This window comes from Gloeocapsopsis crepidinum LEGE 06123 (assembly GCF_015207655.1).
Taxonomy (GTDB): Bacteria; Cyanobacteriota; Cyanobacteriia; order Cyanobacteriales; family Chroococcidiopsidaceae; genus Gloeocapsopsis; species Gloeocapsopsis crepidinum.
On sequence record NZ_JADEWN010000001.1, the window covers coordinates 115,343 to 173,013 of the forward strand.

The window sequence follows — 57,671 nt, forward strand, 5'->3', positions numbered from 1 at the left end:
GACCAAGCAGAATTTGATATTCGTTGTGAATGGGGTGAACAAGGCGTAATTAATCTTGCTCCAATAAGCGATGTACTAATTGTAGTCGATGTTCTCTCTTTCTCCACTTGTGTTGAAATTGCAAGTAATAACGGTGCAATAATATTTCCCTATCAATGGAAAGATAACTCAGCGTTAGATTATGCTTTATCTCTGAATGCAGAACTAGTTAGTAATGAGCGTAAACTCACTAATGGTTACTCACTATCGCCTTCCTCATTAGTCAATATTCCTGCAAATACTCGACTTGTTTTACCCTCACCGAATGGTGCTACTCTCACTTTAGCTGTACAACAGCAAGCACAGGTTTTAACGGGGTGTTTGAGAAACTGTGAGGCTGTTGCAAACTTTGCTCAGAAAAAAGGAAAGAGAATTTCTATTATTCCCGCAGGCGAAAGATGGAACAATGGAAGTTTAAGAATAGCTTTAGAGGATATGATTGGTGCTGGTGCAATTCTTAGCCACATGCAAGGAACATTTTCACCCGAAGCTAAAGCAGCTATCGCAGTTTTTCAGAGTACAAAAGACGCTCTTCTTTCAAATTTAAAAAGCTGTATTTCTGGCAAAGAATTAATTACTAGAAGGTTTGCTAAAGATGTAGAACTATCAGCAGCTTATAACATTAGTAAATGTGTTCCTCTATTTGCCAACAACGCATATACCAACATTATACATATCACTTGAATATGATAGCGCCCTCTACCCTGTCATATAGTGTAACCAATACATACCTTTTTCCTCTGCAATCAGATCGCTGTAGCTAAAAAAATACTTAACTAAGTATGTAAGAAATTACCTAGAATTCCTAGCGCAATAGTTTTCATTAAAATACTTGGTGAGTCTGCAAGCGGTGTTGACTCAAAATAGACAACAGTTGCGATCGCATCGCGTGTTATAAGTAATCGTGGATCGTCTCATAATGCTAATCGCACTCGAAACTCAAAGCAACCACTTGAATTATTTTGTAAATCAATATTACACTCATCATGTTAAATGCAAGTAAATCTCATTTAACTTGGAAGTTACTTGATCTAGAAATCACCTACTCTTACTTTGCGAGTATCTCTCAATACTCATTTTTGTAAGTTTTTAACACTTTTCGCTAACAGTGAGAAAGCAGTTTATACATCGTTTTTTAGTTTCAAATTTAATGTACTGCTAGACAGTCATTTTTATACAGTTGCTGATGTGTGAGAAACAAATTAATAATGGAAATACTAACAGCAGAAGAATATTGGCAAGCGCGGGAAGAAAGTATTAAATTAAATGGTAAGCGACGACTAAAATATGATAGATTTGATGAAATTTGGCAATGTAAAAATTAATTTTCTACAGATGTAGTTTATTTGCTTGAACTACATTCTGGTTTAGGTATATCAATAGGAAAACATATACATCATAGTGACTTAAACTACGTGTCTAATCTAAATCAAGGCTGTTCAGCAAAACCAAGTCTATGTTGTCGATTTCCAAACCTGGTATGGCTTTGATTTTCTTTCGGCTCATGCGGTACTCGATGATATTGAGAAGTACTTAGTCAATGCACCGTAAACTCTTATTCAGTAAGCGTTACTAGGATTTTGACAATAGAACTACTAGAAAATCAAATCAACTGTGCGATGTCACAGACCAGCCGCGTACTCTGCGAGAAGGCTTCGCCAATGCGTCTACGTATAATTTTCTTGACCAAATCAATTGTTTATGCATAGAAATCACATGACGAACTTGAAATGTAGCTTCCAACTAAACGCCTTGATGCAACCAAGCTTCTAAATCGGCGATTTGCTGAAAATCTAGTAATGCTTCAGCCAGATTTTCTAATTGTTCTAACGACAAAGATTCAATTTGCTGACGGACATCTGGCGGTAATTCTCCTATACGTCGGTTAAGTTGATGTAGCACAAGCGATCGCCCTTCCGCTAAGCGTCCTTGTTGTTCTCCTATTTGTTCTCCCTCAGCAAGAATTTCCTGATAAATGACGGATTCACGCATCATCCCCTCCCGAAATATTCTCTGTATTAATTCCTTGTTGTATTTTAACCCCGCCAATATTTGCGTATAGGCAGCTTCCGGTTTTTCGGCTTCAAGTTGATTCACTCGTTCCACAACTTGTTGCAATAAGATTTGGGGTTGTGTCGTTGCTGTTAAGGGCGCGAAAGGTAACAACGCTGGATCATTAAGGAATTGTGTGGCATTTTCTTTCCATATCCGAATCACGCGATATTCGTGACGAGTTGTTTCCACGTTGAACGAAGTTTCAATAATTGTGTCTGGTGCAGGTGGAAGTAATAAAACGACGACTTGCGTGATGGGTAGGCGATATAACCGATACAACCTTACCCAATAATCGAGCATTCATAATGGTAATGGTGGCGTTGATGCGAGTATGGTTTGAAATTCGAGGTGGAGAATGCGTTCTTGTAGCTGCAAAAATGTTACGTAATCAGCACGAATTGGTTCAATACTCAATTCAGTTTTGAGAACTTTAACTTCTGTTTGCGGTGTACCTAACACCCAACTAGCAGATGTTGCAGGATATTTTCGGATAGCAGTTTGCACAGATTATCAAAGGACATGAAAAACTGATGGCAATTAAATTAGGCATCGCCATTATCTCGTAAAGGTAGATTACGATTAGTAATAATGATTAAAATTCAACAAATTAGCCCACGTGACGCAACGGTTCAAGCGTTAATTGCAAAATTAGATAAACAATTCAAGAATGAGGGCGATCGCCCTTAAGACAAAAGCGATCGCATCCTAACCCAAACAGATTAAGCCCCCTCACGCAGTTTATCGAGGACACCGCGATCTTCTAAGGTAGAAGTATCTCCAGAAACTTCTTGCCCAGATGCGAGGTTGCGTAACAGCCGCCGCATGATTTTACCAGAACGAGTTTTTGGTAACGCATCGGTGAAGCGAATTTCACCAGGACGTGCGATCGCGCCGATTTCTTTGACAACGTGCTGCTTAAGTTCTTTACTCAGTTGTTCACTTGGTTGATACGTGCCTTCTAAAGTGACAAAAGCAACAATATCTTCTCCCTTTACCTCGTCAGGTTTACTGACAATTGCTGCCTCAGCAACTGCAGGATGCGATACTAGTGCTGATTCAACCTCCATCGTTCCTAAACGGTGTCCAGAAACATTGATTACGTCATCAACACGCCCCATTACCCAAAAATAGCCATCTTTATCACGTCTTGCACCATCACCTGCAAAGTAGACATATTTTCCATCTTGTGGCGGAATATGTTCCCAGTAGGTACGCCGGAAGCGATCGGGATCGCCATACACGGTGCGCATCATCCCAGGCCAAGGATGACGGACAATTAAATAGCCACCTGCATTGTCACCTACCGAATTACCTTCTAAATCAACAATATCTGCGAGAATGCCAGGAAAAGGACGTGTCGCCGAACCAGGTTTTGTCGGAATTGCCCCAGGTAGCGGGGTAATCATAATTCCTCCGGTTTCAGTTTGCCACCAAGTATCCACAATGGGACAGCGATCGCCACCAATGACGCGGTAGTACCACATCCAAGCTTCGGGGTTAATTGGTTCGCCTACAGTTCCTAACAAGCGTAGAGAAGATAGATTTCTAGCTTTAGGCAAATGTTCGCCCATTTTAATAAAAGCTCGAATTGCTGTTGGTGCAGTGTAAAAAACTGTCACGCCGTACTTTTCAATCACATCCCAGAAGCAACCAGGATTAGAGGAACGCGGCGCACCCTCATACATAACTGTTGTCGCACCGTTGGAGAGTGGACCATAAACAATATAACTGTGTCCAGTAATCCAACCAACATCTGCAGTACACCAATAGACATCTGTATCTTGTAGGTCGAAAATCCATTTGGTGGTCATATGCGTGTATAAATTATAACCCCCTGTTGTATGCACCACTCCTTTGGGCTTGCCAGTGCTACCCGAAGTGTAGAGAATAAACAGCATATCTTCACTGTCCATCGGTTCAGCAGGACAATCTGCTGAGACACTTTGCTGAAGATCGTGCCACCAATGGTCGCGTCCTGGTTCCATTTGCACTTCTTGTCCAGTCCGCCGCACAACAAGCACATTTTCTACGCTAGTAACATCTCCACCGGCTAAGGCTTTATCAACTTGCTCTTTAAGCGGAACTGCGGCATCTTTACGATAACCACCATCAGCAGTGATAACAACTTTAGCTTCTCCATCAATCAGGCGATCGCGTAGTGCTTCGGCACTAAAACCACCAAAGACAACAGTATGCGGCGCACCGATTCGGGCACAGGCTAACATTGCGATCGCAGCCTCCGGAATCATCGGCATATAAATTCCCACGCGATCGCCTTTTTGGACACCTAACTGCTTCAGTACGTTAGCAAATTGACACACTTCGCGGTGTAGCTGCGCATAGGTGAGTGTCCGCGAGTCACCTGGTTCGCCTTCCCAAATTAATGCGGCTTTATTCTTACGCCAGGTGGTGAGATGGCGATCGAGACAGTTGTAAGAAATATTGATTTTACCGTTGACAAACCACTTCGCAAATGGTGGCTGCCAATCGAGTATCTTGTCCCACTTTTGAAACCAGTGCAACTCTTGTTGGGCAAGTTCTGCCCAAAACTTTTCGGGATCGGCAGACGCTTTATCGTACAGTTGCTGGTATTCTTTTAAGCTTTTAATCTGGGCATTTTGAGAAAATTCAGCCGAAGGATGAAATAAACGTTTTTCTTGGAGAATTGATTCAATTGTGAGTTGAGACATATCTCTTAATCTTGGCATTGCTACTCAAAACCATTGTGCGCGTAGATTTGCTTGAAAGTGTTTTGAGTTTCTTTAAGCTTTAGAATTATTCCCCACAATACGCACGATCGCGATTGATTTTGCTAATTTTTGCTGCTTAATCCCCAGTTATGAATACTTAACTTATCAATCAAGGTACATCAGTTATTCTTGATTCAAGCCTTCAAGCTTATCTATATCTTCTATGAATTGAGGATTTCCTATCTAAAGGTAAATTTATCTACAGTGTAGCGATTTGTTAAAATTATTAAATTAAGCTGTCCAATAGTGTTGGTTTTGCTGTATTCAGGTGCGAAAAATTCTTAATGATAGATCAAGTTTTTGATTCTCCCTTTAATGTAGGGATTGAAGCAACTCTAGTATTAATTATCCTAATTTTTTTAGAGTCGGTACTTTCTGCAGACAATGCGATCGCGCTGGCAGCGATTGCTCAAGGATTAGAAGATAAAAAGTTAGAACGTCAGGCACTCAACTTTGGTTTAGTTGTCGCTTACATATTGCGGATTAGCTTAATCCTCACAGCTACCTGGGTAACAAAATTTTGGCAGTTTGAACTCTTAGGTGCTGCATATTTACTTTGGCTAGTATTTCAGTATTTCACTTCAGACGATAATCCGGAACATCAACATCATGGTCCACGCTTTGCTAACTTATGGCAAGCAATTCCTGTAATTGCATTCACCGATTTGGCATTTTCTTTGGATAGTGTGACAACAGCGATCGCAGTTTCGCAAGAAAAATGGCTTGTGATTACCGGTGCAACTATAGGTATTGTGGCGTTACGATTTATGGCTGGACTGTTCATTCGCTGGTTAGATGAATTTACCCATTTAGAAGATGCGGGTTATATTACCGTAGCGCTAGTAGGCTTACGACTGTTATTGAGAGTTATAGACAAAGACTTGGTTCCACCTGAATGGTTAATGATTAGTGCGATCGCCGCAATTTTTGCTTGGGGTTTTTCCCAGCGAACTAAAACTGAAGTCGCTGGAGATGAACGAGAAGAAAGTAACCCAGAAGCAGAAATCAGTGTTGTGCAAGTCGGAGAAGCTGAGGGAAATCAGAGGTGAGGAAGCCTCTTAAGCAGGAGAAATGGGGAGTTGTGAGTCCTCAGTGTTGAGCTTGAGAAGAGTTATGAGTTAAGAAAATTCTTTTAACTCATAACTCGCGCACTAGTCACTAGTCACTAGTCACTAGTCACTTTATTCACTCACCCCTCACCCCTCGTCAGCTACTCTCGAATCCAAGAAATTAAACTGGGTTGCCAACTGATCAGTTCTTCATCCTTAAACCACAGACTAATTTCCTGAGTCGCTGTTTCTGGAGCATCTGAACCATGAATGATGTTCCGTCCAATATCAATACCCAAATCTCCGCGAATTGTACCAGGTTCTGCGGTGAGTGGGTTAGTTGCACCAATCATTTTCCGCGCTGCGGCGATCGCACCACTACCTTCCCAAACCATAGCAATAACAGGACCAGAGGTAATAAAGTCTACTAATCCCGTGAAAAAAGATTTTTCTCGATGGATGTTGTAATGCTGTTCAGCAAGTTCGCGGCTGACTTTCATAAATTTTAAACCCACTAGGGTAAATCCTTTAGCTTCAAAGCGGCTAATAATTTCGCCGATGAGTCCACGTTGTATACCATCGGGCTTAATGGCTAAAAATGTGCGTTCCAAAGCTGTCTCCTGTGAAGATGAACAATAAAGCGATTTGCGTAAATGTGCTATCAGATTTTTCGCCCATTGTAGTAGCGCATCCAAAATCTCCTAAATTTAACTTCTAGTTAAATCCAGATTAAATTTGAATGCTGATAGTGCAGATGAATCGCTATGTAATAACAAAAATCAGATTATCTCAGAAAGTCTCTCTTAGTTCAGAATCCGCTTTGAATTAGATGAGTTAAACTGGCTATTCGTGGGTGAAACATACGAGGTCAAGACATAATGGGTGTTGAGTTAAGCACAAATTCAGCATTAGAGGGTCAGCCCCCTCTTGAACTCCAACCGCAGAAGCAAGAAGCTTCTGAAGGTAGAAAGGCGGCAAGCGATGGAAAAGCGGAACCAAACAACAAAAAATCCTCATCAAATCCGAAAACTGAACTTTTGCCGCGAAAAAAATGGAAAATTGAGGATAGCGAAGCCCTTTATCGAATTGATGGTTGGGGTGAACCTTACTTTTCTATCAATGCTGCTGGTCATGTTACAGTTTCCCCCAAAGGCGATCGCGGTGGTTCTTTAGATTTATACGAATTAGTGAACGCCCTGAAGCAGCGTAACTTATCCATGCCGTTGCTCATTCGCTTCTCTGATATATTGGAGGATCGGATTCAGCGATTGAATGCCTGTTTTGCCAAAGCGATCGCTCGCTATAACTACCCAGGTGTTTATCGTGGTGTTTACCCAGTCAAGTGTAACCAACAAAAACACTTAATTGAAGATCTCGTTCGATTTGGAAAACCTCATCAATTTGGCTTGGAAGCAGGATCTAAGCCTGAATTAATGATTGCCTTAGCAATGTTAGATACTCCTGGTGCGCTTTTGGTGTGTAATGGCTACAAAGATCGCGAGTATATTGAGATTGCCATGCTCGCAACACGCTTAGGGCAGACTCCCATCATTGTGATAGAACAAGTTGAAGAAGTTGATCTCGTGATTAATGCGAGTCGTCAGTTGGGAATTCGACCAATTTTAGGGGTGCGGGCAAAGTTGAGTACCCAAGGTATGGGACGCTGGGGAACATCAACCGGCGATCGCGCTAAATTTGGTCTGACGATTCCTGAAATCATTCAAGCTGTTGATAAGTTACGCGATGCTAATCTCCTTGAATCATTGCAACTTCTTCATTTCCACATTGGCTCGCAAATTTCAGCAATTAACGTCATCAAAGATGCAATTCAAGAAGCTAGCCGCATTTATGTCGAATTAGCCCAGCTTGGGGCAGATATGAAGTATCTCGATGTGGGTGGCGGCTTAGGCGTAGATTACGACGGCTCGCAAACCAACTTCTACGCCTCAAAAAACTACAATATGCAGAATTATGCCAACGACATTGTGGCAGAGCTAAAAGACGCCTGTGCTGAGCGGAAAATACCTGTACCGACATTGATCAGTGAAAGCGGTAGGGCGATCGCATCGCACCAATCAATTTTAATTTTTGATGTTCTCAGTACTTGTGATGTACCTTCAGTTGTCCCAAATCCACCACTCTCAGAAGAACCGCCGATTATTCACAACCTCTGGGAAACTTATCAATCAATTAACGTTGAAAACTATCAAGAAGCGTACCACGACATCACTCAATTTAAGGAAGAAGGCATCAACCGATTTAATTTAGGCATCTTAACGCTAAGAGAGCGTGCCAGGGTTGAGCGAATTTACTGGGCTTGCTGTGAGAAAATCACAAACATTACTCGTCAGCAAGAGTACGTGCCAGATGACTTGGAAGAACTGGAAAAAATCATGGCTTCCATCTACTACGTCAATCTGTCTGTATTTCAATCTGCGCCAGATTGTTGGGCAATAGATCAACTATTTCCCCTCATGCCAATTCACCGCTTGGATGAGGAACCTACACGGCGAGGTATCTTGGCAGACTTAACTTGTGACAGTGATGGAAAAATTGACAAATTCATTGATTTACGTGATGTCAAGTCAGTTTTAGAACTTCATTCTTTTAAACCTGGAGAACCCTACTACTTGGGAATGTTCCTCAGCGGCGCTTACCAAGAAATTATGGGGAATTTGCATAACTTGTTTGGTGACACCAATGCAGTTCATATTCAATTAACACCTAAAGGATATCAAATTGAACACGTAGTTAAGGGTGATACCATGACCGAAGTCGTGGGTTATGTGCAATACGACTCAGAAGATTTAGTCGAAAGTATCCGCCAGCGCACTGAGCAAGCACTCGAAGAAAAGCGAATTACGCTGTCTGAATCTCAACGATTGCTACAAACATATGAGCAGAGTTTGAGTCGATATACTTACTTGTCTCCATAAATAGGAGTAGAGGTGCAGGGGAGATATGAGTGTTGAGTGTTGAGTTATGAGTTATGAGTTTAAGAATGATATCCAACCAATCGTACGAAGGTTTGATATTCTTCAATTTAAAATAGTGCCATCCGGCACCTTTCTTCGCTTTCCAAAACTCAAAACTAATCACTCTTTGACTCGCCCCTCGCTCCTAATTTCCATTCCCCAGTAACTCAACGATCGCGCGATGTTCTAATGGTGGTTGTGACGGTTGGGGATAGCGAGAATCAGTGATTAGCCAGTCAAGAGCTGCCGCTTGCACATCGATGGTTGCACCATTTTTATCAACGCAGTAGCGTCCAAACACTAACTTGTCAACTAAGCGGACTCCAGGTCCCAAACGCGAGTAATCAAAAATTACACTGTTGTCTACTGTCGCGCCACTGCAAATCCAGCAATTAGGACCAATCATTGCTGGTCCAATAATTTTTGCACCATCCTCAATGCGTGTCATACCACCAATGTAAACTGGACCTGTGATATCTACTTTGTCCCAGTTCACAGCAACATTCAAACCAGTGTAGATTCCTGGAGCAACCTGATGACCAGGAATTTCCACATTTTTGATTTCTCTGGAGAGGACACCACGAATAGCGTGCCAGTAATCAGGAACTTTACCAATATCTACCCATTGGAAATCCATAACTAAACCATAAAATGGCGCACCAATTTCTACTAATTTAGGAAATAATTGGCTACCGATATCATATTGCTGACCAGAAGGAATGTAATCCAAAACTTCAGGCTCAAAGATATAAATACCTGTGCTGATATTAGTACTCAGTGCTTCTTCAACTGCAGGCTTTTCTTGGAAAGCTTTAACACGTCCTGCATCATCAGTAACAACAATACCGTAACTGGAAACTTCCTCGCGAGGAACTGAGCGCATAATCACAGTTGCGATCGCGCCTCTATCTTTGTGCCACTTGACGGCCGCAGTGAGATCTAAATCAATCAAAGCGTCACCACACAGCACCACAAACGTATCGTCAAAAAATGGAGAAAAATCTTGTATGCGCCGCATTCCACCTGCAGAACCGATCGCTTCACCAACTAACTCGCCATCTTCAATCCGCCCCTCAAAAGAATAGGCAATTTGAACCCCAAAATGTTGTCCGTCGCGAAAATAGCTTTCAATTTCACCAGCTAAATGACTGACGTTAACCATAATTTCGTCAAACCCATGTTGACGTAGCAATTCTAAGAGAAATTCCATCACTGGCTTTTGCAGGATTGGAATCATTGGCTTAGGAATTGTGTAGGTAATTGGGCGTACGCGAGTACCTTTACCAGCCGCTAGAATCATGGCTTTCATAAATAGTTGCTCCTCAACCTCATGTTTTTATATACCTAAATTAATTGATACCTAATAATCGCCTAAATTCCAGCATTTAGTCATCATTGAAACCACTGACAGCTTTAAGTAGGGAGTAGGGGTGAGAAGTGAGGGGTAAGTGGTGAGTAGCTAGTGGAAGAGTGACTAGCGCGTGAGTTTTGAATTTTGTTCGCGTTCGCGTGCCAGATGGCACTATTTTAAATTGAAGAATATCAAATCTTCGTACGATTGGTTAGATATCATTCTTAAACTCAACACTCATCACTCATATCTTCCCTGCTTCCTTAGTTTCCCGAGTTCTCGAAAAACCCTGACCTCTGATTTTTGATCCATAACCTCTCATATTGCAGTAATTGTCCGAATTTTGATCTCTTGATAAAACTCATCTTGGGATAGCTCTACTTTTGACTGGGCAGATAGTAACAATAATGCCCAAAAAACGCTGACTCGTTCTTGAACAGGTGCGTGATTGGAAACTGCGATCGCCTTTGGCGCTGCGCTGTGCGCAATTGCTCTTGAACACTTCATTCGAGTCCACAACTCTACCAATTGATCTAAGTTCAGCCACGTCTGTTCCTGCTGTCGATCATTATGCCAGCAAGAATTTAAAAACAGCTCAATTTCTGCTGCTACCTCGGTGAGGTTTTCCTGGTGCGCTAATTCAAGTGCTTGGCGTAGTTGTGTACGCGATGGCGAGGAGAGCTTACGAGTGCGCGTGTTGTTTGATGATTCTGGTTGCTGCGCTTGCAATTGATTTGCCATTAATTGCAACTGAGTGATGAGTTCTTGCAGCGTAACTCGGCGCTTTTGTGGTGGCAAAGCTGCTGGGCGGCGACGTAATTGTTGCTCTAAAGGTAAACGTACTCTTGTGTAACTTTCGTTAGCGTCAAGAAAATCATCTTCTGCTGGTTGTAATTCAGCTTGCTGAAATTCTAGTTCAACCAATGTGTTGGCTTTAAACAATACGAGCATTGATGCCGATAAAAAGGCTTGTCCTGATTGTGATAAATCTGCTTCAGTAGCTGTTTGGGCAATTTCATCTGTAGCAAGTACTTCACTCAAATATCGATCAATTACATCAATGACCTGAACATCCCAAGGATCAATTTCTCCTTTTTGGGCAAGATCAATCAAAAGTGTAATTTTTTCTAATAGGTGCGTAGCATCCATAAGGTAGGAATCAGAGTCAGGGATCGGAGGTCAGGGGGTAACAATGATTTAACAGTAGAGGTGTCATACTACTTGCAATTCCTAAATACAATGTTTCCCTCATGCCATTGAGGAGCATTGTAGGGAATAGTAACGTTTTAAACAACTGATAAAAAATCTGAAAATTTAGCTGTAGTCAGGTGCTTGATGGTATGGTGATTATAAATGGTCAAAGATTGACTAAACTATATCAAACTCAATCGCCACACAGTAGCATATAAAATGCTAGTGCGATTACCAAAATATTATCTTTTGGACATAACACTTTCCTGTCCTATTGCTGATCGCTGTAACTTAGCTTGATTGTTTTGATAGCAGCCGTCATGGGTGGATTGCACTACGGCAAATAATGTTGAATCAACCTGACACGCTAGCCTTGCTTAATCTAGAATTTAAAATCTAATCTAGGGCACAAGCAGCGATCGAGCAACATGAACATTAACGTAGCGGATCTTCGTCAAGATTACACTCTCCAAGGCTTGCAGGAAAAAAACGCTGATCCCAATCCCTTTAGACAGTTCCAACTATGGTTTGACCAAGCGTTAGCTGCACAGATACCTGAACCTAACGCAATGACATTGGCTACTGCAACTTCAGACGGTAAACCTTCAGCAAGAATGGTGTTATTAAAAAACTTTGACGAGCGAGGTTTTGTATTTTTTACAAACTATTCCAGTCACAAAGGACAAGAACTCGCAGCTAACCCGCAAGCCGCCCTCGTATTTTGGTGGGCGGAACTAGAACGCCAAGTTCGGATTGAAGGACGTGTAGAGAAAGCATCTGATGCAGAATCTAACGAATATTTTCAAAGCCGCCCATTAAACAGTCGTTTGGGGGCTTGGGCGTCAGATCAAAGTCAAGTCGTAGCTAGCCGCGAAGTTTTAGAACAGCGCTTGCAAGCGCTTCAGCAAAAGTATGAAAGCGAGGAAGTTCCTCGTCCGCCCCATTGGGGAGGATATCGTTTAATTCCTCATCTTATTGAATTTTGGCAAGGACGTCCTAGCCGACTCCACGATCGCCTCAACTATCGTCGTCAGGAAGATGGTAGTTGGCAAAGGGAACGCTTGTCACCATAAATAGGGGTGAGGAGTTAGGGGCGAGGGGCGAGCGAAAGAGTGACTAAAGTGCTAAGCATTCAGGTTGCTTTACTTTCAGGAGTTAAACTTGGTGCTATCTGAGTTGTGGGATCGGGCATGAAATTATAGCGTAAATAAATTCCGGCTGTTATGAATAAAATAATGATAAAGGTGCCAATTCCTAATGGATTGGGTAGCCAGAAAATAGCTTCGAGGTGATTGAGTGCGCCTGGCTTAAGTGTCCATACAAGTTGTCTTTCTGCAATTTCGGGCGGTACGGCGTTCTCATCAGTTTCGACGCTTTTTGCGCCCCAAGGAGTATTTAAGCGAAACTCCAAGTCAAGGATTTCATTAGGATTGATAAGGACGTTACCGTTAGTTGAAACCAAAGAAAGCGATCGCAGATCTAGTTCATAAGTAAGGCGATTTCTCAGTAAAAAGATAAAGTTGTTTTGGTTGAGCTTGAGCTGGGAATTTACAACTGGGATTTCAGATGGTTGGGTAATAGCTGTATTTGTTTTAGCTGTTGGATGAAAGAATTCATTGAACTTAGATTCAAGTTCTGCACCGTTATTAAAAGGAATTGTGACGGTGAGTTCTTCACTAGAAATGCGCTTGACTTTGCCATCAAGTTTACGGGCACGGCGTTCGATGCTATCTAACCACTCAGTAGCAGAATCACCACTGAAAGTCATTAGGCGATCGCCTAACTTAATATGCTGGATAATTTCGCCATGATTAGGGCTATCAAAATTAACTCCGGCTTGATACTGCACGCAGCCTGAAAGAAGCAGCGATGATAAAAGAACGATCCACAATAGCCGCCATCGTGCTAGAAATCGTAATAAAGTACGCAAAAAGCGAGTTTTATGCATTGTCAAAACTGCGGACATTAATCCTCCTATCGATTCAAATCGACCAAATCAACCCAGCAAGTGTTAAAGCGATCGCTATCAGTGCTACCCAGATAAAGCGATTGTCTTTTGTATTTACTTTACTAGGATCAATGGGTTCAGGAATCACTGGTGTTTGGGACGGACGTTTTTTACTCACCGTACCACTAGCCAATCGCATTTGACTTTCATTATCGGGTAATGTACCCAAGTCAGGAATTTGTGTTAACCATTCTTGAGGGCGCTTGAGTTGCGGTGCTTGCAATATGTATAATAATCGCCGCGCTTGTTTACTTGTTTCCGGATGGGGATGGCGCTTGAGTTGTTCGCACAATAACACAGCTTCTTGTCGCTGTTCTGCGGCTTCATATGCTGTTACTAGCCATATCTGAATATCTCCCCCTAACCGAGTATTTCGTGCAACAAGGGCGCTGGCTTTTTCCAGATGTTGCACTGCTTCGCGGTACTTTCCCCGTTCAAATGCGGCTTTTCCCGCTTGGTACTCACTTTTAACAATTGCTTGTTCAGAAGTCACGGTCTACTACAAGATATCTTCTTTCTTGATATTGCCACTTATCATCTGATTTTAGATGGAGTAAGTTTTATGCTACTTGCTCAAACACGGATTAAACTTTCCTAGCCGTGTTCTAAGCTACGGCATCGTTTGAAGTTAGTTGCTAACACTTAACTAGTAAAAAAATGCTTTAAATCAAGAGGTAGTCATGAAACGAGTAGCCATTAATGGATTTGGACGGATTGGACGTGCGTTTTTACGGATTGCTTATGGTAAGCCAGATTTAGAAGTTGTTGCGATCAACGATATTGTATTAAAACCCGACTTAGCTGCGTATCTACTGCAATATGACTCAGTATATCGGCAGTTTCCTGCGGAAGTAGGCTATGACGATACAGGTTTGATGATTGATGGGAAAAAAATCGAACTTGTCGCAGAAAAAGATCCGGCGGCGCTTCCGTGGAAGCAGAGGGATATCGATGTTGTTATCGAATCCACAGGGATTTTCCGCAGTGCAGATAAAGCCGGCTTACACATTGAAGCTGGATGTAAAAAAGTGATTATTAGTGCGCCAGCTAAGGGTTCTACTGTACCCACGTTTGTGTATGGCGTAAATCACGAAAGTTACGATCCAGAACGCGACTGTGTAATCTCTGCAGCTTCTTGCACCACCAATTGTCTCACACCAATCGCTAAGATCCTGAATGATGAATTTGGCATTGAGAAGGCACTGATGACGACAGTTCACGCTTATACTGCCGATCAACGATTAGTAGATACAGGACATCCTTCAGAATGGGCACGCGGACGTGGTGCAGCCCAAAATATTGTACCAACGACAACAGGCGCAGCAACGGCAGTTGCTTTGGTGTTACCAGAATTGAAAGGAAAACTTGATGGCATGGCGTTACGCGTACCGACTCCCACTGGTTCAGTAACCGATTTAAATGCAGTGTTGCAAAAGTCTGTGTCAGTAGAGGAAGTTAATAATGCTTTACGCAAGTATGCAACGAATGGAATGCGCGAGATTCTCAAAGTCAGTGAAGTTCCTCTAGTTTCTTCAGATTGTGTAGGAGATCCGCACTCGGCAATTGTAAACCTCTCTTCCACAAGTGTTCTTGGTGATAACTTTGTCAAGGTTCTCGCTTACTATGACAACGAATGGGGCTATGCAAATCGCTTGGTAGATTTAGCAAGTTACATTTTAAGAGGGGTGAGGAGTGAGTGAGTGGTGGCTAGTGGGAGAGTGGGAGAGTAAGAGAGTGGATTCTAATTGTTAATCCTACCCGCCTACCCTACTACCCTCTACCCCTCTGCTTCTCGTACTTTTTTTAGATTGGTAGGTATCATTAGTAGAAAAGAGCTATGGTAAAAGCCGCTAAAGAACATCTTTCGTCTTCGCAAGCGCGATCGCTCATTCTCTGGTTTGATCAGGTTGGCATCGCGGATATCCCTTTAGTAGGTGGTAAAAATGCCTCCTTGGGAGAGATGATTCAACATAACACATCGCAAGGTGTTAATGTTCCTAATGGTTTTGCGACAACAGCCCAGGCGTATCGCTACTTCATTCAAGCAGCGGGGTTAGAAGAAGAACTACGATCGCTGTTTTGCGATCTTGATGTTGCTGATATTAATAATTTACGCCAAGTGGGGAAACGAGCGCGATCGCTGATTTTAAATACACCGTTCCCTCAAGACTTGCAGCAAGCAATAAGTCAAGCTTATCAAGAAATGTGCCTCCGCTACGGTACAGATACTGACGTTGCGGTTCGTTCGAGTGCGACTGCTGAAGATTTACCCGATGCGAGTTTTGCTGGACAACAAGAAACATACCTTAATATCAGCGGCATTCACAGAGTACTAGAAGCCTGCCATCGTTGCTTTGCGTCCTTATTTACTGATCGCGCGATTTCCTATCGGCAAATTAAAGGATTCGACCGCGTTGATGTAGCACTTTCTGTCGGCGTCCAGAAGATGGTGCGTTCCGATTTAGCAACTTCTGGTGTGATGTTTTCCATTGAAACCGAAACAGGTTTTCAAAATGCAGCACTAATTACAGCAGCCTATGGCTTAGGAGAAAATGTTGTTCAAGGTGCGGTAAATCCTGATGAATACTATGTTTTTAAACCAACTTTAAAAACTGGATTTCGCCCAATTTTAGACAAAAGATTGGGAAGCAAAGAATTAAAGATGGTGTATGATGATGGTTCTAAACTCACTAAAAATATTAAAGTATCGCCTGAGGAAAAAAATCAATTTGCCCTAAATGACGAAGAAATCTTACAACTTGCACGATGGGCGTGTTTAATTGAAGATCATTATTCGCAAGTCCACGGCAAACACACACCAATGGATATTGAATGGGCAAAAGATGGAATGACTCAGGAGTTATTTATTGTCCAAGCGCGTCCTGAAACTGTACAGTCGCAAAAAAGTACTAATGTGCTGCGTAGTTACGAGTTTACCACTCAAGTTAAGACACAGCCATTAATTATTGGACGAGCCGTGGGAAGTGCGATCGCCCAAGGAAAAGCCCACGTAATTACCGATGCAAGTAAAATTGATCAATTCCTACCAGGAGAAGTCTTAGTTACCGATCGTACCGATCCTGACTGGGAACCAATTATGAAAAAAGCAAGTGCAATGATCACAAATCAAGGCGGGCGCACTTGCCATGCTGCAATTATCGCAAGAGAATTAGGGATTCCAGCAATTGTAGGATGTGGTCATGCAACATCTACTTTGCATACTAATCAAGATGTGACAATTTCTTGTGCAGAAGGTGAAGAAGGAAAAGTTTATGCAGGTTTATTGCCATTTGAAGTTAAAGAAATTACTCTAGATTTACCTCGTACTCGTACGCAAATTTTAATGAATGTTGGCAATCCACAAGAAGCCTTTCGCCTAGCTGCAATTCCCAATGATGGAGTAGGCTTAGCCCGCTTTGAATTTATTATTGCTAACCATATTCAAGTCCATCCATTAGCCTTATTAAACTACGACAAGTTAGACAATTTTGTTAAAATAAAAATAGCAGAATTAACTGCACTTTACGACAATAAACCACAATACTTTGTTGATAAATTAGCACAAGGTGTAGGAAGAATTGCTGCAGCTTTTTATCCTAAGCCTGTCATTGTAAGGATGTCAGATTTTAAGAGTAACGAATACGCAAATCTTCTAGGTGGCAAACAATTTGAACCCGACGAAGAAAACCCGATGTTAGGGTGGCGAGGTGCAGCGCGATATTACGATGAAGGCTACCGCGATGGTTTCGCATTAGAGTGTCAAGCAATTCTTCGCGTACGAGAGGAAATGGGTTTAACAAATGTGATTCCGATGATTCCTTTTTGTCGCACTCCTGATGAGGGGCGGATGGTGTTAGCAGAAATGGCAAAACATGGTTTGCAACAAAGTGAAGACTTGCAAGTTTATGTGATGTGCGAATTACCCAACAATGCGATCATGGCAGAGGAATTTGCCGAAGTTTTTGATGGATTCTCGATTGGTTCTAATGACTTGACTCAGCTAACACTAGGAATTGATCGCGATTCTGCACTTGTCGCACGATTATTTGACGAACGCAGTGAAGGAGTCAAACGGATAGTAAAGATGGCGATCGCTGCTGCAAAAAAACACAATCGCAAAATTGGTATTTGCGGACAAGCACCCAGCGATTATCCTGAATTTGCCCAGTTTTTAGTCGAACAAGGAATCGATACAATTAGTCTAAATCCTGACTCTGTATTAAAAACAACGCTGATAATAGCAGCAGCAGAGAAAGCAGAAGATCAAAAGAGACGTAGAGATAGAGAGATTGGATAATTATGTGTTGAACTATTTTTCAAATTGGTACTGCATAGATGAATGCTGGTGTTGAGTGGGCAAATCCACCGTCGAACTTCTCTTTACTTAGTAACGAAGTTCATGTGTGGCGGGTGACTTTAGATATTGATGCAACAATTGTCCACAGTCTTTTTGCTACTTTGTGCGCTACAGAAAAGCAGCGAGCAGAACGTTTTTATTTACAATTACATGGCGATCGCTTTATCGTTAGTCGTGGGGTGCTCCGACAAATTCTCGCTAGCTACCTCCAGATTCACCCCAGCGAAATCAACTTTAGCTACAACTCCTACGGTAAACCGAGTCTTGTTGTCGCAGATGCAGAACCTCTACACTTTAATTTATCGCACTCGCAGGAACTTGCTTTAATTGCAGTTACCCAAAACTGTGATGTCGGAGTCGATCTAGAATACATCCGCAGTGATTTTCCCTGTCAGGAAATTGCAGGGAGATTCTTTTCACCAACTGAAGTAGCTGTGCTGCGATCGCTTCCTTCACATTTACAAACAACTGCTTTTTTCACCTGTTGGACGCGCAAAGAAGCCTTTATTAAAGCAACAGGAAAAGGGTTATCACTGCCATTAGACAAATTTGATGTTTCCTTGCTTCCAGAAGAACCCGCGAAGTTACTATACACTTCATGGGATGAATCTGAAGCCCAGCGTTGGACACTGCAAGAAATTATTCCTGATGCTGGATATGTAGGGGCGATCGCATTACCTAGAAAGAACTGGTGTATTAAGCAGTATAAGTATAATTTTTAGTTTGCTGTAGGCTTAAGCCTACGGATTCGTAATCATCTATATGTCTTTACTCTCGTGTCTAAATTTTGCTAGCAATGAACTAACACGTCCGTTAGAATCTAAATCTGCATCAACATTTTAAAAAAGCAATGACAAGGAACGGCATTGGTATTCGCACAGCGCAACTACGTTCTCACCGAGTTGTCGGACAAATTCACGTTTACGATGGTGCCGGAAAAGGTAAGTCTCAAGCAGCTTTAGGCGTCGTTTTACGCTCCATTGGATTGGGAATTAATACTCGTAGCGCTACCCGCGTTTTGTTACTGCGGTTTCTTAAAGGACCAGGACGTGCTTATGATGAGGATGGCGCGATTGAAGCACTACAACAAGGTTTTCCGCATTTAATTGATCAGGTACGCACTGGAAGAGCAGAGTTTTTTAGTGCTGACGAAGTGACTCGTTTTGATCGTCAAGAAGCACGGCGCGGTTGGGATGTTGCTAAAGGCGCGATCGCTTCTGGCTTATATTCAGTTGTCGTGTTAGATGAACTGAATCCTGTGTTGGATTTAGGATTACTTCCCGTTGAAGAAGTTGTTCAAACACTCAAATCAAAGCCAGAGGAAGTCGAAATTATTGCGACAGGAAGAGGTGCGCCACAACAACTGCTAGATATAGCCGATTTACACTCGGAAATGAAACCTCACCACCATGCGACAGCCGCCGAAAAAGGAATTTCTGGAATTGAAATCTACACAGGTGCCGGTAAAGGTAAATCGACCAGTGCGTTGGGTAAAGCCTTACAAGCGATTGGGAGAGGAATTAGTCAAGACAAATCACACCGCGTTTTGATTATGCAATGGCTTAAAGGTGGCAGTGGTTATACCGAAGACGCCGCGATCGCAGCTTTACAACAGTCATACCCCGCATTAGTCGATCATCAACGTTGCGGGCGCGATGCCATTGTTTGGCGCACTCAACAGCAAGAATTAGACTATGTAGAAGCAGAACGCGGTTGGGAAATTGCCCGCACAGCGATCGCTTCTGGTTTGTACAAAACTATCATCCTCGATGAACTCAATCCTACAGTCGATTTAGAGCTATTACCCATAGAACCGATTGTCCAAGCGCTATTGCGCAAACCCCGCGACACTGAAGTTATCATTACAGGGCGCTGCCACAATCCACCAGCCTATTTTGATTTAGCTAGCATTCATTCTGAAGTATTCTGCCACAAACACTACGCAAACCAAGGAGTTGAATTAAAGCAAGGCGTAGATTTTTAGTAATATAGAATACATCGAGGTGCAATAATGGAAAATACTCAAGTTCTCGATCTCGTGGCAGGCGGGTTAGCAGTCGTCATTCTCATCGGCGGCTACTTAATGATGTTCACTGACATCTTGACAAAAAAGAAGTAGTGTGATTTTTGTACAGGCATCTTGCCTGTCAGCGCGATGAACGATCAAAGTCAGCAGCAACGATCGCTTGTGCGATCGCTCCAAGAATACCTGCGGGGAATTGCCGGAGGGTTACTATTTAGCTTACCCTTGCTTTACACAATGGAAGTTTGGTGGGCTGGATTTATTACCCATCCTTTGCGCTTACTGATATATGTTCTTGCCACTTTTAGCTTATTGCTTGGTTACAACCGTTACGGCGGTTTACGTCGTTCAGCCAGTCCATTAGAAGTTGCTATTGATTCGGTTGAAGAAATGGGGCTAGGATTAATCATTGCTGCGATATTTCTCTGGCTTTTGGGGCGAATCACGGCAGAAATGACTCTTAATGAAATCGCTGGCAAAATTATCATCGAAGCCATGACAGTTGCAATTGGTGTATCTGTTGGTACGGCGCAGCTAGGTGGAGGTGAAGGCAAACAGCAAACAGATAGTGGAATGAAAAGCAATTCATCGTTAGACGATCCCGACCCCACACCTTTTTTGACAAAAAGCAATGGTGACTTCGGCGGACAGTTAACAATTGCTTTATGTGGTGCAGTGTTATTCGCTGCTAATGTTGCCCCTACCGAAGAAATTATTCAGATCGCAGTAGAAAGTAATTCATGGCGGCTTGTAGGTTTTGCCTTTGTCTCAATGCTCTTAGGGGCAATGATTCTGTTTTATAGTAACTTCACTGGCACACAGCGATTCTCTAAAAAACGCGGCATCGTCAACGTAATTTATGGCACAGTTGTTACTTATGCGATCGCTTTAGTTGCTTCCGCTGCAATTTTGTGGTTTTTTGGGCGCTTTGATAACATGTCATTGATTACTTGCTTGGCACAAACCGTTGTTTTAGGGCTTGCCGCAACACTAGGTGCTTCAGCGGGAAGACTTCTACTGCAATGAAACAACTAGAAAAAAACTGGTTAGAGTGGATTGTGTTTGCAATTAGTCTTGTCTTAGTGGTTGGTACATTAGGATATCTAGTCTACGATGGGACAAATACAGCAAACTCACCTCCAAGCTTTGAATTTCAACTTGGGCAACCACAGCCGCAACAAAATTACTTCGTTGTACCAGTATCAGTGACTAATCAAGGTGACGAGACGGCTGAGGGAGTTCTGATTGAAGTTGTCCTAGAAAGTGATGGAACTGAACAAGAAACAGCTGAATTTGAAATTGCCTTTTTACCAAGACAATCTACTCGTGAAGGTTGGGTAACATTTAAAACCGACCCGCGTACGGTAGATCAGATGTCAGCACGAGTCATGGGTTTTGAAAAACCTTGAGAGAGAAGTAGGTTCTTGTTGGCTTCTAGCGTTGAACTCGGAACCTTATTTTTTGCTTTGAAGTCTGGATAGATAACAGTGTTTGATACTAATGCGCTACTCGATTGCATCAAATCATACTGAGAAGCACTCTCCTGCAATTGTTCTCAGGAATGATGGCAATTTTAAGTATGCGAAATAGTGATTTCGTTCTTAAAGGAGAACGTTTAATATGAATCGTGTTAATTCTTGGCATTCTGGAACAGCTGCGTTTATGGCACTTGCCGTAACAACGAGTACCATCACTCCTTTAATGTTATCAACTCCTGCAGCTGCGCAACTCTTTCCACAACAACCTTATCCTTCCAGAACCTATCCTTCACCAAATTATCCTTCTACTACACAAGTCACAATTCCGGCAGGCACTACAATTCCAGCGCGGTACGATGAAGCTGAACGAATCGTTGTCACTCCCAACGAAACGATGTCCCTAACCCTGACAGTAGCAACAAACATCATTAACCGTAGCAATACTGTATTAGTTCCCGTTGGAAGTCAAATTGTCGGACAGATCCAACCTGTTTATGGTGGTTCGCAGTTTGTGGCAAGAGAACTTGTATTGCCAAATAACCGACGGCAGAGTATCAATGCTTCTTCAAGAGTGTTTAGCCAAACTCAAGAAATCACCAGAGGTTCCAACACGAATTCGATCTTAAAAGGTGCAGCTATTGGCGCAGCAGCAGCAGCAGCAGTCGCAGCAATTACAGGCGATCGCGCGATCGCAACTGAAGAAGTCCTCGGTGGTGCTGGATTAGGAGCATTAGGAGGAGTTTTACTAGGACGCAGACGCGCTGAAGTTCTTGTCATCAATCCTACGACAGATCTTAATCTAACACTTAACTCAAATCTGCCATTGTCTACCTACTAATCAGAGAAACTAGTTAACTTTATTGAATGGGCAGGCAGGATGCCTAACCTACATCACTCCCAATGACGCATATGAAAAGCGGGTAGCTAATTGTATGTTTGCCTGCTAGAGGTGTTATTTAGTTTTCCTGGGTGCTTGACATCTGCTGGAGAATTGAGCTATAGAAGATATACCAGAACAGAAATTTTCTCATAATGAAAATAGCGCTTGCCCTTATCACCATTACCACCACAACTATCCATTTAGGAGGGTCATAAGGCGCTGCACTGAAATCAATCTTACTGCTTTATTCGCCCTCCAGACCAACTCTGGGGGGCAATATTTTTGAATTAATAAAGAATACCCATGTTGTTAATAATGCCACTTGCCACAAACACTACCACCACTACCATCACGCCAGGAGGGACGTGACGATTGATTGTGTATGCAATTTATCTATCCCTCCAAGCCAGCTTTGGAGGTTTTTTTATTGCTTAATGGTTGATTTAATAGGAGAAACAAAAATGGCAGATCACCGCGAACTCGCAAGGGATATGGACTTGTTTCATTTTGAGGAGCATAGTCCAGGAATGGTGTTTTGGCACCCCCAGGGGCTGCGGCTTTTGCGCAGCATTGAAAACTTTATGCAGCAGATTTATCAAGCCCATGAATTTGAAGAAGTGCGATCGCCTATTGTTCTCAAGCGATCGCTATGGGAACGTTCAGGGCATTGGGAAAAATTTGGCAAGGGGATGTTTGTAGTTGGCAGCAAAAAAGCAGATGAAGATAATGCAGCCCAATCCATCATTGACGCTGACTATGCACTGAAGCCCATGTCTTGTCCTGCCCATATTGCCATTTATCAATCTCACAAGCGCAGTTATCGAGAGAATCCTATGCGATTGATGGAGTTTGGGATATGTCATCGCAACGAATCTGGGACATTATCAGGCTGTATGCGACTGCGACAGTTTGTCCAGGATGATGCTCATATCTTTTGCCGAGAATCTGATGTGCAGCATGAAATTGGTAATTTTCTCAAGATGGTACAGCAAGTTTACGTTGCCTTTGGCTATAATCAGTTTTCCCTACAAATTTCCCTCAGACCCCAGCACCGACTTGGCTCTGATCGCTTATGGGATCGCGCTGAATCTCTGTTAATTGAGACAGTGCAATCTTTGGGGTACAGTTATCAATTAGCTCCGAATGAAGGAGCATTCTATGGTCCAAAACTCGAAATCAGTTTGCAAGATCACTTGGGGCGATCGTGGCAGTGTGGCACATTTCAAGTTGATTTCAATCTTCCTCAAATATTTGAGTTAGCGTTTGTGAATGAACGGGGAGAATTGGAACGTCCTATAATGCTACACCAGGCAATTTTAGGGTCACTAGAGCGTTGGATTGGCATTTTGTTAGAACACCATCGCGGTATCCTCCCTGTTTGGGCTGCTCCTACACAAGTTGCGATTGCCTCTATTTCTAATAAAGCCTCTGTCTGGGCGGAAACGATTTTCTCTCGGCTCAAGCAACTGGGGGTTAGGGTAGAACTTGACAACCAAGATCAGACAATCAGCAAGAAAATTCGAGAACTCTCTAAACGCAGGATTCCAGTGATTGCAATTGTAGGCGAGCAGGAAGCTAAGAGCAAAACGTTGAATCTGCGGTGTTTAGGTGCTGTAGAACAACAAGAAATCAGCCTTGCTCAACTTGAGCATAAATTGGTAGAGCTTGTCATGCCGTAGCAAATTTTCTCCTGATTGCCAGAAGTTAAAAGACAGGCGATCGCACGCTAACATTGCAGTGAAGCAGATGGATGAGAGATACTTGGTGAGATGCCACTTCTTACTTTCGCTGTTGTGGGAGAAGTACTGATGTCGCAAGTAGACGAAATTCTCGCGTTTTGGTTTGAACAACCGAATGCAGCTGATTACGGTAAACAACGCACGTTCTGGTTTACTAAAAGCCCTGAGATTGATCGAGAAATCTGCGAACGATTTTTGAGTGACTATGAACAAGCTGCGACTCATCAATTAAGCTCTTGGCAAGAGTCACCCCGCAACTGCTTAGCATTAATTTTACTACTAGACCAGTTTCCCCGCAATATCTTTCGCGGTACTCCCAAAGCCTTTGCTACCGACGCTGCTGCTCTTAGCACAGCACAGCACGCAGTTGCTCAAGGTTTTGATCGAGAACTATTAAACGTACAGCGCTGGTTTGTCTATTTGCCCTTTGAACACAGCGAGAATCTTGAACATCAACGCCAGTGTGTTGAATTGTTCGCATCACTAAAGGACGATCCTGAAAGTGCTTCAGCAATAGACTACGCTCAGCGTCATCTAGCAGTCATAGAGCGCTTTGGGCGCTTTCCTCACCGTAACGAAATCCTCGGTCGCGAATCCACTCCAGAAGAGATAGAATTCCTTCAACAACCAGGTTCGTCGTTTTGAGAAGATAACTAGGAGTAACTTAAACAAAAACCTTACATGGTACTGTAATTGGTTGTTACAGCATAACAGTAGCGTCTGTTGCTCATAAAGACGCTCCAAGTCGGATTGTAAAAGGACTACCTAAATATCCGATCCCTGTAGCACTTTTGGCGCGTTTAGCAGTTGATAAAGACAAACAGGGAAAGGGTATTGGCAGAGGTTTATTAAAAGATTGCTTAAAACGTATTAATGCAGCTGCCGATATCCTTGGTATTCGTGCATTACTAGTTCATGCTAAAAACAATGAAGCACGGGAATGGTATGAGCAATTTGATTTTGAAAGTAGTCCAACTGATCAACTTCATTTGTTTTTAATGTTGAAAGATATTCGGAGAATTTTAAATCATTAGCAAACATGAGAGTAAGCGAGTAGTCACTAGTGAAAGAAAAGTATTCTTCCCTGCACCTTTGCTCTCCTCTACTGTGGAATAACTTGAATCTGCGCTGGTTGCGAAGGTGGTTCCTGTAAAGCAGCTTGAATGCGTGGCGAAGCGAGTAGTTTTTGCGTATCTGCAATCAGACGATCGCCCCATAACTGCTCGCGTAAAAACTGCACGTCACCATAACGTTGGTCGATGCGTAAAGCAGCTTCTCCCATTGCGATTGCGCGTTGCTGATCGCCTCTAACATAAAGTGCAACTGCCATAGCAAGTTGTGGTTCTGCAGCTTGTTTGTCAATACTTAATGCGGCTTGCCAATACTTTACTGCTGCATTTATATCGCCTTGTTCGTATTTAATTAAACCAATATTATTCGTTGCAGGCCAGAACTTTTTATCAGAGGCGATCGCTCTGTTGTACTGCTCGATTGCTTGCGGAAACTGTCTTAGCTTATAGTAGGAATTACCTAAATCAAACAGTCCTTCTGGATCGTTGGGTTTTAACTTCAACCCAGCTTGCAAAGTATCCACGGCTGCTTGGTATTTACCTTGTTGAAAATGAGCTGATCCTAAAGCAAACATAATCGATGCATTTTTCGGATCTAACACCCTAGCTTGATCCAATGCGGCGATCGCTTCATCGTATCTGTTCGTTTGCAAATACAAACCACCCAACAAAAACCATGACTGATAGCTTCTTGGAGCTAATTGAGTTGCTAGTCGCGCTCTTGGTAAAGCTTGTTCGTACTGTTGAAATTGTGCCAGTTGCGCTGCTTCCTGCGCCAAACTTAACCCTTGTTGCTCTAAAGCAGCTGAATTTAGTTGCGGTGTGCGGGGAATCAGTGCTTGTCCCAATGCTGGTTTTGTGACACCCAGTAAGGCACAGACAATCAAGAATTTTATCCAGAATTTGTGATTCGGCACAGTACAGCCTCAAACAATAATCTACAGAACCTTCAGTTAGCTTAAACTATTCCGGAGGGAATATGTAGGGAGTAGGGGAGATAAGGAGAGTCGTGAAGTGTTGAGTTTAAGAGAGTTCTTCTAATTCAAAACGTGCTAACGCACCGCTACGCTAACAAAACTTAAAATTCAAAACTAGTCACTGGCTCTTTGTTCATCTTTTGTGATAAAAATCTCTACTTGTCTTTCACAGCTTAGATTAACATAGCGTGTAAAGTGCGGTAGTGAGAGGACAGTTGCTGTGGCTAAGGGAGTAGAAACGCACATCAGGGCGAAAATTCAACCTGTGGCAGTACAAGCCAAAAGGCAAGCGAAAGAAGCTAAACAGCATTTACTGCTGATGCTATGGTTAATGCGCAAGCGCAACCCTTTATTATTTTGGGGTGGCATCATTTCGATGTCTATGGCTTTTGGGGCAAGTGTGGCATTGTTTGCGCCAATATGGCCGAATAGCAATACTTTTAATCAAGAAAGACAATTCACTGGAAAAGGATTTATTAAAAGGCGATCGCCTGTAGACTTTTGGGCTGATGCTTCCCAATATCAAATATCACGTCCAGTTAATATTTTAGTGATGGGGATTGATCCTCCAAAAAATACAACCAACCATGCATCAGGAGTTTTTGCTGGTTCTAGCGATACAATGCTGCTTGTGCGCTTAGACCCTACAAACCAATCTATGAAAGTGCTTTCTATCCCCAAAGATAGCCAGGTTGTCATTCCTGAAATGGGGTTAGAAAAAATATCTCTAGCCAATGCTAACGGTGGTCCTGCTTTAGCTGCAAGAGTCGTTAGCCGTACTTTGAATAATGTTCCGATTGATCGCTACGTTCGGATTACCACAAATGCTTTTCAAGAACTCATCAATACGTTAGGTGGTGTCGAGGTTTTTGTCCCTCAACAAATGTCATATGTAGATGCAACTCAAAAGTTAGAAATTAACTTAGCCGCAGGATGGCAAACGTTAGATGGCGATCAAGCACAACAATTTGCGCGATTTCGTAATTCAAACGTTGGTGATTTAGAACGATCGCAGCGACAGCAGATGTTACTCAAGGCAATTCGCGATCGCCTAACCAGCCCAACTGTATTACCAATATTGCCTAAACTAGCTCGGTCAATGCAAAGTCATATAGATAGTAACTTGAGCTTAATTGAAATGCTCGCAATCGTAAACTTTGGCATTACAGTAGAACCACAAAATTTTCAAATGATACTAGCTCCAGGTAGTCTCAGTCCTCTTAGTTTAGATCCGAGTAGCTACTGGTTGGATGGTATTGGTATTAACCAAGTCATGAGCGAGTATTTTGATGTTAGACCTCTTGGGGGAATGCAAGCATCCCGCAGGCGATCGCTGACCTCTCTCAAAATTGCAGTACAAAACGCTTCTGGCGACCCTATTTTAAGCGATCGCGTCACCAAGTATTTACAAGAGCGTGGTTTTGAACGAGTCTACACTGTTTCTGATTGGCTTGACTCGCAGCGTCAAACAGAAATCGTTGCTCAACAAGGTAATTTAACAGCCGCAACCGATCTGCAACAGATTTTGGGTTTAGGGATTGTAGAACCTACTGCAACTGGCGATCTCGATTCACATCTGACGATTCGTATCGGTCAAGATTGGACACAGCAGCAGTAACTAAAACGGGGCTAGTAGCTAGTTATGAGTTTTGAGTTTTGAGTTATAGCGATCCTACTTAAGTTGTAAGATTTTTTTGGAAACGAACTATTAAGAACACATTGCCTGTAAGAGTTGCTGTTAGCCGCAGGTGTTAGGATAAGTCACAAAGAGAAGAGAAACAGAGGAATTCTTATGAATTATCTAGGATTGCTGTAAGAAAATTCTTTATAATTCAAAATTCAAAACTCAAAACTCATATCCCCCAGTCTCTCAAATCTCTCCGTCTTTACTTTAGGCTAACAAACAGGCAGCAGGAAAAATCAGATATTCTAGAAAAAAGAGCTTCCAAATAAACTGATAGAAGTTTGCGATCGCGCTTTTGTCTTGTAAATCGACCTGCCAACTTCGCCACCACATCAGCCCTAATAATAGCAAATGAGTACTGATTAAAAATACAACATTAACTTGAGGCAGCCATGCAGCAAAAAGCATTCCTAAATAGCAAATTGTTAGTACCCAACGTGCAAGATCAAAGACAGTCTTCTGTCCTAACTTGATCGTCAATGTTGTAATTTGATATTGGCGATCGCCTTCGATATCTGGAATATCCTTAAAAATAGCGATCGCAAACGTAAACACCAAAATAAACGCTGTTAGTACCCATACAACGGCAGGAATCGAGCGTTCAATCTGCAATACCCAACTAAAGTGCAAAAATAGTCCCAAATTTACGATGGCGCCGCGGACTGAGAAGATGCACAGCGCTGCCCAGAAGGGAAACCGCTTCAACCGAATTGGTGGTAAAGAATAAACAGTACCAATTGCTAAGCTAATTGCCACCATTCCTAACAAATATGATCCCAACATCCACGCCAAGAGTAACGCTAGCAAACCTGTCACTGCAACAATGGTTTGCCCCGTACGTTGCGAAAACTCACCAGATGCGATCGGTAAATGGGGTTTGTTGATTTTGTCAATTGCGACATCTTCTAGTTGATTTAGCCCCACAATGTAGACATTGCCACACAAACAAGCAATCCAAGCACCCAAAGGAGAAAGTAAAGATATATTGGTTCGGGCGATCGCATAAGTCAGCACATACACTCCCCACACACTTAAACTTGTGCCAATAATTGTGTGCGGACGCGCAAACTTCCACAAAGCATGTAACCAGCCACGCCACCCCAACTGCTGCAATCGCTCAAAAACTTGACTCATCAACTCCTCTGTCCTACTTCCTGCCACACAATAAACCAAACCGAATTAACCCGCGTTCATAACCGCGACTCATCAACCCCAAAGACAAAGCTGCTTGAATCGTATCCCAACCCGAAAACAGCAACCCCAAAAGCGCACCAGGATTAAGTGCTGAATCAATCACAACATTCCAAAATGGTGCAACAGCCGTTGACCAATCAGCAGTGCGTAGATCTTGTAAGCCAAGATTGCGGGCGATCGCTGCGTATTCTGGTAGCGAAATGACATAAGGTAAACAATAAACTCGGTAAATTTCTGCTAGATGTTTCCGTTCATCAGCAGTCAGTTCTCCTGCACTACCACCAGTAGGACGATGACACCAAGTGACCATCAACAACGTACCACCAGGTTTAAGAACTCGATAGCATTCCTGCATAAACTTTGCCTTATCAGGCATATGTTCGCCACTTTCGAGTGACCAGACAAAGTCAAAACTTGCGTCTGCAAAGGGCATATTTAAGGCATCTGCCACTTGAAACTGAGTTTGTTGACTTAATTGGGCAGCAGCCGCGCGATCGCTTGCTCTTGCTGCTTGCACAGGGCTAAGGGTAATACCTGTAACATGAGCTTGCAGTTTTTCTGCTAAATATAAAGAACTACCACCAATTCCACAGCCTACATCGAGAATTTTTTGTGCTTGTTCCACTTGGGACCACTGCAGTAATTCTTCAATCAAGTCAATTTGGGCTTGTCTGCGCTCTTTCTTATCCTTACCTGCTGCACCATAATACCCGTGGTGCATATGTTCGCCCCAAATTTGTTCCCACAGTCCAGAAGAAGCGTCATAAAATTGTTGAATTCTTTGATTTAGTGTTGCACTCATGAACCTACCACAGTGAGCCAAAAACCAATTAGCCTAGCAATTGATACTCGTAGGCTACCATGTGTGGTTTAAATTAAGTTGAGCTTTTTCCCATTTCTTACTTGTCTTTTCCTCATATGACTGTTTCTCGCTCGATTTGCTTTGGGTTTCTTGCTGTCATTACCGTAGGAACTATTTTACTGATGATGCCGTTTTCTACCAGCAGCGGGATGTGGAATAATCCGATTGTTGCTCTATTTACTGCGACTTCTGCAGTATGTGTTACAGGATTAGCTGTGGAAGATACCGGAACCTATTTTTCTTTCTGGGGCCAACTTTTTTTACTAATGTTGGTGCAGATCGGCGGACTCGGCTACATGACAGCCAACACCTTTCTTTTACTGCTACTAGGACGTAGATTTAGCCTGAAGGACAAAATTGCCATTCAGCAATCTTTAGATCGACCAGGAATTCATGGTAGTACGCAAATCTTACGTTCAATTATTGCTTTGACAGCAGTTATGGAAATTACAGGAATATTAGTGCTACTACCAATATTTAATGCTGATTATGGATTTAATCAAGGTTTATGGTTAGCAGTTTTTCATAGTATTAATTCTTGGAATAATGCAGGTTTCAGTTTGTTTCCTGATAGTTATATCAGATACCAGTTTTATTTACCTCTAGTAATTCCTGTTTCTGCCTTAATTATTCTTGGTGGTATTGGCTACCCAGTCATTTTTGAAATGTATTTATGGATGCGCGATCGCCTCCTAAAAAAACCATATCGCACCGTTTTTTCATTAAACTTTAAAGTGGCTACAAGCACAACTTTAGCATTATTGGTTATTGGAACAATTGCTTTTTTATTTATTGAACTAAGAAATCCTGAGACTTTTGGCACAGTGAACTTTGGCAATCAATTAGTTTTAGCTTGGTTTCAATCAGTGACAACACGAACTGCAGGTTTTAATTCTATTGATATCGGTCAAATGACAACAGCAGGACTCTTTTTAACAATTGCTTTAATGTTTATAGGCGCAAGTCCTGGTGGCACTGGTGGTGGCATTAAAACAACAACAGCTAGAGTACTCGCAAATTGCACTAAAGCAATTTTACAAGGTAAAGAAGATGTAGAAATGTATCAGCGACAAGTTCCTATATCGTTAATATTAAAAGCTATTGGTGTTGTCGTTGGCTCAACAGTAACAGTGATTTTGGCAACAATTTTAATGTCTGTGACAGATCCATCAGTAAACTTTATCAAAATTTTTTTTGAAGTTGTTTCTGCCTTTGCGACAGTTGGACTTTCAACAGGAATCACTGCTAGTGTTTCTGCATCTGGTAAGCTAATTTTGATCGTCACAATGTTTGTCGGACGAGTCGGAATTTTATTACTAATGGCTGCTTTACTCGGAGATCCCCGTCCTCGCGCCATCCGCTACCCCGAAGAAAACCTCTTGGTAGGATAGTTGTAGAGAAAATGTCTAGTTAGTTACGAATGTGAACCATACACTGCTAGGGTAGAAATCAAGCATTTTGTACAGAGTTTTAATCAAACAAGATTTTCTCATTTAAGGGATCAAGCGTGAATCTATCTTCTTTAGGTTTTTTCCGCAGTCTACGCCAAGGTAATCATCAGTTTGCAGTTATTGGGCTAGGACGATTTGGCAGAGCGGTGTGTTCGACACTATATCATCTAGGTTACGATGTGTTGGCAACAGATATTGACGAAAAAAGAGTTGCCCAGGTTTTGACAGATCAAATTGCTGCTCATGCAGTTCAACTCGATTCAACTCAGCCTACAGCACTAAGAGAAGCAGGAGTTTTTGAGTTTGATACTGTAATTATTGCGATTGGTAACTATCTTGAAGAGAGTATAGTGACGACACTTAATGTTAAAGAAGGTGGGGTTCCTCACGTCGTAGCTAAAGCTTCTTCTGAAGTTCACTATAAGTTATTGCAGCGTGTGGGAGCAGATCACGTTGTCTTTCCAGAGTATGAAGCAGGATGTGCATTAGCGCGATCGCTAACAAAACCAGCAATTTTAGATCGCTTTGACCTCGACCCAGATAACAGTATTGTAGAAATTATCGTCCCTGATGAATTTCATGGCAAAACAATTGCTGATTTAAAACTCCGCAGTCGCTTTGGCTTGAATTTGATCGCCGTCAGTCACAATGGTAAGTTTGTCATCAATCCTCAACCGAACGATCGCCTAGAAAAAGGATGCGCAATGGTTGTGATTGGCTCAAATCGAGATATCAATCGATTACCCATATAATAGCGGCACGCAAGCACGAAGTGCGAAAATGACAAGCGCAGCTCCTAAAATTAAAGATGGCAACTCAACTCAAAGTCATTGTTCTTGATGACGATCCTACAGGTTCGCAAACCGTTCACAGTTGTTTACTTCTGACGCGCTGGGATGAAAAAACTTTACAACTAGGATTAAGTGATGACTCGCCGATTTTCTTTGTCTTAACAAATACGCGATCGCTTCCGCCAGAACAAGCAGCATCTGTCACTCAAGAAGTATGCCACAATCTAAAAGCTGCGATCGCCGCCGCTGGAATTGACGATTTTTTAATTGTCAGTCGCTCAGATTCAACCTTACGCGGACATTACCCGATTGAAACTGATGTCATCGCTGCAGAACTTGGTTCCTTTGATGCTCATTTTTTAGTTCCAGCGTTTATTGAAGGCGGGCGGATTACTCGCGACAGTATTCATTATCTCATCGTTGATGGTATTCCAATTCCAGTACACGAAACTGAATTTGCCCGTGATTCAGTTTTTGGCTACACCTACAGTTACTTACCAGATTACGTTGCCGAAAAAACCCACGGACGCATTAGCCCCGCTCAAGTTGAACGATTTTTACTAAATGATATTCGTAGTGGTACAGACGTTGCAGGAAATGTCTCAACACTTGAAAGACTACAAAATCTCACAAATAATCAATGTGTTGTAGTTGATGCAGAAACACAAGACGATCTCAACCGCTTTGCGCAAGATGTTCTCGCCGCAGCAAAGCAAGGTAAACGCTATTTATTTCGCAGCGCAGCAAGTTTACTCACAGCACTAGCACAATTACCACCACAGCCAGTACCACCAGAGGAAATGTCGCAATATGTCCGCGCAGGTAAACCAGGTGTCGTGCTTGTCGGTTCTCACGTTAAAAAGACAACAGAACAGTTAGAAAAACTCTTGCAAGAATCTGACGTAGTAGGGATCGAAGTTGATGTCGCCCAGTTACTCACCGACTCATTAGAACAACCACATCAGTTATTAGACGCAACGCTAGAAAAAATCTATGCTACCCACGCGGCGGGTAAAACTTCTGTAGTATTTACTAGCCGTGAAGAACTAGTCTTTGCTGATGTTCAGACACGTTTGCAGTTTGGTATATCTGTTTCGGCACTGCTAATGGATATTGTACGCGGCTTACCCAGCGATATTGGGTTTTTGATTAGTAAAGGAGGCATCACGTCTAATGATGTCTTAAGTACAGGTTTAGCTTTAACAACAGCACGACTTCTTGGGCAAGTTTTAGCTGGTTGTTCAATTGTCCGCACTCCATCAGATCATCCTCATCCTGACTTACCCGTAGTATTGTTTCCTGGTAATGTTGGCGATGCTAATGCTCTGACGACGGTTTACAGAAGACTACAAAAACCTCACGAATAGCTTACCAATCTAAGAGTTGATTTTAGTTTTATCTACCGTAGATATAGTGCGATAGTCGCTTGCTGCATGCCATTTGTTGAGTACGTCTTTAATCAACACTTCTTTAAGCCAAATCTGAACCACAATCAGTAGCGGAATGGCGAGAAACAAACCCAAAAAACCAAAAAAACTGGCAAACACTATCACTGCCAAGATCGTAAATACTGGCAAGAGCGCAACTTCTTGTTGCATAATCAGCGGTACTAAAATCAAACTCTCAACTTGTTGAATGACAACATACAAACCAATGACAGCAGGAGCTTTCCAAGGTGCATCAAGTAAAGCAAGTAAAGCTGGAGGAAAAACACTCAAAGTTGGTCCAATATTAGGAACAAACTCCAATAACCCCGCTAAAGCAGCATTGACTAGTGGCAGTGGTACGCGTAGCACGGATAAACCAGTAAAGCTCAACAAACCTACAAAAAGCATTGTGATTAAAGTCCCTTTGATCCAGCCAATCAGAGCAACTTCACACTCTCGCAGAATGCGATCAACTCGCCGCCGATAAAAAGCAGGAAAAATCCGAATCAAAAGCCGACGGTAGGGCGCAGGATTAGCTAGCAGCATCAGAGTGATAACTAAAAACAACAGCAAGCTCAAAAATGCGGTAAGTGAAACATTAAGCAAGATTAAAAAATTGCCCAAGATTTGAGCAATCAAGGATTGCAGCTGCCCTGCAAGACTGCTGAAAATAACATTAAAATTATTCAAAACTTCTACAGGAACGACTGTTTGCAGCCAGTTGTACCAAATTCTCAGTCGATTGGATACCACAGGTATGAGTAATACCAGTTCTTGTAATTGCTCAATAATTCGCGGTACAATAACTGCAAAAAAGCTGATAATTAAAGCTATCAAGACAGTCATTGTCATAGCGATCGCAATACCTCGATTGATGCGATGTCGCTCGATACTGCGCACAACCCGATTTAAAAGTGTTGCCAAAACAACAGATGCAAATACTAAAAGAGCTATTTGCTGAACCTGCCACAAAATGTAGAGTGAGATTGCAAGAGCAAGCAAACCCAGCCATTGCCCAAATGTCACGGTTTTGCCTCCTTCAAGCTATTGCATGAGGTGTGCTGATACTGTAGTCTTTAGAAACTTAGGTGTCGTCCTCCTTAAGTCTTGGCAGTTAACTAATTGCTAACGGCTAGCTAATTTTTTGACTGAAAAAGATCCAGTTCTCATTCAGAACTAATCTAAGATGATATTAAGTTGGTTTCCCAAACCAGTGTTACATGACTGATTCTGCCTTGCCAGAAATAGAAAACGCAGTAGTCCCTCCCTCAAATACGGTGAATGTTAACTTACAAGTTCGCCTCAAGGGTGAGGGAGAAAAGTTGTTATTGATTTTGCCGACAGAAACCGAAACTGCGACAGCAACAAGTTGGTCTGATCTTTGGCAACAATTAAAGCAGCGACTAAATGGCGGCGATCGCTTTTGGCAACCTAGCACAACTGTTCATCTCATAGCGACAGATCGGTTATTAGACGCTCAACAACTTCAAGCAATTGCCGATGCTTTATCAGAAGTTCAACTTCAGTTAACCCGCGTGTTTACTAGTCGCCGTCAAACAGCTGTTGCCGCAGCAACCGCAGGTTATAGTGTCGAACAAACATCCGTTACTAAAATTAATCAAACATTAAACGCCACCCCTGTACCTCTGGCAGAACCACTGTATCTCCAAATGACTGTGAGATCTGGTATGGAAATTCGTCATGCAGGTTCCGTAATTGTGTTAGGAGACCTTAACCCAGGTGGTACTGTAGTGGCAAATGGCGATATTCTAGTTTGGGGTCGTTTGCGCGGAGTTGCCCATGCAGGTGCTGCTGGTAATTCTAAGTGTCTAATTATGGCACTGCAAATGGAACCAACGCAGCTGCGGATTGCAGAATTTGTCGCGAGGGCACCGACGAATGTTCCATCTCAGTTTTATCCTGAGGTTGCTTACGTCATGTCTGAAGGTATTCGGATCGCTAAAGCTGCTGATTTTTCTAAATCCCAATTTTCGTTACCATCATGAAGCGCATTATCGTTACTACCTCTGGTAAAGGAGGGGTAGGTAAAACCACAGTCACCGCCAACCTGGGCATGGCATTAGCCCGACTAGGGCGTAAAATTGTTTTGGTGGATGCAGATTTTGGGTTAAGAAACTTAGATTTGCTTCTGGGATTGGAAAATCGGATTGTCTATACGGCAATGGAAGTCGTATCAGGTGAATGTCGTTTAGAGCAAGCCTTAGTAAGAGATAAACGCGAATCAGGGTTGGTCTTGCTTCCTGCGGCACAAAATCGCAACAAAGAGGCAATCACTGCCGAACAGATGAAACAGCTTGTGGATTCTTTGACACAAATGTATGACTATGTTGTCATCGACTGTCCGGCTGGCATCGAAATGGGGTTTAAAAATGCGATCGCCGGTGCAAAAGAAGCATTAATCGTCACGACACCAGAAATTGCAGCAGTACGGGATGCCGATCGCGTCATTGGTTTACTCGAAGCTCAAGGTATCAAAAATATTCATTTAATTGTCAACCGCCTGCGACCTGCAATGGTACAGGTAAATGACATGATGTCTGTACAGGATGTCCAAGAAATTTTATCTATTCCTCTGATTGGTGTTGTTCCAGAAGATGAGCGTGTCATCGTTTCAACTAACCGAGGCGAACCTTTAGTGTTGTCTGAAACTGCCTCACTTGCAGGAACGGCATTCGATCATATTGCTCGACGATTAGAAGGGGAAAAAGTAGAGTTTCTCGATTTGGAACCTACCCAAGACAACTTCTTTGCTCGCCTGCGTAAGCTGTTGTTTTCTATCATCTAAGCTTCTACCCCTGCACCCACTGTCATGATTACCGAATTTCTCGACCGATTTTTTCCTGTACCGCGTAATGAGAATACCAGCCGCAGTGCAGTTAAGCAGCGACTGCAATTAGTACTTGCCCACGATCGCGCTGATCTGAGTCCGCAAGCACTGGAGAGAATGCAACAGGAAATTTTAGAAGTCGTCTCGCGTTATGTAGAACTCGAACCAGATGGATTAGAGTTTTGTCTAGAAAATAACCAACGAACAACCGCACTAATTGCCAACTTACCAATTCGGCGTGTTAAAGACGTTGATGTTTCATAACCTAGCGAGTGACTAAATGAGCGATTAATTGGCGATCGCCTAATGTTGATTTCTAACCGCTAATCTTCGTATAAATTTTTATAAAAAAGCCTTGACTGCCAAACCATAGAACATGGGCAGGTAAGATGCATAACCCATATTTCTTGTTAAATTTGGTTAACCTACTTACCAGTAGAAAGTAGATCAATATAAAAACTATTGACCAATTATTATTGTATCTCTATATTTTCTTTTGCTCTGACATACTCGCGTCATATCAGTGCTATATCTAGCACTCAAAATTGAAGATAGTGATATTTAGTAAGTATCTTATCTTCATTTACATAGCGCACACGGTACTTCGTGACTTATCAAAATTTGCACTTGAACAAACTATCTAACTCCCGACCTTCCCTACAGCAAATCGCTAAGTTGCTGGTTGCAGGCGTAAGCGTTCTGAGTATTGGCGTTACAGGGTGTACTCCCGTTTTAGAAGAACGAACGGAGCGTGGCACGTTACTTAGCCAAGCTGAGAGTACAATTACATCTGAAAGTGCAATTGCTGATGTCCAAGCTTTAGTCAAACTAGGTTCTAGGGTAACAGGCACACCTGTTATGGAACAAGCTAGAGCTTATCTAATTGAGCAATACACCCGTGCTGGCTACGAAACAAGAACTCAAACCTTTACATATCCAAAATTTGAGGATCTTGGCTCAAATATTACAGTTAATGGCCGCACAATTAATGGACGCGCTCTGAATGGCTCGATTGCTGGCAAACAAAGTGCGCGACTTGTCGCTGTTCCGAATGTCGGACAAACATCAGATTTTGCTGCGGTTGATGTCAAAGGCGCGATCGCGCTTATTCGGCGCGGTGAAATTCCGTTTCTCCAAAAAGCTCAAAACGCAGCAAAGGCAGGAGCAGTGGGTGTCGTTATTGTTAACAATGAGCCTGGCGATTTGTACGGTACGCTTGGTGGAGAAGTGCAAATTCCGGTATTAGCACTATCTGGAAAAGTAGGCAATTCTCTATTCGAGTCGCAGCAGCCACAAGTGTCGCTTGCAATCAATACTCGCCAACGCACTGTCACTGGGACAAATGTCATTGCTCATCTTCCTGGTGTCACACAACCGCGTGTTGTTGTTGGCGCACATTATGACTCTGTTCCAGGGTCTCCAGGAGCGAACGATAATGCCTCTGGAACTGCTGTTATGTTAGATGTTGCCCGCAATATGGCTCAAACACCTTTAGCACGTCAAGCTTGGTTTGTGGCATTTGATGGCGAGGAAGATGGTTTACACGGCTCAAGAAGTTTTGTTAGTCAAGCGCAACCTAGTTTTCTGAAAAGACTGGATGCCATGCTAAATTTTGATATGGTCGGTGTTAATGACCAGCTGCTTGTTGGTGGAACACAGTCACTCACAAAACTTACGCAAGCAACGCAATCTGATATTTCTGTCTTTGATAGTCAAGGAGGCAGCGATCATGCTCCCTTTGCAAGAGCAGGTGTGCCTGTCCTCTTCTTTTATCGAGGTCAGGAACCAAATTACCACACTCCTGACGATAAATCTATCGAACCAAGGTTACTAGATGAAACGTCTCAGGTTGGACTTAATGTTCTCAAGCAGATACTTAATTCTGATACCGTTACGGTTGCAATGTAAACTCATTTTTCATTGCCTGTAATGAGTAGAACTCTGCTGTTATGACCAGAACGATGCGGCGATCCGTACTCTCAGCCTCTAAGAATGCGAAGTCATAACGAGTACGATTATATCAGAAATAGTCAAATGTTTATTTGAAATGTGAGGGGCAGTTAAAACGTTTATCAATTCATTAAGTTGTACATATCCTAAAAAGCCATGCTGAAATTGTTACCTATAGGTGCTGCCTTAGCTACTATCATAAGTGCTCAAGTTCCTGAAATCTTACCATCTGCAGTCAAAACCACGGAGCACAGATCAAGTACTGCGGCAATGTTTGCAACTCAGCCAACTCATGCTACAAACTTATCCCACACGATCGCCCAAACTCGTTATCGCACACCACAACAAAGCGATGACTCTGGTCAAGTTGGCACATTAGTTGTTTTAGGAGCAATTGGTGCTACAGCAGCAGTAGCAGTTGCCAGTAGTACAAAAAATAAATCTTTCTCGCTTGGTAATATAACCAATCAGGGGAGTTTTAATCAAGCTAGCCCTAGACTGCAGAAACGATTGATGACGCTACTACACAATGACCAAGCAGCTGCTAACCGCCTCATAAATAATATCAAGCTCAATCATCCGCACCAATCGACAAACTGGGCGATTGAAAAAGCAATTTATGACCTAGAACGCGATCGCGGTGGTAGATAAGCCCAGGAGTAGAGGAGACTAGGAGTTACTCGTTAAGAGCCTTGAGTTATGAGCTTAAGAGAGTCGTAAAGTGCTGAGTCATGAGTAAAGAAAACTCAAAATAATTATCTCCCAACGCTTGCGCTTTCCAAAACTAATTACTAACCACTAGCTACTAGTCACTCACCCCTCACCCCTCACTCCTTCTTTACAACATTCCACCAGCAGCTTGGAAACGAGCGCGTGCTCTTTTTAAGGCTTGATTAGCTTGAATTTGCTCTTGACGTGAAGCATTTTGAATTTGATTTATTTTTGCTTCTGCTTGATTGTAAGCAGTACGAGCAGATTCTAAATCAATTTTGTCGCCACGTTCTGCGGCATTAACGAGAATAGTGACTTCATCACTTTCAACTTCAGCAAATCCACCCATTAGCGCGATCGCAACCCAATCTTCGTTAGGATTAGGGCGAACTCGCATAACGCCTGTATCCAATGCTGTTAGTAGGGGTGCGTGACCGCTGAGAATACCTAGCTGACCAGTAGTACTTGGTAGAATCACTTCTTGTGCTGTTGCATCCCAAACGGTTTTATCTGGTGAAACAACACGAACAGTTAAAGCCATATTTCTTAAAAAAATCAGGGAAGTTATCAAGTAGCGGAAACTGAAGGTTTCTATAGCAATGAAAGCTGGGGAGACTAGGAGACTAGGAGTTACTCGTTAAGAGTGTTGAGTTATGAGTTAAGAAACGTCTTCAATTCAAAATTCAAAACTAATCACTCGCCCCTAATCCCTCGCTCCTCACCCCTCTTCTAGCTTTTCATCTTTTCAGCTTTAGCGATCGCTTCATCAATGTTGCCGACCATGTAGAATGCTTGCTCAGGTAGGTCATCGAGTTCACCAGAGAGAATCCGCTGGAAGCCTTTGATTGTTTCTTCAAGCTTCACGTACTTACCAGGAGATCCAGTAAAGACTTCTGCAACAAAGAACGGTTGCGACAAGAAACGCTCAATTCTCCGAGCACGAGCTACTGTTAGGCGATCGTCTTCAGACAGTTCATCCAAACCAAGAATCGCGATGATGTCTTGAAGTTCCTTATAACGCTGTAGCGTTGCTTGAACTGCGCGTGCAGTGCTGTAGTGCTCATCTCCTACAATACTAGGCTGCAACATCGTAGAAGTTGAATCAAGTGGATCTACAGCGGGGTAAATTCCTTTAGATGCTAAACCACGCGATAGTACCGTGGTAGCATCCAAGTGCGCAAATGTTGTTGCAGGTGCAGGGTCAGTCAAGTCGTCTGCAGGTACGTATACTGCTTGAATCGAGGTAATTGATCCTTCATTAGTTGAAGTAATTCGCTCTTGCAATGCACCCATTTCGGTTGCCAGTGTTGGCTGATATCCTACTGCTGAGGGCATCCGTCCCAAAAGTGCTGATACTTCTGAGCCTGCTTGGACAAAGCGGAAAATATTATCAATAAATAAGAGTACGTCTTGCTTACTGACATCGCGGAAGTACTCAGCCATTGTGAGAGCCGCCAGTCCGACGCGCATTCTTGCTCCAGGTGGCTCGTTCATCTGACCGTAAACCAGAGCCACTTTTGAATCATTGAGGTTTTCTTCGTTGATTACCCCAGATTCTTTAAATTCATTGTAAAGGTCGTTACCTTCACGCGTGCGCTCGCCCACACCGCCGAACACAGACACACCGCCATGCTCTTTAGCGATATTGTTGATTAATTCCTGAATAATTACAGTTTTACCAACACCAGCACCACCAAACAAGCCAACCTTGCCACCACGACGATAGGGAGCAAGTAAGTCTACTACTTTGATACCAGTTTCAAATACTGAGGCTTTCGTCTCTAATTCAGTTAGTTTTGGTGCATCGCGGTGAATTGGAAACCTTTCTTCTGTATTGACAGGTCCCATGTTGTCAACGGGTTCACCAAGGACATTAAAAATCCGTCCCAAGGTAGCTTTACCAACGGGTACGCTAATGGGAGCGCCTGTATCGCTCGCTTCCATACCGCGAATCAAGCCGTCGGTAGAACTCATAGAAACGGCACGTACTTGGTTATCGCCCAGCAACTGCTGCACTTCGCAGGTCACGGAAACCTCTTGTCCGGATTCGTTGGTTCCTTTGACGATTAAAGCGTTGTAGATTTGAGGCATTTTGCCTTCGGGAAATTTAACGTCTACAACAGGACCAATAATTTGCGTAATGTAGCCAATATTTGCTTTTTCTGCGGTAGTGACCATTCTCTCGCCTCGGAGTGTAATTCAGCTATCTGGGAGATACAGTTCAATAGACTGTTTTTAAGATTATCACTGAATAGGTAGCGAACTGCACTTTCAGTGGTATTCCTGCAAAATCTATTATGGTGCATTATTGGCAGGAATTACCGCCTTTCGAGCGGAGTTATGAATGTGTTGAGTTTTAAGTTAATTACGAATTATTCAATCCTCAGTAGCGATGGGGTTATCTCATTATTTTTTGTCAAATAGGTATTTACCTTAAACAATATCAATAAACATCGATTCCGGAAACGTCTTCGTTGGCTTTGTAGGACATAAGAAATCCCTTCCTCCACAACGTGTTTATGCCCCAGAACTTCTCTGGTCAAAACCTCCGAGGATACTCTTTTAAAGGACAAGACTTAACAGGTGCTAATTTCAGCCGTGCAGATCTTCGAGGAACAAACTTCACCAATGCCATTCTCAAAGATGCTAACTTTAGCCATGCTTTAGCAGGATTACAGAACTACCGGATTGCAGGTTTACTCGTTATTTCTTTAGTGTTCGCAGTTGTTCTAATTCTCAACATTAAAGCAGGGCTACAGCTGCGGTTATGGCCTTTAATTGGTGCAGTGAATGGAGCTGTTGCTGTCTCTGCAGCGATCGCTACTTCGGTAATTGTTGCTGGAGAAGCCGCTGCAATTCTACATATCGTTGTTGCTGTTCTGGTTGGCACGTTCATAATAGTGACAAATCGAGAGCCTTGGTGGACTGTTTGGACAGCATGGACTGTGATATTTTTCAGCGCGTACGTTAGTTGGGGGGCTTTGGGCGATGCTCAGCAGTATGGCTTAGTCCGCAAAGTTGCTATTACTATTGCTGCTATAGGTGGTACTCGTTTTTGCGGTGCTGATTTAACCGATGCTAATTTTACTAAAGCCACATTGAAAGCTGTACAGTTTAGCCGTGCAAAATTAATTCGTACGAATTGGTTTCAAGCAAGACTTGACTTTGCTGATGTCGCACTAACGTATCTTGAAGTACCAAAAGTACGGCAGTTAGTCGTCTCTAAACATGGCAGAAATAAAAACTACGATCGCCTCGTGCTACAAGGTATCAACTTACAAGATGCTGATTTAGAAGACGCTAGCTTTATCGCTGCAGATCTCAGTGAAGCGACTTTACAAAATGCAAATCTATACCGAGCAAAGCTGGTTCGGACACAACTGTATCATGCCGATTTGACATCGGCTTGTTTAACTGGCGCTTACATTCAAGATTGGGCGATCGCTCCTGATACCAAAGTAGAGCAAGTTGAATGCGAATACATCTACACGCACTTGCCAACAAAGGACGATCCCGATCCTTGTCGTAAGCCAGATAATAAATCGGAAAACTTCAAGCCTGGTGACTTTTCTGACTTTATTGCACCAATTATCAAAACACTCGATCTGTATCGTCATCAAAATGTCGATCCACGTGCCGTTACGTTGAAGACACTTGATCTTTACCATCATCAAGGAATTGATCCTGGTGCAGCTGCAATTGCGCTGCAGCAGCTAGCCGCAAACCACCCCAATGCTGAGTTAGAAATTATCGCCCTGGAAGGACGAGGGCAAGACAAAATTCGCTTACAAGCCAAAGTCGCAGGTCATAGCGATCGCTCGCAACTGAGTGCTGAATATTTTGCTAACTACAGCGAAATTAAAGCTTTACCGTACAAGGATATGCAAGCATTACTTGCAGGAATTGCAGAGAAAGATCAACGCATTCGCAGCTTAGAAAACATGGTTGTTACTGCAATTCAAAGCAATAAATTTTACGCAGAAACTTACTATAACTTTGGAGATACTATGTCTGACAATCAAGGAAGTGTCAATATCAGTGGCGTTCAAGGTAGCGTTAGCGGTGTTGCAGCGGCGGGACAAAATCAAAATATGACAGGAGTCGCGATCGGTCAAATTAGTGGTGCTGTCACAAACACAATCAGTCAACTGCAACAAGCTGAGTCTCCAGAAGCGCTGCAACTTGCCAAATTACTTGAGCATTTAAAGGCAGCGATTGAGGATGAGGCAGACTTGAACTCAGAGGATAAAGCAGAAGCACTAGAGCAAGTAAAAGTTTTAGCAGAAGCAGGACAAAAACCTCAAGCAGGAATGCAAAATGCAGCAAAAACCGCAATCAAGATCCTGAAAGGCACTGCCGCAAGTTTACCAAGTGCTACTGCCTTTGTCGAAGCGTGTAATAAGCTACTACCGTTGATTACCAAACTGTTGGTTTTGTGTTGAGACTGCGTTTTACACTCAAAATTAGCTATGCGATCGCATCTTGATGAATTGCCATACTTAGCAATTTTCCTCTGTCGCACGGAAGATGGCATCAACTTTCAGTATCCTTGAAACTGACAAAAAGTTAACTTACAAAACAGCCTTTATGGATACTGAGGAACTTCTCAAAAAGTATGCGGCAGGAGAGAGAAACTTTAGTATTGCTAACTTGCGTTCTGCAGATTTGACACGAGCAACGCTGAATACAGTTGACTTGAGTGAAGCAATTTTAAGCGAAGCAATTTTGACTCAAGCCGAGTTGAGTGAAGCAAATCTCAGTCGAACAATTCTAACAAAAGCAGACTTGACAGAAGCAGTTTTGGCAGGAGCAAAGCTGACTGGCGCAATCTTGACAGAAGCAGAACTAAGTCGAGTCAATTTATACGATGCTTTTCTATTAGGTGCGAATTTAGCAGGAGCTAATCTTGCCGAAGGTAACTTAGGAGGCGCTAACCTGAGTCAAGGAAACCTCAGTGGAACTAACTTAAGTGGAGCAAACTTAGCTCAGACAAACTTGCAAGGAGTTAACTTAACTGAAGCAAACTTGAGTAGAGCCGATTTAACCGAAGCAAATCTGAGTAGTGCAGATCTTAGCAGCGCAATATTGAGCGGAGCAATTTTAACTAATGCCAACCTGAGTGATGCCATTCTCAGTCGAGCAGTTCTTACCGAAGCTGTTTTACAAGGCGCGAACTTGAGTGGAGCTGTCTTGAGCGGTGTTAACCTTACTAAAGTAAACTTAGAAGGAGTAAACTTGAGTAACGCAGTCCTAACTAGTGTAAACCTCACAGAAGTAGACCTGAGTCAAACAAACTTAAGTGGAGCCACCATGCCTAACGGCAGTACCCACGACTAAACTTAGAGCCTATCAAAGGAGCATCTGTGAAAATTGCCGTCTTTGAAATTGAAGACTGGGAGCGCAAACTTTTTGATCAGTTAAGTGACAAGCATACTATTGAATACTGTGATGAGCCGCTAACGAGTGAAAATGCCAGTCAATTTACTGATGCTAATGTCATTTGTGCATTTATCTACTCGAATCTCAGTCAAAATATTCTACAGCAGTTCAATCAATTAGAACTCATCGCTACGCGATCAACTGGGTTTGACCAAATTGACACAACTTACTGTCAGCAACACAATATAAAAGTCTGCAATGTACCTAACTATGGCGAACACACTGTTGCTGAACATGTATTTGCTTTATTATTGGCGTTAAGCCATAGAGTTGTTGATGCTGTTGATCGCACTCGTAAAGGTGACTTTTCTTTTCAAGGATTACAAGGCTTTGATTTATTAGGTAAAACTCTGGGTGTGATTGGTACTGGTGCAATTGGACGTTGTGTTATCTCAATTGCTAAAGGTCTTCGGATGAATGTTGTTGCATACGAACAAAATCCCCGTGAAGAGTTAGCATCGCAATTGGGATTTCGTTATGCTCAAATGTCAGAAGTATTAGCAAGTGCAGACATCATTACATTGCACGTTCCTGCAAATAAAAAAACATATCATCTGCTTTCTGACGAGCAATTTTCTCAAATGAAGGATGGTGTAGTGTTGATTAACACAACTCGTGGAAGTGTAGTGGATATCAAAGCATTGTTACAAGCTTTAGCAACCGGAAAAGTCGCTGCTGCCGGCTTAGATGTCTTACCAGAAGAATTTGTGATGCATCACGAAAGTGAATTACTGAAGTCCTTAGTCCACAAACAAAATAACTTAGAAGCACTTCTTGCCAATCAAATATTACTGCGTTTATCAAATGTGATTGTGACTCCTCATAGTGCCTTTAATACTTATGAAGCTAGAACGCGAATTTTAGATACGACGATTGATAATATTATGAGTTTCTGTCAAGGCAAACCGCAAAATGTCGTTATTGATTAATAGGTATTAAGCAGGTATGGTGTAGCGATCGCGGCTTTCTGTGGCAGAGATAATATTTGATGTTCCTTCTATTTGAGCAGTTTCTTGAGCTAAAGTTTTATCCTTAATTGCCTCTTGGAACCAACAACATTATCCTCGTTGGTGCAGATGATAAAGCCAAGTTTTGTCCTCTACTCCTTCTGTTAGTTGAATAAACACGATCAGATTTTGAGCACGCAGGTTTAACTTGACTTTATTCGTTGCTAGAGCTAGACAGCGCATCTTTAACGCAGTGTAACATCTGGTACAAGCCAGAGATTTTCTAATAAGCTAGCGTATTTCTGATTCAAGAATGCTTAGATCAAAAATAGAACTTATCAGGAGTAATTGTCATAGGTCGCCTTTACTTCACTAAAATCTATCAATTACTCCTAACTCTGAATCAAGAACCAAAAGGAGTTTTGTCTTGCGGTGAACCAGGGGCTTGTGAAGGATCTTCGGAATCAGGAGTTGTTACGGCAATACCTTTATCTGGGGTGAGTTGCTGACGCTTCTTACGGTCAGCAGAAAGAATATCTGCAATTGTTGCTAATGCTTGCTCCATTTTGTCTACATTAGCGCGGTACAGTTCTAAATCCTTATTGAGTTTATCTTCTGAGATGTTCAAAGTAGCAGCAATATTCTTCAAAGCTTCGACTCGCTGCTTTTCATCTTTGACTAATGCAGGGTCTGATAGTTCTAATAAGCTGAACACTCCGATCGCAAACAAGCGGCTGTATTTAAAGTTGGGATTGTGAGCGATCGCCCGAATTTGTTGTTGGAGATCGCCTACTTCTTCTTTGTGAGATTCTCCACGCAGCCATGCCATTAACTCAGTATTTGACGCATTCTTCGCAAATAAACCAAGACGTTCGGCATCCTGGCGATATTGTTGTGGATCGCCTTCTACAGCTTGACACAAGGCATTAAAAATTGACTCTTTATCTTTTTCAGGTTGATAACCTTGCATAAACCGCTCGAAAGCAGTGACTACGCCCAAAGCATAAATTGGGTTGTAGTTAAAATCGACATTTACTGACAGCAAGTGCATTTCTACCATCAGTTCTTCCACCACTCGACGATAAATTGTATTGATCGGACGAGTGTGGGATGTGTAGAAAGCTCGCTTGGTATCGGAAACAGTACGGACGTTATTCACTGGACGATTTCAAGGGCGACGTAAACTCATTGTCGCGCTTAATAGCCACTTTGCCAAGTTGAGCTTTGATCCCCAGCTAGGGGAATATAATCTGAAGTTATATTTCAATGTCTAATAAGGACAAAGCGCTTAGCAGTTAAACATAAGCTAGGTAGCTACTAAATGACGAGTTACCGACTTTTAACTTTCACTCTCCTATTTGCACGTTTTTGTCCGGCTTTGAGGTGGATGTGTTGTAGGTTCGTAATCTAAACAATTAATTGCATCCTCCGTAAGTGCTTTGCAAGGATGTACTGTACATTTGAGTCGATAATCTCCGGTGAAGTAGGCGCAGCGGCTACAAGGAACTTGATGCAGTTGCTTTAGTCGAGTGATACCATCTCGCGTTGCTATCAAAATACTCCACAGAAAAACTGCTAGCAAAGATGAAACCGAAAGCAAACAAAGTGGGGTTGTAATCGGTTGGACAACTTGAAGCAATAAATTAAACATATGGGTTATGCCGAGTGGGTGTAAGTTGCAGTGTTTCTGCATCCTTGATGCTGCTTCAACAGGGTGCACTAATTGCTAGAAATCAAGAATTACAGAAATTTAATGAAAAGGATTGTCAATAACTAACGGTATAGTGTAAGCTATCTTGCAAGTTTTTGAAAAAGATTTTCAATAATTTGGAGGTAAGATTACAGTGACAACTGTTGCTAAGAGTCCACTTTCAGTGGAGCAAGATCTAGCAGAGTCTCCTTGGTGGGCAGGTAACGCCCGTCTCACAAATCTATCGGGTAAGTTACTCGGTGCTCATGTTGCCCATTCCGGCTTAATTGTGTTGTGGGCAGGAGCAATGACATTGTTTGAACTGGGTCATTTTAATCCGGCAAAACCAATGTATGAGCAGGGCTTAATTTTGCTACCGCATCTAGCAGCCCAAGGTTGGGGAGTTGGTGCTAACGGTGCTGTGGTAGATACGTATCCGTATTTTGCGATCGCTGTTATTCACCTCATCTCATCAGCATTTCTAGGATTTGGTGGCATCTTTCATTCCTTGCGTGGTCCAGAAAGGTTGGAACGAAAATTTTCTTTTTTTGGCTACGATTGGGCAGATACTAACAAAATGACGACAATTCTGGGTATTCACCTTGTTTTACTCGGAATTGGTGCCTTTCTCTTAGTTGCTAAGGCAATGTACTTTGGAGGTTTGTATGACCCAAATGTTGAAAATGTCCGGCTTGTAACTAACCCAACGCTCGATCCTACAGTTATTTATGGCTATCTCTTTGGTGCTGTTGGTAGGTTCTGGATTGCTGGCGTTGACAATCTTGAAGATGTTGTCGGCGGTCATATCTGGGTTGGTGGAATGTTAATTTTTGGTGGGTTATTCCACATTGTGACTAAGCCTTTTCGCTGGACTTATCCGTTCTTTGTTTGGTCAGGAGAAGCTTATCTTTCCTATAGTTTGGGCGCTTTGGCGTTAATGGGGTTTATTGCAACACTGTTTGTCTCGGTTAATACGACTGTTTATCCAGAAGTCTTTTATGGTCCAGCATTGGTAGTACGGCAGAACGTTGTGCCTTACTTTTCATCGCCCGATCCTAATTTAGTCACCTCTCGCACGTGGCTTGCTAATGCTCATTTTTGGTTAGCGTTTTTCTTTTTGCAAGGACATATTTGGCATGCTTTGCGATCGCGTGGTTTAGATTTTCGTAAAGGTCGCATTAGTGAGAATGCTGTCATTCCTCAACCTAGTTAATGCAAGTGATTAGTGTTTGTTCTAGAAAATTAGTGCTGCAATAACGCAAATAATTCTCAAGGAGTTGCCATGACTGCGGTAATTTCAGATAGCCCTTACAAGAATCAAATTCCTGATGTGGGCTGGTGGGCTGGTAATTTTCGTCTGACAAACTTATCAGGTAAGTTATTAGGTGCGCACGTTGCTCATGCAGGTTTAATCTTGCTGTGGGCTGGAGGAATGACACTGTTTGAGTTGTCGCGCTTTCATCCTGATCAACCGATGTACGAGCAAGGGTTGATTTTGCTACCGCATCTAGCCACATTAGGCTTTGGTGTCGGGGCTGGCGGACAAGTTGTTAGTACCTATCCCTACTTCGTAATTGCTGTTTTGCATCTGATACCATCAGTTATTCTGGCAGCAGGAGGGCTTTATCACGCTCTGTTAGGACCCGAAGTTTTAGAAGATAATCCGACCTTAGCTGGTTTTTTTGGCTACGACTGGAAAGACAAAGACAAAATCACGTCTATTTTAGGCATTCACCTCATACTTTTAGGCTTGGGTGCATTGCTACTCGTTGCCAAAGCAATGTTCTGGGGCGGATTGTTTGACCCTTGGGCAAGTGGTGGCGGTGATGTGCGCGTCATCAGTCATCCCACACTCAACCCTATCCGCATTTTTGGCTACCTATTCGGGGCTTGGGGTTCAGAAGGAATGGCAGCGGTAGATAACTTAGAAGACGTTGTCGGCGGTCACATTTGGGTTGGATTAATGCTAATTGGTGGTGGACTGTTCCACATCTTGACGCAACCGTTTGCATGGGCGCGACGCATTTTAATTTATTCAGGCGAAGCTTATCTTTCTTACAGTATTGGTGCTGTTGCCTACATGGGCTTCTTTGCTGCCTACTTTGCGTGGGTCAATAATACTGTGTATCCAGAAGTTTTTTACGGGCCGGTACATGCTTTAGAATCTGCGCCTGGATTGGTTTCTGTTCGTGGTTGGCTGGTGACATTCCATGTTGTTTTAGCCTTAATCTTTCTCATTGGTCATATTTGGCACGCCCTCCGCGCCCGCGCTGTTGCGGCTGGATTTGATTTTAAAAAAGGCGACATGGTTCAGCCACCACAAAATCCTCAAACAGCAACCGCAATCAGTTCTCAAGATGTGACATTGAACTTTCTCAAATACCTACCAATTTATCGCCCAGGAATTAACCCTTTGGCGCGAGGATTAGAAATTGGGATGGCACATGGTTATTGGCTAGTTGGTCCTTTTGCTGTATTAGGTTCTATTGGTACATTACGCGATGCCAATGTTGGCGATCTTGTTGGTTTACTCGCTGCTGGAGGTTTAATTCTCCTGCTGACCATCGGTTTTTCAATTTACGGCACTACCAAACTAGAAAAACGCCTAGAGACTTTGCCAAGACCAGCTTTTGCAGCAACAGTTCCCAACGTTCCTGAAGCTTTGCAAAACGTAGACGAGTGGAGTCAGTTTACAACAGGCTTTTTCATTGGTGGCATTGGTGGCGCAATTTTTGCGTACTTACTTTTGAATAGCTGGCGTGCATTTGTGGCGATCGCCAATTAATACAACAGGGGCAAAAAAGTATTTGAAACGTGCTTGATGCCCCTACAAATTTTGACTCAAGTATTGTAGGTGAAAAGATGTCAGGTATTGGTTTATTTTACGGTTCAACAACTGGAAAAACCGAAATTATTGCCGAGATGATTCAACAAGAATTAGGCGAAGAAGTTGTAGGGCTGCATAATATGGCAGATGTAGAGGGTAGTGAATTTAATGATTACGAAAACCTAATTATTGCTTGTCCTACCTGGAATATTGGTGAATTGCAAAGTGATTGGGATGGTTTTTTCCCTGAACTTGATGACATAGATTTTAGTGGGAAAAAAGTAGCTTACTTTGGTACAGGCGACCAAGTTGGCTATGCTGATAATTTTATGGATGCGCTAGGAATTCTAGAAGAAAAAATTTCTGAATTGGGCGGAAAAACAGTCGGCTATTGGTCAACTGACGGATACGAATTTAACGAATCGAAAGCAGTTAGAGATGGTAAGTTTGTTGGTTTAGCGCTTGATGAAGATAATCAATCTGAGATGACTGAGCAGCGCGTTAAAACTTGGATATCTCAACTGAAGCAAGAATTCGGAGTGTAGTTAATGACATTGTGGCATAGGCATCTTGCCTGTGCTTTTATCTATATTTCTACGGATGTTTATTAGAGACTTTATATGTCTATAGTTCCAGATGTTTTGTGGATAAATACTAGTCCTAGTCTGCAATGCTTTCATCGCCCACTATTGTGCTATTTATCCCATCATTTAACAGTCGCGCAGTGGGAATATTCCCAAACTCAAGATGAACCAAGTTCGCTTGAGGTTGCTTTAGAATTACTAGATGATTACTTACAATCGTGCGATCGCCCTGTTCACTTAATGGGTCACAGTACAAGTGGTTTACTAGGATTATTGTATGCACGCCGGTATCCAGATAAAGTTAAATCACTTGCCTTACTAGCTGTAGGTGCAGATCCTACTATTGATTGGCAACTTCATTATTATAATCACCGTAAAATTATGAGTTGCCAAAAAGTGCTAACTTCAATGGCTTATAATTTATTTGGCTCCCATGATAAATGCACAATTAATAGTTTTATTAAACGCTTATATAAAGACTTATATTGTTCGCTATCGCCGCACTCATTGTTACAACGAGTCAGTTTACCTGCAAGTGGCGTACCAGTGCCATTAATGGTTTGTGGCGGTACAGATGATATGATTGTCGAGCCAGCAGATTTACAAGGTTGGAAAGAGTATTTTAAAGCAAGCGATCGCCTATGGTTATGTCCTCAAGGCAAACACTTTTTTCATTACTTTCAACCTCAACTTGTAGGGGAACAAATACTTAATTTTTGGCAATTTACTCATCAATCAGCTTTACTTCATGCTAGCTTGTTGCTTTAAGCTTGGCGACTAAAGTCACAGCTTGACAATCAAAGTTCACCTCCGTGGACTAATTAAATAAGCATTCAAGCAAAAATTTCCAGGAACGCCATGAAACCAGCCGTAGGAGAAACGCCTTTAACCTTTTACCTTTCCCCTTTAACCTACTTCTTGTAGGAAGTCTAAGCGTTTATCGTCTGTGTAGCTAGATTTTAACCGCAAAGCTGTTTTGGTCTGCCATGAAACTAAAAACTGGTAAAAATGTTGTGTTAACACCTTTACCAGAAAAAGATTTATTTAAAAAGGTACGAGCGAGTATCAATGCAGATTGTAGGGGTGAGAAACTAAAGTCTGGGAAATGTGCGATCGCTTTACTCTTGACCTGTAGCGATCGCTACGCATATTTCTGTTAGTTAAGCTAATATAAATGTTCGTAAAGAAATTAGCTAAAAATCACTCTATATGGTTAATGCTGTCGAAAAGCAATCTCCGCATCGTGTAGTGATCGTCGGTGGTGGATTTGGCGGGTTATATGCAGCGAAATCCCTCGGCAGTGTTCCCGTAGAGGTAACATTAATAGATAAGCGTAACTTTCATTTATTTCAACCTTTACTCTACCAAGTCGCCACAGGGACATTATCGCCAGCAGATATCTCTTCTCCTTTACGTGCTGTCCTTAGTCGCAACAAAAATACTAAAGTGCTCATGGGAGAAGTTGTTGACATTGACCCAGAACAGCGCAAGGTGACACTGCAAAATCAAGACCTACACTACGATAGTTTAATTGTTGCCACAGGTGTTAAACATTCGTATTTTGGTAAAGATGAGTGGTCAGAATTTGCCCCTGGCTTGAAAACCGTTGAAGATGCACTAGAAATGCGGCGACGGATTTTTGTTGCCTTTGAAGCTGCTGAGAAGGAAACTGATCCGGAAAAACGCCGTGCTTGGTTAACGTTTGTGATCGTTGGTGGTGGACCTACTGGCGTAGAGTTAGCAGGAGCGATCGCCGAACTCGCTTACAGTACATTAAAGAAAGATTTTCGTAACATCGATACGGCTGAAGCCAAAATCTTATTACTTGAAGGGATGGATCGCTTACTCCCACCTTATGCAACAGAATTATCGACAAAAGCAACAACATCTCTCCAGCAATTGGGTGTAACGGTGCAAACAAAAACACTAGTCACTAATATTGCAGATGACATTGTGACAATGAAGCAAGGCGACGAAGTCACGCAAATTGCTGCTAAAACAATTCTTTGGGCTGCGGGTGTCAAAGCTTCTGCTATGGGAGAAATTTTAGCTAAGCGTACTGGCGCACAAATTGATCGTGCCGGACGAGTTATCGTTGAACCAGACCTCAGTATTCCAGATCATCCCAATATTTTTGTTGTTGGTGACTTAGCAAATTTCTCTCACCAAAACAGTAAACCCCTACCTGGTGTTGCACCTGTCGCTATGCAAGAAGGACAATATGTTGCAGCACTCATTAAACAACGGCTACAAGCAAAGACACTACCACCCTTTAATTACTTTGATCGCGGTAGCTTAGCTGTTATTGGACGCAATGCAGCAGTTGTAGACTTTGGTTTTGTTAAGTTCTCTGGTTTCTTGGCGTGGCTTACCTGGGTGTTTGTCCACATTTATTTCTTAATTGAATTTGATAACAAACTTGTGGTTCTCTTGCAATGGGGTTGGAATTACTGGACGCGCAAGCGTGGTGCAAGATTAATCACAGGCGAAGAATCTTTATTGACAGTAGGAGTTGATAATCAAGGAGATTTCTACACACCAACTAATAGCAATTCAGCCGTTAAAGTGTAATTTTGTTAATAGATAGTAATATAAATCTGGTTGATTAGTGGCGATCAAAAGTGACTAGCAACTCAAGTGCTAAACGCTAATTCTTACCACTGGGGATTGCTTTTTAGTAAAGCTTTTACTTGCTCAGCGTTGAGAGATTGAGATATAAAGAACCCTTGCGCATATTCACATTCTAATGTTCTCAGGTAGGCAAGTTGTGCTGGTGTTTCTACACCTTCTGCTGTGACGTCAATATTTAGTTTATGGGCAAGAGTAATAATTGTTTCAACAATTTCAGCGCTAGCTTGCTCAACACCAATACGTGAAACGAAAGAGCGATCAATTTTTAATCCGTTGATGGGAAAATGATATAAACGTGCTAGAGATGAGTATCCTATTCCAAAATCATCAATTGATAACTGAACGCCCAAATCTCTTAACTGTAAAAGCTTAGTTGAAATAGAATCATTTTCTTCCATAATGACGCCTTCAACAATTTCTAGTCTCAAGTGTGAGGCGATTAAGTTAGTCTGCTGTAGAACTTGCTGAATTTGCTCGACAATATTAGGTTGAGAAAACTGCTTGCCAGAAAGATTAATACTTATAATTAAGTCTTTTGCTTCTGCAAGTTGTCGTTGCCATTGACACAATTGATAGCAAGCCGTGTAAAAAATCCATTGACACAAGCGAGTGATCATCCCAGTTTCTTCTGCTGTTGCAATAAATCTATCTGGGTTTTGCAGACCATATTGGGGATGCTGCCAGCGGATCAGGGCTTCAAAACCAGTAATTTTGCCTGTCTGCAAAGAAATAATTGGTTGATATTGCACAATAAACTCTTGTCTTTCAATTGCATTGCGCAGATCTGTTTCTAGTTGTAGGCGTGCAACAGCTTTGGTATACATTGCAGGGTTAAAGATTTCGTAGCGCCCCACACCTTGGTTTTTAGCACGATACATAGCAATGTCAGCGTTGCGTAGGAGTGCTTCTGGCTGATCGTAATTAGTAGCACTTAGTGCAATACCAATACTTGCAGAGGTAAATATTTGTTGTTCTTCAATTTCAAAAGGTAACGAAAGTACTTGTTCAATTCTTTCAGCTACACGAATGGTATCGCTTGCATCTTGAATACCGTCAAGTAAAATTGTAAACTCATCTCCGCCCAAGCGGGCAACAGTATCAGTTGGTCGCAAGCATTCTTGTAACCGAGACGCGATCGCTACAAGTAACTTGTCTCCAAGAAGATGCCCTAAACTGTCATTAATGACTTTAAAGCGATCTAAATCAAGAAAAAGAACTGCAAATAGATAATTTTGATATCTCTTAGCGTGTTGAATTGCCTGTTCTAGACGATCTAGAAACAGTGCACGGTTGGGTAAACCTGTCAAGGCATCGTGAAAGGCATTTTGAAGCAATTCCTCTTCTGCTTGCTTGCGTTCAGTAATGTCTCGACAAATTGCGTGTAATTCTATTGGTTCGCCCTCGTTGTCAATTACTAGTTGATTGCGTTCGCGTACCCAAAGTACTGAACCATCTTTACAAACTTTACGAAGTTCTACTTCACTACTAGTAATCTTTTCGCGGAAGATACTTTCCATCCATTCCTGCATCCAGTTGCGATCGGCTTCATAAACTGTCATCAATGCAGGTTGACCAATTAACTCTTGTTTGTCGTAACCTAAATACTCAGCAGCATAGTTATTGACTGATTTGAGAGTACCATCAGCAGCGATCGCAAAATAAGCATCAGGCGCAAAATCAAACAACTTTTGATAGCGCTCTTCGCTTTCTTTTAAAGCTTCAGCATTGGCAATTTTAGCACTGAGGCGCTGACCAAAATAGGAACCTACTGATGCCAACAACAAAATACTTAAACTAGCAGTACCGGTAGCAATTGCTAAAACAAACCTATCGATTCCGGTAGAACCTTGAGTAAGAAGTTTGATTGAAGGGTAATAGTCAACTGCCATCATGCCTAGATAATGCAAGGCATCAATGGCAACACCAGCAAAAAGTGCACTACCAACTTTACCTAAACTTTCAGATGACACAATTCTTTCAGCACTAGCATGAAATGCTAACCACAACGCACTAGTTGACATAAAAATTGTGAAAGCCCCAGCAAAAATAATAAATTGTGGATTATAGACTGGCATTGCACCGAGTTGCATTCCCCACATTGCAGTAAAGTGCATCGTAATAATGCCCAACCCTACAAAAATGCCTCCTGTCAATAAAGGCAACCACCTCAGAGGTCTTTGGCTAGCAGTTGATAATCCGATTCCACAAAAGGCGATCGCGACTAGTAATGATAGTAAGGTTGTTGGAATATCGTAAGTAATTGGTATGGGTAGTTCGTAAGCAAGCATGGCAATAAAGTGCATGACCCAGATACTAATCCCTAAAGCGATCGCACTACCGCTTAACCACAACTTTCTTGCTGTTCCTTGTGTTACAGGAACTTGCCCAGCCATATCAAGTGCCGTATATGAACTGATAATTGCCACAACAAGCGAAAGTACAACCAAACGCAGATCGTAAGTAGCGCTCAAGGCTGTACTGATGGAAGTTATATCTTTAACAACCATAAAGTATGATATTAGTTACCTTATGCATAATTGAGTAAAATTTTTATCTTATACTCGAAATGACATTTACAGAGTTTGCGTAGCTACTGACATTCCAAAAACATTTATTTATTTTCAACTAAAAATCGTAGAAAATATACACTTCAAGCAACTTTTAAGCGTTTGATAGTACCAAAACTCCTAAAAAATGATAATTTTAATACGTAATGTCATTCATATTCATTATGAAAATCTGCTGACAACAAACATTAAATATTTTGTCAAAGTGAATGCATCGACTCCCATTTCTGTACGTTCATCAGCTGCTAAAATACCAGCCTGAGAATGCCACCACGCAGCGCTTGCGACAATTTCTACTAAAGGTATATCTTTGGAAGTCGCCTGTGCAATCAATCCTCCCAACAAACCTGTTAGCACATCGCCACTACCACCACGTGCTAAAGCTGGGGTACTTTCAGGATTAACCCATACACAATCAGCTTGCGCGATCGCAGTCCTTGCACCTTTCAACAACACAACTGCACCACTTTGTTCAGTGGCTGCACGTACAGCGGCAATGCGGTCTTTAGTAGGATCGACAGTATCAGGAAACAATCGCTTAAATTCGCCTGCGTGGGGTGTTAAGACGGTGGAGGCTTGTCTATGTTGCAATGTCTGAGTTGTTCCCATTTGAGCAAGAATATTTAAACCGTCAGCATCTAAAACCAAAGGGCGATCGCTATCTAACACTTCTTGTAAAATTGGCTTGGCATCTACTGTTAAACCAGGACCACAAGCGATCGCATCAAACGAACTCAAATCGGTTTTCTCTGGTAATTGCAGTTGTGCGATCGCACCGCTTTCGGTTTCAGGACAGCCGATAATTAAAGCTTCAGGTAATTGTGCAGATAACAGTGGTTTAATCGATTCTGGAACTGCTATTGAGAGCATTCCAACACCACTTGCTCTTGCGCCCAAGCCCGTCAAAATTGCCACGCCTGTATAACGCCGCGAACCGCAGATAAGTAAAAGATGTCCCTGTTTATATTTATGCGTAACAGGAGAACGCTTGAGAGGGAGAGTTGCGATCGCACTTTGCGGGGTAATACGTTGGATTTTTGGTGCTTCTAATATTGCTTGGATATCTGTCAGCGGAAGATCAAAATCAATTAATTCTGCTGCACCAACATAATCTAAAGCTTGGTCTTGCAACAATCCTAGTTTCCACAAACCTAAACAAAAGGTATGTGTTGCTTGTACGGCTGTTCCTAGCGCTTCCCCAGTATCAGTGTGTAAGCCAGAGGGTAAATCAATACTTACAACTGGCTGTGACCATTCGTTCAACTGATTGACAATTTGATCTACAGGAGAAGATAGCGATCTCTCTAACCCAAATCCAAATAAGCCATCAATAAATAAATCGCATTCTGCTAGAGGTTCCAAAGATTCATGAACTGGAATCTCCAAAATCTTGACATATTGTGCGTGTTGTGAAGTCAAATCTTTTAACTTAGAAAAAGGGCTGCAAACTGCAACCTGATATCCTTGAAAATGCAATTCTCGTGCTACGACTAGCGCATCACCCCCATTATGCCCAGGTCCTACTAAAATACCGATACGCGATACTTGTGAAAGAGGATAAAGCTCTATAATACGACGTGTAATGAGTCCGGCTACCTTCTCCATCAAGGCAGCAACTGGCATTCCTTTAGTAAAGATCCGCTCTTCAATATTCCGCATCTGCTGCGCAGTAACGACTATACGAGAAATTTGTTCGCGTCGTGCCGCAAGATGGGAATGATTTTGATTGAACATAGTTTTTTAGAGCTACATTGAGTTACTTACTCTCATTTTTCCTAAATTCATCAGAACGCCACCTGTAGTAAGAGAGAAATCTTATAGGGAAAGCACAGGAGTAGAGGAGAGTAGAGAATTATGTTTTGTTATCACCATTTTTTATTTAGTTGGATGAACGAGTCTTGTGTAAAAGATGCAGCATTGAGAGAATTATCCGTATTTAACTCATCGCTGAAAAACACGGGCTAAAAAAAATTATGAAAAACTTCTTTCTCAGCACGGCTGTGTTTTTACTCGCCTTTTCTCCAGTTTCTCTAGCAAGCGATCGCCAACTGATAGACGCAATTTGCCAGACAGGAAAGCCAAAATGCGTGGAACTTGTTATTCAGGCAATGAAGCAACGCTACCAA

51 protein-coding genes (2 of these 51 running past the window's edge) are annotated in these 57,671 nt (G+C 42.3%); 33 read left to right on the forward strand and 18 right to left on the reverse strand.

The features are described from left to right. On the forward strand, nt 1-723 hold the 3' portion of the coding sequence (locus tag IQ230_RS00475) for a 2-phosphosulfolactate phosphatase (protein ID WP_193929781.1). 9 nt of this gene lie to the left of the window's left edge; the window shows 723 of its 732 coding nt (coding positions 10-732); its start codon lies beyond the left edge, outside the window; its stop codon occupies nt 721-723. Between the two features lie 1,059 nt (nt 724-1,782). Here IQ230_RS00475 and IQ230_RS00480 read toward each other — a convergent pair. From IQ230_RS00480 to acs, 3 genes are all read right to left on the reverse strand, one after another. After that, on the reverse strand, nt 1,783-2,394 hold the full coding sequence (locus IQ230_RS00480) for an Rpn family recombination-promoting nuclease/putative transposase (protein ID WP_228054456.1): 612 nt from the start codon (nt 2,392-2,394) through the stop codon (nt 1,783-1,785). Further along, a complete protein-coding gene (locus IQ230_RS26290) occupies nt 2,395-2,598 on the reverse strand; it encodes a hypothetical protein (RefSeq protein ID WP_228054457.1) in 204 nt (67 codons plus the stop codon). 215 nt (nt 2,599-2,813) lie between these two features. Beyond that, nucleotides 2,814-4,784: an acetate--CoA ligase gene (gene acs / locus IQ230_RS00485; RefSeq protein ID WP_193929940.1), complete on the reverse strand. Its 1,971-nt coding sequence runs from the start codon at nt 4,782-4,784 to the stop codon at nt 2,814-2,816. A gap of 344 nt (nt 4,785-5,128) precedes the next feature. Here acs and IQ230_RS00490 point away from each other — a divergent pair, with 344 nt between their 5' ends. Continuing rightward, nucleotides 5,129-5,893, forward strand: a complete 765-nt coding sequence (locus tag IQ230_RS00490) for a TerC family protein (RefSeq protein WP_193929783.1) — start codon at nt 5,129-5,131, stop codon at nt 5,891-5,893. Nucleotides 5,894-6,054: 161 nt separating this feature from the next. Here IQ230_RS00490 and ndk read toward each other — a convergent pair whose 3' ends face one another. Then, complete coding sequence (ndk, locus tag IQ230_RS00495; protein WP_193929785.1) at nt 6,055-6,504, reverse strand: nucleoside-diphosphate kinase; 450 nt, start codon at nt 6,502-6,504, stop codon at nt 6,055-6,057. Between the two features lie 267 nt (nt 6,505-6,771). On the opposite strand from ndk, the gene speA reads away from it, so the two are divergent. After that, nucleotides 6,772-8,829, forward strand: coding sequence for a biosynthetic arginine decarboxylase (speA, locus tag IQ230_RS00500; protein ID WP_193929787.1), 2,058 nt, complete (start codon nt 6,772-6,774; stop codon nt 8,827-8,829). A 184-nt stretch (nt 8,830-9,013) separates the two neighbouring features. On the opposite strand, the gene IQ230_RS00505 is transcribed toward speA, so the two are convergent. Both IQ230_RS00505 and IQ230_RS00510 read right to left on the reverse strand, forming a co-directional pair. Then, nucleotides 9,014-10,177, reverse strand: a complete 1,164-nt coding sequence (locus tag IQ230_RS00505) for a nucleotidyltransferase family protein (RefSeq protein ID WP_193929789.1) — start codon at nt 10,175-10,177, stop codon at nt 9,014-9,016. 360 nt (nt 10,178-10,537) lie between these two features. After that, the gene (locus IQ230_RS00510) at nt 10,538-11,368 is read right to left on the reverse strand and encodes a segregation/condensation protein A (RefSeq protein WP_193929791.1); all 831 of its coding nucleotides are present in this window, start codon (nt 11,366-11,368) and stop codon (nt 10,538-10,540) included. 470 nt (nt 11,369-11,838) lie between these two features. Between IQ230_RS00510 and pdxH the strand changes: the two genes are divergently transcribed. Continuing rightward, nucleotides 11,839-12,483: a pyridoxamine 5'-phosphate oxidase gene (gene pdxH / locus IQ230_RS00515; RefSeq protein WP_193929793.1), complete on the forward strand. Its 645-nt coding sequence runs from the start codon at nt 11,839-11,841 to the stop codon at nt 12,481-12,483. 59 nt (nt 12,484-12,542) lie between these two features. On the opposite strand, the gene IQ230_RS00520 is transcribed toward pdxH, so the two are convergent. Both IQ230_RS00520 and IQ230_RS00525 read right to left on the reverse strand, forming a co-directional pair. Further along, nucleotides 12,543-13,376, reverse strand: coding sequence for a DUF3153 domain-containing protein (locus IQ230_RS00520; protein WP_193929795.1), 834 nt, complete (start codon nt 13,374-13,376; stop codon nt 12,543-12,545). Nucleotides 13,377-13,392: 16 nt separating this feature from the next. Continuing rightward, complete coding sequence (locus IQ230_RS00525) at nt 13,393-13,911, reverse strand: hypothetical protein (protein ID WP_193929797.1); 519 nt, start codon at nt 13,909-13,911, stop codon at nt 13,393-13,395. A gap of 187 nt (nt 13,912-14,098) precedes the next feature. Between IQ230_RS00525 and gap the strand changes: the two genes are divergently transcribed. The 10 genes from gap to IQ230_RS00575 all read left to right on the forward strand — a co-directional run bounded on the left by gap (nt 14,099) and on the right by IQ230_RS00575 (nt 24,929). Continuing rightward, on the forward strand, nt 14,099-15,118 hold the full coding sequence (gap, locus tag IQ230_RS00530; protein ID WP_193929798.1) for a type I glyceraldehyde-3-phosphate dehydrogenase: 1,020 nt from the start codon (nt 14,099-14,101) through the stop codon (nt 15,116-15,118). 137 nt (nt 15,119-15,255) lie between these two features. Next, nucleotides 15,256-17,715, forward strand: a complete 2,460-nt coding sequence (gene ppsA, locus IQ230_RS00535; protein WP_193929800.1) for a phosphoenolpyruvate synthase — start codon at nt 15,256-15,258, stop codon at nt 17,713-17,715. Nucleotides 17,716-17,753: 38 nt separating this feature from the next. Next, nucleotides 17,754-18,497 (forward strand): 4'-phosphopantetheinyl transferase family protein, encoded by a 744-nt coding sequence (locus IQ230_RS00540; RefSeq protein WP_193929802.1) that lies wholly within the window; start codon nt 17,754-17,756, stop codon nt 18,495-18,497. A gap of 128 nt (nt 18,498-18,625) precedes the next feature. Further along, complete coding sequence (locus IQ230_RS00545) at nt 18,626-19,759, forward strand: cob(I)yrinic acid a,c-diamide adenosyltransferase (RefSeq protein ID WP_193929804.1); 1,134 nt, start codon at nt 18,626-18,628, stop codon at nt 19,757-19,759. A gap of 171 nt (nt 19,760-19,930) precedes the next feature. Then, complete coding sequence (locus tag IQ230_RS00550) at nt 19,931-20,824, forward strand: TIGR02587 family membrane protein (protein WP_193929806.1); 894 nt, start codon at nt 19,931-19,933, stop codon at nt 20,822-20,824. After that, nucleotides 20,821-21,207, forward strand: coding sequence for a hypothetical protein (locus IQ230_RS00555; RefSeq protein WP_099700573.1), 387 nt, complete (start codon nt 20,821-20,823; stop codon nt 21,205-21,207). The genes IQ230_RS00550 and IQ230_RS00555 overlap by 4 nt, the downstream gene beginning before the upstream one ends. A 211-nt stretch (nt 21,208-21,418) precedes the next feature. Further along, complete coding sequence (locus tag IQ230_RS00560) at nt 21,419-22,114, forward strand: hypothetical protein (protein ID WP_193929808.1); 696 nt, start codon at nt 21,419-21,421, stop codon at nt 22,112-22,114. A gap of 503 nt (nt 22,115-22,617) precedes the next feature. After that, the gene (gene thrS, locus IQ230_RS00565) at nt 22,618-23,835 is read left to right on the forward strand and encodes a threonine--tRNA ligase (RefSeq protein WP_193929811.1); all 1,218 of its coding nucleotides are present in this window, start codon (nt 22,618-22,620) and stop codon (nt 23,833-23,835) included. A 90-nt stretch (nt 23,836-23,925) separates the two neighbouring features. After that, nucleotides 23,926-24,540 (forward strand): DUF924 family protein, encoded by a 615-nt coding sequence (locus IQ230_RS00570; RefSeq protein WP_228054458.1) that lies wholly within the window; start codon nt 23,926-23,928, stop codon nt 24,538-24,540. A gap of 47 nt (nt 24,541-24,587) precedes the next feature. After that, complete coding sequence (locus tag IQ230_RS00575) at nt 24,588-24,929, forward strand: GNAT family N-acetyltransferase (RefSeq protein ID WP_193929944.1); 342 nt, start codon at nt 24,588-24,590, stop codon at nt 24,927-24,929. A gap of 68 nt (nt 24,930-24,997) precedes the next feature. On the opposite strand, the gene IQ230_RS00580 is transcribed toward IQ230_RS00575, so the two are convergent. Beyond that, complete coding sequence (locus IQ230_RS00580; protein WP_193929813.1) at nt 24,998-25,882, reverse strand: tetratricopeptide repeat protein; 885 nt, start codon at nt 25,880-25,882, stop codon at nt 24,998-25,000. 280 nt (nt 25,883-26,162) lie between these two features. Here IQ230_RS00580 and IQ230_RS00585 point away from each other — a divergent pair, with 280 nt between their 5' ends. Then, nucleotides 26,163-27,560, forward strand: coding sequence for an LCP family protein (locus IQ230_RS00585; RefSeq protein ID WP_193929815.1), 1,398 nt, complete (start codon nt 26,163-26,165; stop codon nt 27,558-27,560). A 273-nt stretch (nt 27,561-27,833) separates the two neighbouring features. Here the strand turns inward: IQ230_RS00585 and IQ230_RS00590 are convergent, their stop codons facing one another. Both IQ230_RS00590 and IQ230_RS00595 read right to left on the reverse strand, forming a co-directional pair. Then, a complete protein-coding gene (locus IQ230_RS00590; protein ID WP_193929817.1) occupies nt 27,834-28,760 on the reverse strand; it encodes a homogentisate phytyltransferase in 927 nt (308 codons plus the stop codon). Between the two features lie 13 nt (nt 28,761-28,773). Beyond that, on the reverse strand, nt 28,774-29,622 hold the full coding sequence (locus IQ230_RS00595) for a methyltransferase domain-containing protein (RefSeq protein WP_193929819.1): 849 nt from the start codon (nt 29,620-29,622) through the stop codon (nt 28,774-28,776). A gap of 116 nt (nt 29,623-29,738) precedes the next feature. Here IQ230_RS00595 and IQ230_RS00600 point away from each other — a divergent pair, with 116 nt between their 5' ends. The 3 genes from IQ230_RS00600 (at nt 29,739) to IQ230_RS00610 (ending at nt 33,291) form a co-directional block, all read left to right on the forward strand. After that, complete coding sequence (locus tag IQ230_RS00600) at nt 29,739-31,073, forward strand: TrkH family potassium uptake protein (protein ID WP_193929824.1); 1,335 nt, start codon at nt 29,739-29,741, stop codon at nt 31,071-31,073. A gap of 116 nt (nt 31,074-31,189) precedes the next feature. Continuing rightward, on the forward strand, nt 31,190-31,885 hold the full coding sequence (locus IQ230_RS00605; RefSeq protein WP_193929826.1) for a potassium channel family protein: 696 nt from the start codon (nt 31,190-31,192) through the stop codon (nt 31,883-31,885). A 56-nt stretch (nt 31,886-31,941) separates the two neighbouring features. After that, nucleotides 31,942-33,291 (forward strand): four-carbon acid sugar kinase family protein, encoded by a 1,350-nt coding sequence (locus IQ230_RS00610; protein ID WP_193929828.1) that lies wholly within the window; start codon nt 31,942-31,944, stop codon nt 33,289-33,291. Nucleotides 33,292-33,300: 9 nt separating this feature from the next. On the opposite strand, the gene IQ230_RS00615 is transcribed toward IQ230_RS00610, so the two are convergent. Then, nucleotides 33,301-34,377 (reverse strand): AI-2E family transporter, encoded by a 1,077-nt coding sequence (locus IQ230_RS00615; protein ID WP_193929830.1) that lies wholly within the window; start codon nt 34,375-34,377, stop codon nt 33,301-33,303. A gap of 194 nt (nt 34,378-34,571) precedes the next feature. Between IQ230_RS00615 and minC the strand changes: the two genes are divergently transcribed. The 5 genes from minC to IQ230_RS00640 all read left to right on the forward strand — a co-directional run bounded on the left by minC (nt 34,572) and on the right by IQ230_RS00640 (nt 38,800). Continuing rightward, nucleotides 34,572-35,357 (forward strand): septum site-determining protein MinC, encoded by a 786-nt coding sequence (gene minC, locus IQ230_RS00620; protein WP_193929832.1) that lies wholly within the window; start codon nt 34,572-34,574, stop codon nt 35,355-35,357. After that, nucleotides 35,354-36,157 carry a septum site-determining protein MinD gene (gene minD, locus IQ230_RS00625; protein WP_193929834.1) on the forward strand — a complete coding sequence of 268 codons (804 nt, stop codon included), beginning with the start codon at nt 35,354-35,356 and terminating at the stop codon, nt 36,155-36,157. Before minC ends, minD begins: the two co-directional genes overlap by 4 nt. Nucleotides 36,158-36,184: 27 nt before the next feature. Continuing rightward, nucleotides 36,185-36,463 (forward strand): cell division topological specificity factor MinE, encoded by a 279-nt coding sequence (gene minE / locus IQ230_RS00630; RefSeq protein ID WP_407646592.1) that lies wholly within the window; start codon nt 36,185-36,187, stop codon nt 36,461-36,463. A gap of 363 nt (nt 36,464-36,826) precedes the next feature. Continuing rightward, nucleotides 36,827-38,107, forward strand: a complete 1,281-nt coding sequence (locus tag IQ230_RS27610; protein WP_322742237.1) for a M28 family peptidase — start codon at nt 36,827-36,829, stop codon at nt 38,105-38,107. A gap of 198 nt (nt 38,108-38,305) precedes the next feature. Next, complete coding sequence (locus IQ230_RS00640) at nt 38,306-38,800, forward strand: hypothetical protein (RefSeq protein WP_193929839.1); 495 nt, start codon at nt 38,306-38,308, stop codon at nt 38,798-38,800. A 187-nt stretch (nt 38,801-38,987) separates the two neighbouring features. Here the strand turns inward: IQ230_RS00640 and atpC are convergent, their stop codons facing one another. Together atpC and atpD are read right to left on the reverse strand one after the other, a co-directional pair. Beyond that, nucleotides 38,988-39,401: an ATP synthase F1 subunit epsilon gene (gene atpC / locus IQ230_RS00645; RefSeq protein WP_099700589.1), complete on the reverse strand. Its 414-nt coding sequence runs from the start codon at nt 39,399-39,401 to the stop codon at nt 38,988-38,990. 188 nt (nt 39,402-39,589) lie between these two features. Further along, nucleotides 39,590-41,038 carry a F0F1 ATP synthase subunit beta gene (atpD, locus tag IQ230_RS00650; RefSeq protein WP_099700590.1) on the reverse strand — a complete coding sequence of 483 codons (1,449 nt, stop codon included), beginning with the start codon at nt 41,036-41,038 and terminating at the stop codon, nt 39,590-39,592. Between the two features lie 341 nt (nt 41,039-41,379). Here atpD and IQ230_RS00655 point away from each other — a divergent pair, with 341 nt between their 5' ends. The 3 genes from IQ230_RS00655 (at nt 41,380) to IQ230_RS00665 (ending at nt 45,228) form a co-directional block, all read left to right on the forward strand. Then, nucleotides 41,380-43,302, forward strand: coding sequence for a pentapeptide repeat-containing protein (locus IQ230_RS00655; protein ID WP_193929841.1), 1,923 nt, complete (start codon nt 41,380-41,382; stop codon nt 43,300-43,302). An 85-nt stretch (nt 43,303-43,387) separates the two neighbouring features. After that, on the forward strand, nt 43,388-44,197 hold the full coding sequence (locus tag IQ230_RS00660) for a pentapeptide repeat-containing protein (protein WP_228054459.1): 810 nt from the start codon (nt 43,388-43,390) through the stop codon (nt 44,195-44,197). Between the two features lie 26 nt (nt 44,198-44,223). Then, nucleotides 44,224-45,228: a hydroxyacid dehydrogenase gene (locus IQ230_RS00665; protein WP_193929843.1), complete on the forward strand. Its 1,005-nt coding sequence runs from the start codon at nt 44,224-44,226 to the stop codon at nt 45,226-45,228. Between the two features lie 421 nt (nt 45,229-45,649). Here IQ230_RS00665 and psb29 read toward each other — a convergent pair whose 3' ends face one another. Together psb29 and IQ230_RS00675 are read right to left on the reverse strand one after the other, a co-directional pair. Next, nucleotides 45,650-46,405, reverse strand: a complete 756-nt coding sequence (gene psb29, locus IQ230_RS00670; RefSeq protein ID WP_193929845.1) for a photosystem II biogenesis protein Psp29 — start codon at nt 46,403-46,405, stop codon at nt 45,650-45,652. A 195-nt stretch (nt 46,406-46,600) separates the two neighbouring features. Next, the gene (locus IQ230_RS00675) at nt 46,601-46,897 is read right to left on the reverse strand and encodes a hypothetical protein (RefSeq protein WP_193929847.1); all 297 of its coding nucleotides are present in this window, start codon (nt 46,895-46,897) and stop codon (nt 46,601-46,603) included. Nucleotides 46,898-47,090: 193 nt separating this feature from the next. Here IQ230_RS00675 and IQ230_RS00680 point away from each other — a divergent pair, with 193 nt between their 5' ends. The 6 genes from IQ230_RS00680 to IQ230_RS00705 all read left to right on the forward strand — a co-directional run bounded on the left by IQ230_RS00680 (nt 47,091) and on the right by IQ230_RS00705 (nt 52,918). Beyond that, nucleotides 47,091-48,149, forward strand: coding sequence for a chlorophyll a/b binding light-harvesting protein (locus IQ230_RS00680; protein WP_193929849.1), 1,059 nt, complete (start codon nt 47,091-47,093; stop codon nt 48,147-48,149). Between the two features lie 69 nt (nt 48,150-48,218). Then, nucleotides 48,219-49,721 carry a chlorophyll a/b binding light-harvesting protein gene (locus IQ230_RS00685; protein ID WP_193929851.1) on the forward strand — a complete coding sequence of 501 codons (1,503 nt, stop codon included), beginning with the start codon at nt 48,219-48,221 and terminating at the stop codon, nt 49,719-49,721. Between the two features lie 77 nt (nt 49,722-49,798). Next, the gene (gene fldA, locus IQ230_RS00690; RefSeq protein WP_099700696.1) at nt 49,799-50,308 is read left to right on the forward strand and encodes a flavodoxin FldA; all 510 of its coding nucleotides are present in this window, start codon (nt 49,799-49,801) and stop codon (nt 50,306-50,308) included. Nucleotides 50,309-50,383: 75 nt separating this feature from the next. After that, nucleotides 50,384-51,115 (forward strand): alpha/beta fold hydrolase, encoded by a 732-nt coding sequence (locus tag IQ230_RS00695; RefSeq protein WP_193929853.1) that lies wholly within the window; start codon nt 50,384-50,386, stop codon nt 51,113-51,115. Between the two features lie 218 nt (nt 51,116-51,333). Further along, nucleotides 51,334-51,507, forward strand: coding sequence for a hypothetical protein (locus tag IQ230_RS00700; protein ID WP_193929855.1), 174 nt, complete (start codon nt 51,334-51,336; stop codon nt 51,505-51,507). Between the two features lie 49 nt (nt 51,508-51,556). Further along, a complete protein-coding gene (locus IQ230_RS00705) occupies nt 51,557-52,918 on the forward strand; it encodes an NAD(P)/FAD-dependent oxidoreductase (RefSeq protein WP_193929857.1) in 1,362 nt (453 codons plus the stop codon). 83 nt (nt 52,919-53,001) lie between these two features. On the opposite strand, the gene IQ230_RS00710 is transcribed toward IQ230_RS00705, so the two are convergent. Beyond that, nucleotides 53,002-55,485: an EAL domain-containing protein gene (locus IQ230_RS00710; RefSeq protein WP_193929859.1), complete on the reverse strand. Its 2,484-nt coding sequence runs from the start codon at nt 55,483-55,485 to the stop codon at nt 53,002-53,004. A gap of 222 nt (nt 55,486-55,707) precedes the next feature. Next, the gene (locus IQ230_RS00715) at nt 55,708-57,279 is read right to left on the reverse strand and encodes an NAD(P)H-hydrate dehydratase (RefSeq protein ID WP_193929861.1); all 1,572 of its coding nucleotides are present in this window, start codon (nt 57,277-57,279) and stop codon (nt 55,708-55,710) included. A 239-nt stretch (nt 57,280-57,518) separates the two neighbouring features. Between IQ230_RS00715 and IQ230_RS00720 the strand changes: the two genes are divergently transcribed. After that, nucleotides 57,519-57,671, forward strand: the beginning of a protein-coding gene (locus IQ230_RS00720; protein WP_193929863.1) for a DUF5995 family protein. 678 nt of this gene lie beyond the right edge of the window; only the first 153 of its 831 coding nucleotides appear in the window; the start codon lies at nt 57,519-57,521; the stop codon falls past the right edge of the window.

Excerpts from the sequence above, each read along its gene's own strand:
- IQ230_RS00660 (WP_228054459.1), top strand. The coding sequence starts at position 43,388 with ATGGCATCAACTTTCAGTATCCTTGAAACTGACAAAAAGTTAACTTAC.
- IQ230_RS00555 (WP_099700573.1), top strand. The coding sequence starts at position 20,821 with ATGAAACAACTAGAAAAAAACTGGTTAGAGTGGATTGTGTTTGCAATT.
- IQ230_RS00550 (WP_193929806.1), top strand. The coding sequence starts at position 19,931 with ATGAACGATCAAAGTCAGCAGCAACGATCGCTTGTGCGATCGCTCCAA.
- pdxH (WP_193929793.1), top strand. The coding sequence starts at position 11,839 with ATGAACATTAACGTAGCGGATCTTCGTCAAGATTACACTCTCCAAGGC.
- fldA (WP_099700696.1), top strand. The coding sequence starts at position 49,799 with ATGTCAGGTATTGGTTTATTTTACGGTTCAACAACTGGAAAAACCGAA.
- speA (WP_193929787.1), top strand. The coding sequence starts at position 6,772 with ATGGGTGTTGAGTTAAGCACAAATTCAGCATTAGAGGGTCAGCCCCCT.
- ppsA (WP_193929800.1), top strand. The coding sequence starts at position 15,256 with ATGGTAAAAGCCGCTAAAGAACATCTTTCGTCTTCGCAAGCGCGATCG.
- acs (WP_193929940.1), bottom strand. The coding sequence starts at position 4,784 with ATGTCTCAACTCACAATTGAATCAATTCTCCAAGAAAAACGTTTATTT.
- gap (WP_193929798.1), top strand. The coding sequence starts at position 14,099 with ATGAAACGAGTAGCCATTAATGGATTTGGACGGATTGGACGTGCGTTT.
- IQ230_RS00595 (WP_193929819.1), bottom strand. The coding sequence starts at position 29,622 with ATGAGTGCAACACTAAATCAAAGAATTCAACAATTTTATGACGCTTCT.
- IQ230_RS00490 (WP_193929783.1), top strand. The coding sequence starts at position 5,129 with ATGATAGATCAAGTTTTTGATTCTCCCTTTAATGTAGGGATTGAAGCA.
- IQ230_RS00705 (WP_193929857.1), top strand. The coding sequence starts at position 51,557 with ATGGTTAATGCTGTCGAAAAGCAATCTCCGCATCGTGTAGTGATCGTC.
- IQ230_RS00510 (WP_193929791.1), bottom strand. The coding sequence starts at position 11,368 with ATGGATGCTACGCACCTATTAGAAAAAATTACACTTTTGATTGATCTT.
- minC (WP_193929832.1), top strand. The coding sequence starts at position 34,572 with ATGACTGATTCTGCCTTGCCAGAAATAGAAAACGCAGTAGTCCCTCCC.
- IQ230_RS00640 (WP_193929839.1), top strand. The coding sequence starts at position 38,306 with ATGCTGAAATTGTTACCTATAGGTGCTGCCTTAGCTACTATCATAAGT.
- IQ230_RS00695 (WP_193929853.1), top strand. The coding sequence starts at position 50,384 with ATGTCTATAGTTCCAGATGTTTTGTGGATAAATACTAGTCCTAGTCTG.
- IQ230_RS00570 (WP_228054458.1), top strand. The coding sequence starts at position 23,926 with ATGCCACTTCTTACTTTCGCTGTTGTGGGAGAAGTACTGATGTCGCAA.
- IQ230_RS00505 (WP_193929789.1), bottom strand. The coding sequence starts at position 10,177 with ATGAAAGCCATGATTCTAGCGGCTGGTAAAGGTACTCGCGTACGCCCA.
- IQ230_RS00590 (WP_193929817.1), bottom strand. The coding sequence starts at position 28,760 with ATGAGTCAAGTTTTTGAGCGATTGCAGCAGTTGGGGTGGCGTGGCTGG.
- IQ230_RS00675 (WP_193929847.1), bottom strand. The coding sequence starts at position 46,897 with ATGTTTAATTTATTGCTTCAAGTTGTCCAACCGATTACAACCCCACTT.
- IQ230_RS00480 (WP_228054456.1), bottom strand. The coding sequence starts at position 2,394 with ATGCTCGATTATTGGGTAAGGTTGTATCGGTTATATCGCCTACCCATC.
- IQ230_RS00710 (WP_193929859.1), bottom strand. The coding sequence starts at position 55,485 with ATGGTTGTTAAAGATATAACTTCCATCAGTACAGCCTTGAGCGCTACT.
- IQ230_RS00560 (WP_193929808.1), top strand. The coding sequence starts at position 21,419 with ATGAATCGTGTTAATTCTTGGCATTCTGGAACAGCTGCGTTTATGGCA.
- atpD (WP_099700590.1), bottom strand. The coding sequence starts at position 41,038 with ATGGTCACTACCGCAGAAAAAGCAAATATTGGCTACATTACGCAAATT.
- IQ230_RS00700 (WP_193929855.1), top strand. The coding sequence starts at position 51,334 with ATGAAACTAAAAACTGGTAAAAATGTTGTGTTAACACCTTTACCAGAA.
- IQ230_RS00545 (WP_193929804.1), top strand. The coding sequence starts at position 18,626 with ATGACAAGGAACGGCATTGGTATTCGCACAGCGCAACTACGTTCTCAC.
- IQ230_RS00685 (WP_193929851.1), top strand. The coding sequence starts at position 48,219 with ATGACTGCGGTAATTTCAGATAGCCCTTACAAGAATCAAATTCCTGAT.
- IQ230_RS00610 (WP_193929828.1), top strand. The coding sequence starts at position 31,942 with ATGGCAACTCAACTCAAAGTCATTGTTCTTGATGACGATCCTACAGGT.
- IQ230_RS00540 (WP_193929802.1), top strand. The coding sequence starts at position 17,754 with ATGAATGCTGGTGTTGAGTGGGCAAATCCACCGTCGAACTTCTCTTTA.
- IQ230_RS00520 (WP_193929795.1), bottom strand. The coding sequence starts at position 13,376 with ATGTCCGCAGTTTTGACAATGCATAAAACTCGCTTTTTGCGTACTTTA.
- IQ230_RS00655 (WP_193929841.1), top strand. The coding sequence starts at position 41,380 with ATGCCCCAGAACTTCTCTGGTCAAAACCTCCGAGGATACTCTTTTAAA.
- minD (WP_193929834.1), top strand. The coding sequence starts at position 35,354 with ATGAAGCGCATTATCGTTACTACCTCTGGTAAAGGAGGGGTAGGTAAA.
- IQ230_RS00715 (WP_193929861.1), bottom strand. The coding sequence starts at position 57,279 with ATGTTCAATCAAAATCATTCCCATCTTGCGGCACGACGCGAACAAATT.
- thrS (WP_193929811.1), top strand. The coding sequence starts at position 22,618 with ATGGCAGATCACCGCGAACTCGCAAGGGATATGGACTTGTTTCATTTT.
- IQ230_RS00600 (WP_193929824.1), top strand. The coding sequence starts at position 29,739 with ATGACTGTTTCTCGCTCGATTTGCTTTGGGTTTCTTGCTGTCATTACC.
- atpC (WP_099700589.1), bottom strand. The coding sequence starts at position 39,401 with ATGGCTTTAACTGTTCGTGTTGTTTCACCAGATAAAACCGTTTGGGAT.